Annotated in this window: 51 protein-coding genes, 1 tRNA gene and 2 pseudogenes; 29 read left to right on the top strand and 25 right to left on the bottom strand. The window is 60.7% G+C overall.

All coding sequences use genetic code 11. From position 1 onward, the window contains the following. The 8 genes from M3P21_RS18825 to M3P21_RS18790 all read right to left on the bottom strand — a co-directional run. Positions 1-203: phage tail protein (locus M3P21_RS18825; RefSeq protein WP_249712505.1), on the bottom strand; the 203-nt coding region annotated here is incomplete at its 3' end. Further along, positions 196-1,119 carry a hypothetical protein gene (locus M3P21_RS18820; RefSeq protein ID WP_249712504.1) on the bottom strand — a complete coding sequence of 308 codons (924 nt, stop codon included), beginning with the start codon at positions 1,117-1,119 and terminating at the stop codon, positions 196-198. The genes M3P21_RS18820 and M3P21_RS18825, both read right to left, overlap by 8 nt. A 166-nt stretch (positions 1,120-1,285) precedes the next feature. Next, on the bottom strand, positions 1,286-2,614 hold the full coding sequence (locus M3P21_RS18815) for a transposase domain-containing protein (RefSeq protein WP_249712502.1): 1,329 nt from the start codon (positions 2,612-2,614) through the stop codon (positions 1,286-1,288). 2 nt (positions 2,615-2,616) lie between these two features. Next, on the bottom strand, positions 2,617-2,865 hold the full coding sequence (locus M3P21_RS18810; RefSeq protein WP_249712501.1) for a hypothetical protein: 249 nt from the start codon (positions 2,863-2,865) through the stop codon (positions 2,617-2,619). Further along, positions 2,862-3,131 (bottom strand): hypothetical protein, encoded by a 270-nt coding sequence (locus M3P21_RS18805; RefSeq protein WP_249712500.1) that lies wholly within the window; start codon positions 3,129-3,131, stop codon positions 2,862-2,864. Before M3P21_RS18805 ends, M3P21_RS18810 begins: the two co-directional genes overlap by 4 nt. Further along, positions 3,131-3,340, bottom strand: a complete 210-nt coding sequence (locus M3P21_RS18800) for a TraR/DksA C4-type zinc finger protein (protein WP_249712499.1) — start codon at positions 3,338-3,340, stop codon at positions 3,131-3,133. The genes M3P21_RS18805 and M3P21_RS18800 overlap by 1 nt, the downstream gene beginning before the upstream one ends. Further along, positions 3,340-3,531: a hypothetical protein gene (locus tag M3P21_RS18795; RefSeq protein ID WP_249712497.1), complete on the bottom strand. Its 192-nt coding sequence runs from the start codon at positions 3,529-3,531 to the stop codon at positions 3,340-3,342. The genes M3P21_RS18800 and M3P21_RS18795 overlap by 1 nt, the downstream gene beginning before the upstream one ends. A 76-nt stretch (positions 3,532-3,607) precedes the next feature. Continuing rightward, the gene (locus tag M3P21_RS18790) at positions 3,608-3,913 is read right to left on the bottom strand and encodes a hypothetical protein (RefSeq protein ID WP_249712495.1); all 306 of its coding nucleotides are present in this window, start codon (positions 3,911-3,913) and stop codon (positions 3,608-3,610) included. Between M3P21_RS18790 and M3P21_RS22790 the strand changes: the two are divergent. The 3 genes and pseudogenes from M3P21_RS22790 to M3P21_RS18780 all read left to right on the top strand — a co-directional run. Beyond that, a pseudogene (locus M3P21_RS22790) lies at positions 3,912-4,172 on the top strand (helix-turn-helix domain-containing protein); the annotation flags it as partial. The gene M3P21_RS18790 and the pseudogene M3P21_RS22790 sit on opposite strands and share 2 nt — an antisense overlap. A gap of 51 nt (positions 4,173-4,223) precedes the next feature. Further along, the gene (locus tag M3P21_RS18785) at positions 4,224-4,676 is read left to right on the top strand and encodes a S24 family peptidase (RefSeq protein ID WP_249712493.1); all 453 of its coding nucleotides are present in this window, start codon (positions 4,224-4,226) and stop codon (positions 4,674-4,676) included. Positions 4,677-4,872: 196 nt separating this feature from the next. After that, complete coding sequence (locus tag M3P21_RS18780; protein ID WP_249712492.1) at positions 4,873-6,129, top strand: vWA domain-containing protein; 1,257 nt, start codon at positions 4,873-4,875, stop codon at positions 6,127-6,129. Between the two features lie 33 nt (positions 6,130-6,162). Here M3P21_RS18780 and M3P21_RS18775 read toward each other — a convergent pair whose 3' ends face one another. Continuing rightward, positions 6,163-6,663 (bottom strand): hypothetical protein, encoded by a 501-nt coding sequence (locus tag M3P21_RS18775; protein WP_249712489.1) that lies wholly within the window; start codon positions 6,661-6,663, stop codon positions 6,163-6,165. Between the two features lie 232 nt (positions 6,664-6,895). Here M3P21_RS18775 and M3P21_RS18770 point away from each other — a divergent pair, with 232 nt between their 5' ends. Next, on the top strand, positions 6,896-7,864 hold the full coding sequence (locus M3P21_RS18770) for an XdhC family protein (RefSeq protein ID WP_249712486.1): 969 nt from the start codon (positions 6,896-6,898) through the stop codon (positions 7,862-7,864). Continuing rightward, positions 7,861-8,865 carry a molybdopterin-binding protein gene (locus M3P21_RS18765; protein ID WP_249712485.1) on the top strand — a complete coding sequence of 335 codons (1,005 nt, stop codon included), beginning with the start codon at positions 7,861-7,863 and terminating at the stop codon, positions 8,863-8,865. The genes M3P21_RS18770 and M3P21_RS18765 overlap by 4 nt, the downstream gene beginning before the upstream one ends. Positions 8,866-8,869: 4 nt before the next feature. Here the strand turns inward: M3P21_RS18765 and M3P21_RS18760 are convergent, their stop codons facing one another. The 4 genes from M3P21_RS18760 to infC all read right to left on the bottom strand — a co-directional run bounded on the left by M3P21_RS18760 (position 8,870) and on the right by infC (position 12,040). After that, complete coding sequence (locus tag M3P21_RS18760; RefSeq protein WP_249712484.1) at positions 8,870-9,070, bottom strand: hypothetical protein; 201 nt, start codon at positions 9,068-9,070, stop codon at positions 8,870-8,872. Between the two features lie 76 nt (positions 9,071-9,146). Further along, entirely contained in the window at positions 9,147-9,794 is a 648-nt protein-coding gene (locus M3P21_RS18755) for a hypothetical protein (RefSeq protein WP_249712482.1), read from the bottom strand. A 15-nt stretch (positions 9,795-9,809) separates the two neighbouring features. Then, positions 9,810-11,210, bottom strand: a complete 1,401-nt coding sequence (locus M3P21_RS18750) for a selenium-binding protein SBP56-related protein (protein ID WP_249712480.1) — start codon at positions 11,208-11,210, stop codon at positions 9,810-9,812. 224 nt (positions 11,211-11,434) lie between these two features. Continuing rightward, the gene (gene infC / locus M3P21_RS18745; protein ID WP_249712479.1) at positions 11,435-12,040 is read right to left on the bottom strand and encodes a translation initiation factor IF-3; all 606 of its coding nucleotides are present in this window, start codon (positions 12,038-12,040) and stop codon (positions 11,435-11,437) included. Between the two features lie 197 nt (positions 12,041-12,237). On the opposite strand from infC, the gene M3P21_RS18740 reads away from it, so the two are divergent. Beyond that, positions 12,238-12,876, top strand: coding sequence for a hypothetical protein (locus tag M3P21_RS18740; protein WP_249712478.1), 639 nt, complete (start codon positions 12,238-12,240; stop codon positions 12,874-12,876). A gap of 67 nt (positions 12,877-12,943) precedes the next feature. Here the strand turns inward: M3P21_RS18740 and M3P21_RS18735 are convergent, their stop codons facing one another. From M3P21_RS18735 to cobA, 6 genes and pseudogenes are all read right to left on the bottom strand, one after another. Beyond that, positions 12,944-13,774, bottom strand: coding sequence for a ferredoxin--NADP reductase (locus M3P21_RS18735; protein ID WP_283781053.1), 831 nt, complete (start codon positions 13,772-13,774; stop codon positions 12,944-12,946). A gap of 108 nt (positions 13,775-13,882) precedes the next feature. Further along, positions 13,883-14,290, bottom strand: a complete 408-nt coding sequence (locus M3P21_RS18730) for a DUF934 domain-containing protein (RefSeq protein ID WP_249712476.1) — start codon at positions 14,288-14,290, stop codon at positions 13,883-13,885. Then, positions 14,287-15,060 (bottom strand): phosphoadenylyl-sulfate reductase, encoded by a 774-nt coding sequence (locus tag M3P21_RS18725; RefSeq protein ID WP_249712474.1) that lies wholly within the window; start codon positions 15,058-15,060, stop codon positions 14,287-14,289. Before M3P21_RS18725 ends, M3P21_RS18730 begins: the two co-directional genes overlap by 4 nt. Continuing rightward, positions 15,050-16,714 carry a nitrite/sulfite reductase gene (locus M3P21_RS18720; RefSeq protein WP_249712473.1) on the bottom strand — a complete coding sequence of 555 codons (1,665 nt, stop codon included), beginning with the start codon at positions 16,712-16,714 and terminating at the stop codon, positions 15,050-15,052. The genes M3P21_RS18725 and M3P21_RS18720 overlap by 11 nt, the downstream gene beginning before the upstream one ends. A gap of 83 nt (positions 16,715-16,797) precedes the next feature. Beyond that, positions 16,798-17,112 (bottom strand): DUF2849 domain-containing protein, encoded by a 315-nt coding sequence (locus M3P21_RS18715; protein ID WP_249712471.1) that lies wholly within the window; start codon positions 17,110-17,112, stop codon positions 16,798-16,800. Continuing rightward, positions 17,112-17,858: pseudogene (cobA, locus tag M3P21_RS18710) on the bottom strand (uroporphyrinogen-III C-methyltransferase); the annotation flags it as partial. The gene M3P21_RS18715 and the pseudogene cobA, both read right to left, overlap by 1 nt. Positions 17,859-18,029: 171 nt before the next feature. Between cobA and M3P21_RS18705 the strand changes: the two are divergent. Then, positions 18,030-18,491, top strand: a complete 462-nt coding sequence (locus tag M3P21_RS18705) for an Lrp/AsnC family transcriptional regulator (RefSeq protein ID WP_249712470.1) — start codon at positions 18,030-18,032, stop codon at positions 18,489-18,491. Positions 18,492-18,498: 7 nt separating this feature from the next. Here the strand turns inward: M3P21_RS18705 and M3P21_RS18700 are convergent, their stop codons facing one another. Next, positions 18,499-19,680, bottom strand: coding sequence for a cytochrome P450 (locus M3P21_RS18700; protein WP_249712507.1), 1,182 nt, complete (start codon positions 19,678-19,680; stop codon positions 18,499-18,501). A gap of 49 nt (positions 19,681-19,729) precedes the next feature. On the opposite strand from M3P21_RS18700, the gene M3P21_RS18695 reads away from it, so the two are divergent. The 8 genes from M3P21_RS18695 (at position 19,730) to M3P21_RS18660 (ending at position 28,918) form a co-directional block, all read left to right on the top strand. Continuing rightward, a complete protein-coding gene (locus M3P21_RS18695; protein ID WP_249712469.1) occupies positions 19,730-21,463 on the top strand; it encodes a sensor histidine kinase in 1,734 nt (577 codons plus the stop codon). Next, positions 21,460-22,689: a sigma-54-dependent transcriptional regulator gene (locus tag M3P21_RS18690; RefSeq protein ID WP_249712468.1), complete on the top strand. Its 1,230-nt coding sequence runs from the start codon at positions 21,460-21,462 to the stop codon at positions 22,687-22,689. Before M3P21_RS18695 ends, M3P21_RS18690 begins: the two co-directional genes overlap by 4 nt. 103 nt (positions 22,690-22,792) lie before the next feature. Beyond that, positions 22,793-24,133: a hypothetical protein gene (locus tag M3P21_RS18685; RefSeq protein WP_249712466.1), complete on the top strand. Its 1,341-nt coding sequence runs from the start codon at positions 22,793-22,795 to the stop codon at positions 24,131-24,133. 51 nt (positions 24,134-24,184) lie between these two features. Further along, positions 24,185-24,493, top strand: a complete 309-nt coding sequence (locus tag M3P21_RS18680; RefSeq protein ID WP_249712465.1) for a hypothetical protein — start codon at positions 24,185-24,187, stop codon at positions 24,491-24,493. A gap of 269 nt (positions 24,494-24,762) precedes the next feature. Beyond that, complete coding sequence (locus tag M3P21_RS18675) at positions 24,763-25,758, top strand: DctP family TRAP transporter solute-binding subunit (protein ID WP_249712464.1); 996 nt, start codon at positions 24,763-24,765, stop codon at positions 25,756-25,758. A 111-nt stretch (positions 25,759-25,869) separates the two neighbouring features. After that, on the top strand, positions 25,870-26,547 hold the full coding sequence (locus tag M3P21_RS18670) for a TRAP transporter small permease (RefSeq protein ID WP_249712463.1): 678 nt from the start codon (positions 25,870-25,872) through the stop codon (positions 26,545-26,547). After that, a complete protein-coding gene (locus M3P21_RS18665; RefSeq protein ID WP_249712461.1) occupies positions 26,547-27,923 on the top strand; it encodes a TRAP transporter large permease in 1,377 nt (458 codons plus the stop codon). The genes M3P21_RS18670 and M3P21_RS18665 overlap by 1 nt, the downstream gene beginning before the upstream one ends. 119 nt (positions 27,924-28,042) lie before the next feature. Then, complete coding sequence (locus M3P21_RS18660) at positions 28,043-28,918, top strand: DMT family transporter (RefSeq protein ID WP_249712460.1); 876 nt, start codon at positions 28,043-28,045, stop codon at positions 28,916-28,918. Here M3P21_RS18660 and tpiA read toward each other — a convergent pair. After that, a complete protein-coding gene (tpiA, locus tag M3P21_RS18655) occupies positions 28,915-29,664 on the bottom strand; it encodes a triose-phosphate isomerase (RefSeq protein ID WP_249712459.1) in 750 nt (249 codons plus the stop codon). The two genes, M3P21_RS18660 and tpiA, sit on opposite strands and share 4 nt — an antisense overlap. Before the next feature lie 167 nt (positions 29,665-29,831). Here tpiA and M3P21_RS18650 point away from each other — a divergent pair, with 167 nt between their 5' ends. Continuing rightward, positions 29,832-31,112 carry a tetratricopeptide repeat protein gene (locus M3P21_RS18650; protein ID WP_249712457.1) on the top strand — a complete coding sequence of 427 codons (1,281 nt, stop codon included), beginning with the start codon at positions 29,832-29,834 and terminating at the stop codon, positions 31,110-31,112. A gap of 3 nt (positions 31,113-31,115) precedes the next feature. On the opposite strand, the gene M3P21_RS18645 is transcribed toward M3P21_RS18650, so the two are convergent. Further along, a complete protein-coding gene (locus M3P21_RS18645) occupies positions 31,116-31,481 on the bottom strand; it encodes a HesB/IscA family protein (RefSeq protein WP_249712456.1) in 366 nt (121 codons plus the stop codon). A gap of 156 nt (positions 31,482-31,637) precedes the next feature. Beyond that, on the bottom strand, positions 31,638-32,000 hold the full coding sequence (locus M3P21_RS18640; protein WP_249712454.1) for an SUF system Fe-S cluster assembly protein: 363 nt from the start codon (positions 31,998-32,000) through the stop codon (positions 31,638-31,640). Between the two features lie 182 nt (positions 32,001-32,182). Between M3P21_RS18640 and M3P21_RS18635 the strand changes: the two genes are divergently transcribed. Next, entirely contained in the window at positions 32,183-32,365 is a 183-nt protein-coding gene (locus tag M3P21_RS18635) for a hypothetical protein (protein WP_249712453.1), read from the top strand. Between the two features lie 51 nt (positions 32,366-32,416). Here the strand turns inward: M3P21_RS18635 and M3P21_RS18630 are convergent, their stop codons facing one another. Both M3P21_RS18630 and M3P21_RS18625 read right to left on the bottom strand, forming a co-directional pair. Continuing rightward, on the bottom strand, positions 32,417-32,695 hold the full coding sequence (locus M3P21_RS18630; protein ID WP_249712452.1) for an NfeD family protein: 279 nt from the start codon (positions 32,693-32,695) through the stop codon (positions 32,417-32,419). Further along, positions 32,692-33,585 carry an SPFH domain-containing protein gene (locus tag M3P21_RS18625; protein WP_249712450.1) on the bottom strand — a complete coding sequence of 298 codons (894 nt, stop codon included), beginning with the start codon at positions 33,583-33,585 and terminating at the stop codon, positions 32,692-32,694. Before M3P21_RS18625 ends, M3P21_RS18630 begins: the two co-directional genes overlap by 4 nt. A gap of 206 nt (positions 33,586-33,791) precedes the next feature. Between M3P21_RS18625 and M3P21_RS18620 the strand changes: the two genes are divergently transcribed. From M3P21_RS18620 to M3P21_RS18575, 12 genes are all read left to right on the top strand, one after another. Further along, the gene (locus M3P21_RS18620; protein WP_249712448.1) at positions 33,792-34,703 is read left to right on the top strand and encodes a nucleoside hydrolase; all 912 of its coding nucleotides are present in this window, start codon (positions 33,792-33,794) and stop codon (positions 34,701-34,703) included. A 69-nt stretch (positions 34,704-34,772) separates the two neighbouring features. After that, a complete protein-coding gene (gene tgt / locus M3P21_RS18615; RefSeq protein WP_249712447.1) occupies positions 34,773-35,903 on the top strand; it encodes a tRNA guanosine(34) transglycosylase Tgt in 1,131 nt (376 codons plus the stop codon). Positions 35,904-36,002: 99 nt separating this feature from the next. Then, complete coding sequence (locus tag M3P21_RS18610; protein ID WP_249712445.1) at positions 36,003-36,410, top strand: DUF6636 domain-containing protein; 408 nt, start codon at positions 36,003-36,005, stop codon at positions 36,408-36,410. Between the two features lie 254 nt (positions 36,411-36,664). After that, on the top strand, positions 36,665-39,079 hold the full coding sequence (gene lon / locus M3P21_RS18605) for an endopeptidase La (RefSeq protein ID WP_249712443.1): 2,415 nt from the start codon (positions 36,665-36,667) through the stop codon (positions 39,077-39,079). A 178-nt stretch (positions 39,080-39,257) separates the two neighbouring features. Continuing rightward, entirely contained in the window at positions 39,258-39,650 is a 393-nt protein-coding gene (locus tag M3P21_RS18600; RefSeq protein ID WP_249712441.1) for an HU family DNA-binding protein, read from the top strand. 18 nt (positions 39,651-39,668) lie between these two features. After that, a tRNA-Val gene (locus M3P21_RS18595) sits at positions 39,669-39,743 on the top strand. Positions 39,744-39,864: 121 nt separating this feature from the next. Next, complete coding sequence (locus tag M3P21_RS18590) at positions 39,865-40,875, top strand: tyrosine-type recombinase/integrase (RefSeq protein ID WP_249712440.1); 1,011 nt, start codon at positions 39,865-39,867, stop codon at positions 40,873-40,875. A gap of 172 nt (positions 40,876-41,047) precedes the next feature. Next, positions 41,048-41,281, top strand: coding sequence for a helix-turn-helix transcriptional regulator (locus M3P21_RS22785; protein WP_373320077.1), 234 nt, complete (start codon positions 41,048-41,050; stop codon positions 41,279-41,281). Then, positions 41,274-41,735, top strand: coding sequence for an HNH endonuclease family protein (locus tag M3P21_RS22780; RefSeq protein ID WP_373320076.1), 462 nt, complete (start codon positions 41,274-41,276; stop codon positions 41,733-41,735). Before M3P21_RS22785 ends, M3P21_RS22780 begins: the two co-directional genes overlap by 8 nt. 134 nt (positions 41,736-41,869) lie before the next feature. Next, the gene (locus M3P21_RS18585; protein ID WP_249712438.1) at positions 41,870-42,904 is read left to right on the top strand and encodes a hypothetical protein; all 1,035 of its coding nucleotides are present in this window, start codon (positions 41,870-41,872) and stop codon (positions 42,902-42,904) included. Further along, on the top strand, positions 42,901-43,281 hold the full coding sequence (locus tag M3P21_RS18580) for a hypothetical protein (protein ID WP_249712437.1): 381 nt from the start codon (positions 42,901-42,903) through the stop codon (positions 43,279-43,281). Before M3P21_RS18585 ends, M3P21_RS18580 begins: the two co-directional genes overlap by 4 nt. A gap of 786 nt (positions 43,282-44,067) precedes the next feature. Beyond that, positions 44,068-44,844: a hypothetical protein gene (locus M3P21_RS18575; RefSeq protein ID WP_249712436.1), complete on the top strand. Its 777-nt coding sequence runs from the start codon at positions 44,068-44,070 to the stop codon at positions 44,842-44,844. The last annotated feature ends 401 nt before the right edge of the window (positions 44,845-45,245 follow it).

Here is a 45,245-nt window from a genome sequence, read left to right as displayed (position 1 = left end):
TGAAGGCCGCCCTTCCAGTGGGGCAGGATTTCACCTCGCAGGGTGATCCGATCCGCGCCCGGCCCGACATAGTGCTGCGCCGGTTTGCGCCCGATGCGATCCTGCTGTTTCCAGCGGTAGGAGGAGACCCGGCTAAGCCGCTGATAAGCGGCGGTGTCCAGCATGAAGGGGTAAGCCCCCAGCATCATCATCACGTTACTCATCGTGCAGCAAGCCCCTCGCATCGACCCGTGCGCGTTCTTCCACTTCCGCGATCTCCTGTTGCACCGCCGCGCGCACGGCCTCGGCGTCGGTGGCTTCATTGATGGTGATCGGGATGCTGTAGTTTGGGGCGAAATTCAGCGACGTGCTGCGCGTCTGGACGGCCCCCGCTGCGGCGGCGCTGCTCATATCGGGCACCTCCGGGGCGGCGTCTGTGCCTTCTGACGTGCGGCTGATGACGTGTTCCGGCACACCACGGCTGCGCAGCCATTCGACATGTTTCGCCCGCACCTGGGCTTGCCGGGACGCGCTCATCCCTGCATCGACGACAGCCGCCACCGGGGCCTCGGGCGCATCCGGCATGTGTGCGATATGGCGTGCGGTCTCATCGGTCAGGGGCAATAACGCCACATGGCGGCGCTTCTCGGCGATCTGACGGCGGAAGGCCTTGCCACGGCGGTTGACCTCCTCGGCCCCGCGCGGATCGAGAACGCCATAGGCGCGCTCGGGGAAGGCCTGACAGATCAGCTCATCGCCATCGAAACAGAACACGAATTCCGGGTTGAACGCAGGCACGCGCAAGGTGATGCGCCGATCATAACCCAGCAATTCATCCGCATAGTAATGCAGCGTCTCACCGCGCCGGGGCGTATAGCTGACGCGCCCGCGATCCGGCACCCGCTCGACCTCCTCGGAGAACGCCAGCGCCAGCACCTCGGGGCGCGAAAGCACCGTCTTGCCCCAGCCCTGGTCGATGAACCCGCGCAGGCACTCGTTGGGGCTGGCCCCCATCAGGCGGCCATGCTGGGGGCGCTTGTGATACCATTCCAAGGCCTGCCCGGCAGTATCGAGAAAGGCCGAGGCATCGCCCTGAAACGCCACCGGGTCTTTGCCCTTGGCGTGGGTTTTCTTGTTCATCCGGTCGCCAGCGGTCCAGCCCGGAATTGTCGCAAAGAACACCTGTTCGAGGTTGCCGAACGCGCCCTCGATGCCGGGCTTGCCCTTCGCGTTGTAGGGCCGCGAGCGGGTGATGGCTTCGCGGCCCTGGGCGACCCGCTTGGCGACATCGGGGCTGCCGTCCAGGTCATAGACCCCCCATACCGCCGCCGGTCAGCTTGGATAGCTGGGTGAACCCGCCGATCATCGCATCCCAGGAATACTCGGAACCGTTGTCCAGATAGAGCATCTGGGGCAGGCCCCATTCCTCGACCATGGCCTGAAAGCTCATCGCGACATGCTCGCGGGGGATGCCCTCTTTGGGTTCCAGCAGCACGAACGTCATGTGAATTTCGTTGGTCGCCACATCGACCCAGGCAATCGCCTTGGGATAGACCACAGTGCCATCGGGGCGGCGCATCATGATATCGACGGGGTGAACGTCGCCCACGACGATCTGGCGTGGCATCAGGTCCGAATAATCGCGGCGGATCGAGGGCATGTATTTGTCCTGGAATACCGCGTTATCCTTGTTCTTGACGGCGATGATCCGATATTCGCGCTCGGTCTCGACCTTGCGCCGGTTCACGTGGCAAATGCCGAATTGCGTCAGCGCTTTTGCGGTGTCGCCGCAGCGTCCCAAATCCAGCGCATCAAAGGACACCACGCGCAGATCGCGGGAAAGCTCGATCAGCCGTGTGGTGGAATTCTCCGAGATCGAGCGCCAGCCGCGCTCGCCCGAGGCCCAGAGCGACCGGATGTAACCGGTCAGCTCATCGCTCACCTTGGCCTGCGCGGTTGCGTCGATATGCTCGGCAAAGTACCTGTCCCAAGCGCGTGTGACCTGCTGGCGCTTCACCGCCGTGTCAGCGCGGCGCTTGCGGATCAACTCGTTCAGCCCCTCGGCCTCGAACGCTTTCACCCAGTTATACAAAGTCTGTTTCGTGACGGCCTTGCGAGTGCCGTTCGGGAATAGGCGCGGTGTTGCTGCCAGTTCCCCGATCAGCGCGGCGCGATCTGCCGACAGCTTTTCAAGGGTCAGGACAGGGCGGATTACCTCATGCCGCCACCGTGCCAATTCCAGATCGGTCTCAAACCGCGCATTGTTCTGATAGGTCTGCTCTGGGATCAGAACCGTTTCGCCGGTCGAAAGGTCGGGTTTTTCATGCAGGACGATGCCGCGTTCCAGGTACCACGCCTCACGTAGATCGGCGGGCAGGCTGTCCACATGCACCAGCAGCGATTTGCCGCCCCGCCCGCGCCCGGTGATCTCCTCGCGAACGAGGAGATCACAGCCGCGCCATGCCCGCGCCTCAACGGCCTTGGCTACCGCTCGATAAGATACCCCAGCCAAATTTGCGACCACTTGGACGGCCACCCACTTTTCGGGGTTCATTAGTCGGTTCATTTGAGCCGACCGAGGGGAGGCCAAATGCCCCCCCTCGATCACGTCAAGCTGGCGTACAAGCTGGTTCATGATTAGACGGCTCCCTCAAACATGGTGCGGACGGACTGGCGGCAGCCGTTGCACATCCGATGGTGCGCCCCCTCGCTCATGAAAGGGGTGGCGCAGCGCAGGCAGTTGCGCTCTTTCATGCGCGCCGCGTGTTCCAGCGCATCCCGCTTTTCCCCGGCCCGCCATTTGTTGCTGACTGCCTTGGTGACCGCCTCGCCATCCTTGCAGACCACCCAGCCATAGGCTTCGACTTCAACGGTAAAGCCGCTCATGCCGAACCCTCGCAGGTCGCGACGTGAACTTTGGTGATCATGGAGTCGATGGCATCTGTAGCCACTTGCCCTATCATCCTGATCTGGGCACTGGTCGCGCCTGATGCGATGCACAGGCCCAGAGCCTCGCCATAGGCATGCGCCAGGGCGTGCGCCACTTGACCCGGCGCGGCGCGCTCGATGCCCAACGCGGACGCAATCCGTTCCGCCGCCGACATATGCGCCTCAAAGGCGGCATTCTGGATGTGAACAGGCAGGTCGGCCATTACACGCACCCCCGTTCCGCAAGGCGCTGACAGGGCACACAGCGGCGCGCAAAGGGTGCGGCGGCCCGGCGGGCAGCCTCGATCTCTTCGCCGCAATCGTCACACATGCCGCTGCCATTGGCGGCCAGCGCCGCGCTGACGCGGCTGACGCCGTTGGCCCGTTCGGCATCGACAGCCTTTTCGGCCAATTCCACGAAACGCTCATCCATCAGCCGCACTCCGCTTCAAAAGCGTTGCGCAGCAGTGCGTTGGCATGCTCGCCCGCGCGCCTGGCGGCAAAGCTGAGTGTGCCGCCCGCTTCGGGATTGGCCACGCTCAGCATCAGTTTGAGTGCGAAATGCACCTTGGATTTGTCGGAAATGCCCGAAAGCATCTGCTCGGCGGCGTCTTTTTGCGCCATCTCAATTTGTCGTTGTTGGGGGATCATCCCGGTTCCCCAAGTGGTTCAGAGTGTTATTTTCTTGGTGGTATTGCAGTCAGGCCGCGACAGCCCCCCGCTCAATCGCGGGGGGCGAGAGTTCCAGGCGGCGTGCCTCCGCCAGCATCCGTTGACGGTACGCGGCGGCCACCAGATCACGCCCGGCAGCGTCAATGATCCGTTCACGCAGCTCAGCGCCGCGCTCACCGGACGATTGACCATAAGTGGCGTTTCGGGCGGTGCTGGGGTGGATGTCGTTTTCCCGGCACCAGACTTCGAACGAAGTGCAGGTTGCGCGAAAAAACCCTGCAATTACTTCATGAAGGATCGTTCCGGGCTGGAACGGAATTTTGTTTGGTGCCATGTTCGCCTCGCGATGTGAGTTGCATTGTAGTTCAGCAATGTCAGAAATGCACCCAAACGGGAATATCATTCAAGCACGGAGTGTACAATTGAGTGTATCGAATCGCATAAGAGAAGTGGTTGACGCTAAGGGTTTGACATTAAGGGAATTTACAGACCTGATAGAAATCAAGTACAGAACAATTCAGAACTACTTGTCAGGTGAGCGTAATGTGGGCGCTGAGTTTCTAGAAGCCATAAGTACCCAAATGAACATCTCTGCGAGCTGGCTCCTCACAGGCAAGGAGCCGATGTACCTGCCGGGCACTCACTTGAGCACATTCGCCGACGAAACCGCCGATTTTGTGCCCGTGCCGCGCTACACCGTGTCAGCCTCGGGGGGTGATGGTGACAGCTATTTGGGCGACGCGATGGATGTCACCTTCTATGCGTTCAACCTGCAATGGATCAAACGGCGGAACCTCGACCCTGACAATCTGCACATTGTCGAGGTCAAAGGCGACGGCATGGCCCCGACGCTCAGCGAGGGCGACCTGATCCTTGTGGATCGCGCACAAGCGGAACCGGCAGACGGCAAGGCCTTTGTGATCCGCATCTCTGAGGAACTGGTGGTCAAGAACATCCAGCGCGTCGGTAAGGACACGATCTCGCTGGTGAGCGCCAACATGATCTATCCGCCACGCGAGATTGCGGCGGACGATATGGGGCCACGGGCTGATATCGAGATCGTTGGACGGGTCGTTGCGTCGATGCACGAATGGTAATTGCATCCGCCCTCGGCTGGCGGTGGAAGTCAGCGGAAGCAATCAAATTTAATTTGTGCCACTTTTGGGTTTCGGGCGATTTTGCAGCACATCCTGAAACCCCTTATTTTAAGGGCTGCCCAAATGCCATTCAAATTTATCCCGTGCCCACCGTTCTAATTTATTCCGATCCCCCCCAGCGCCCCCAGGAACGATAATGGCCGAACATCTTCCACTCGACACGCCCGACGACCCGAAACTGGCGCAGAACATCATCCATTTTGCCCGTGCGCTGCGCAAGGCGGGGCTGCCCATCGGGACGGGCCGTGTGATCGACGCGATCCACGCGGTCGAGGCGGCGGGCTTCACCGCGCGGCACGATTTCTACTGGACGCTGCATGCCTGTTTCGTGAACCGCCCCGAACACCGCACCGTCTTTGCGCAGGTCTTTCGCCTCTATTGGCGCGACCCGCGCTATCTGGAACATATGATGGCGATGATGCTGCCCGCGATCCGCGGCGTGCAGGAGGATCGCACAGCACAAGCCGCCGAAAAACGCGCCGCCGAGGCGTTGCTGGACGGCGCAAATCGGGATCTGCCCGAGGTCGAGGATCAGGAAGAGGGCACCGAGATCGAGGTTGACGCCTCGATGACCATGTCGTCCGAGGAACGCCTGCGCAGCCTGGATTTCGAGCAGATGAGCACCGAAGAGGTGGCCCGCGCCAAACGGATGCTGGCACAGCTGGAATTGCCGGTGAAACCGATCCCGTCACGGCGCGGGCAGGCCAGCCATCTGGGCCACCGCCTTGACCGGGCCCGCACCTTGCGGCAGGCGATGCGGCAGGGCGGCGAGTTGCGCGACATTGCCAAGCTGCAGCCGCGCCCGCGCTGGCCCAATCTGGTGGTGCTGTGCGATATCTCGGGCTCGATGAGCCAGTACAGCCGCATCATCCTGCATTTCCTGCATGCGGTTGCCAATGCCAAGGGCGCGGGCTGGGCCAAGGTGCATGCCTTTACCTTTGGCACGAGGCTGACCAACATCACCCGGCACTTGCATCAACGCGACGTGGATGCGGCGCTTGCCGCCGCAGGGGGCGAAGCACAGGATTGGGAAGGCGGCACCCGAATCGGACATTGCCTGCATCAGTTCAACCGCGACTGGTCGCGGCGGGTGATGGGGCAGGGGGCGGTGGTGCTGCTGATCACCGACGGGCTGGACCGCGACGACCCCGACCAATTGGCGCGTGAGATGGAGCGTCTGCAACTGTCGGCCCGCCGCCTGATCTGGCTGAATCCGCTGCTGCGCTGGCAGGGGTTCGCACCCAAGGCGCGCGGCATCGCGGCGATGCTGCCCCATGTGGACAGCTTTCGCGCCGGTCATTCCATCGCCTCGCTCGAGGATCTGGCCAAGGTGATCTCGCGTCCCGACGATGTGGGCGAAAAAGCGCGGTTGCTGGCTGCCGCGCGGGGGTAGAACGGCCCCATCGGGGCCGCTCTGGTCAGCGGGTTACTGGACCAGCTTTTGGTTGCATTCCTGTGCCATCTCCAGCGCTTTGTAAGTGCCTTTCAGATTGACGACAAAGGCGTATTCCTTTTCGGGGAACACGGTCATCGTGTATTGTTTTGCGATGTCTTCAAAGAACTTGGGATCGTCGGACAGGACATAGCCCCCGGAATAGCCCTTGGTAATGTTGCCGCGCATGCCGGTGGCGTCGCCCAGAAAGATGTCATCCCCGATCAGGATCGCCACGGCTTTGGTTTCATCTTTCTTGATGTCGGTTTCGGCCTTGGTGAAGGCGCCGACATAGCCCACACCGCGATCGGTGGTCAGGCCCATTTGCACGACGTTTTCCGCCGCATCCACCGATTCCACGAAACAGGAATTCTTGGTGGTGTCCACATAGACGTTCCAGCCTTCGGTCGTGCCATAGGCCTTGAACTCATCTGCCTGCGCGACGCCTGCCATAAGGGCTAGCGCCCCGGCGAAACCCAGTTTTGCATATGTCATGATCTATCCTTTGTATCTGAGGAATAAGGGGAAATTCTTGAGGCCGCCGGGTGTACCCCGCCGACCTGTCGCGAGTCGGCGTCAGATTAGAGCGGGTTTGCCGGGGCTGCAAGCAAAGGTTGAGTGAATGGCGTGCAGTTTTTACGCACCCTCAAAAAGCCTGTGTGATTGCAGCGAAACACGCAAGACACCGCGCCGGGTCTGGTCCATAATCCCCACTGGGAGGTGCCTCATGCAACGTTTTGATAACGGGCCGGAAACCGCGCTTGACTGGTATCGCAACAGCGGCAGCGCTGCGCTGGCGACGGTGGTCGAAACCTGGGGCAGCGCGCCGCGCCGGGTGGGTGCACAGCTGGTGATCGGCGGCGATGGCCGGATCGAGGGCTCGGTCTCGGGGGGGTGCGTCGAAGGCGCGGTGATCGTCGAGGCGCTGGAGGCCATCGAAGAGGGCACATCGAGACTGCTGGAATATGGCGTCAGCGACGAGGATGCCTTTGCCGTGGGCCTCGCTTGTGGCGGCACCATCCGCATTCTGGTGGAACCGGTCGGGCCTGTCCTGTCCGAGGTAATGCTGGCGGAACTGGTCGCGATGCGGGCCGCCCGCATCCCGATCGCCTATGAGGTCAACCTGAAAAGCGGGCGCCGCGCTCTGCGGCGCACCCGGCACGCGGGGCGGATGCGGCAGGATCGCTCTGGCTTTGAAGAGGACGGCAAAACCTTTGTTGGGGTGCATAATCCGCCGCTGCGGCTAATCGTGGTGGGGGCGGTGCATATCGCGCAGGCGCTGGTGCCGATGGCGCGGATCGCAGGCTATGACCCGATGATCATCGACCCGCGCGAGGCCTTTGCCGCCTCCGAGCGTTTTCCGGGTGAGATGATCCTGACCGACTGGCCCGACGAGGCAGTGGCCGAGATCGGTCTGGACACCCGCACAGCGCTGGTGCTGCTGACCCATGATCCAAAGCTGGATGATCCGGCCCTTGAAGCCGCTCTGCGCGCCGATGTGTTCTATATCGGCGCCTTGGGCTCGACCCGCACCCATGCCAAGCGCGTTGCACGGATGCAGGAGGCCGGGTTCACCGAAGAGCAGATCGCGTGCATTCATGGCCCCGTCGGCCTCGATATCGGGGCCGCTGACCCGTCCGAGATTGCGGTGGCGATCCTGGCGGAAATGACGGCTGTGCTGCGGGGCAAGGCATGAAGTTCGGGCCGGTTCCCGTGGCCGAAGCTGCGGGAGCGATTCTGGCGCATTCGGTCAGCACCGGTATGCGCAAGCTGCGCAAGGGGCTGGTACTGGGCGGTGATGAGCTGTCGGTGCTGGCCGAGAACGGTGTGCAAGAGGTTACCGTGGCCCGGCTGGAACCGGGGGATACCCACGAAGATGCCGCAGCGCAGGCGCTGGCTGATGCGCTGGTCCCGGACCCGGCTGCCGCCAATGTCACGCTGAGCAAGCCCTTTACCGGGCGGGTGAATATTCTGGCCGCGTCACCGGGCATTGTCGGTCTGGACGTGGCGGCGGTCGAGCGCTTCAATCAGGTCCATCCGATGATCACCGTGGCGACGGTGCCACCCTATCAGCAGATGACGCCGCGCGGCATGGTGGCAACGATCAAGGTGATCTCCTACGCCGTGCCCGAGATCGATGTGACCCGCGCGGCAGAGGCGGCGCGCAGCGCGATCCGGCTGATTGCGCCGGTGCATGGCTCGGCTGGGCTGATCGTGAGCGATATTCCCGGCGGGCCGTCCAACGACAAGGGGATCGCGGCCATTCGCGGTCGGGTCGAGGCGCTGGGGATGGATTTGTGCGATATTCGCACCGTGCCGCATCGCGAAGAGGCGATGAGCGCGGCCTTGCAGGATGTGGCGGGGGACATGGTGATGATCCTGACCGGCTCGGCCACCTCGGACCCGCTCGATGTGGCCCCGGCGGCGCTGCGTTATGCGGGCGGCAGGGTAGACCGGTTCGGGATGCCGGTTGATCCCGGCAATCTGCTGTTTCTGGGCCAGCTCGGGTCCCGCCCGGTGATCGGCCTGCCGGGCTGCGCCCGTTCGCCCGCGCTGAACGGGGCGGACTGGGTTCTGTCACGGGTGGCTTGCGGAATCACCACCACCGGCGCGGATATCGCCGCGATGGGGGTTGGTGGCTTGCTCAAGGAAATCCCCACCCGCCCGCAACCACGCGCAGGGAAAAAACGCGGCTGAGACCTCAGGTGGGGGAGCAGTCTCCGTACTGCGCGGTGCAGTCCGAGCTAGGCAGACCAAATCGCACTGGACCCAAGGACGGGTTCAGATCGTTGACCTCGATCCGCTCGGGCGGATCGACCACATAGCGATGGGGATCAGCCTTGTCGGACTTCACGAACGGGTAGGCAACGAGGATGAGAAAGGTGAGGAGAATAGCGCGCATGTCTGTCCCTGAATTCAATGTTTTCGGGGATAGAACGCGACCGGGCGCACTTTCCGTCGCGCCATATGTCGTTTTTTCAGAGCGCGCTGTATAGCCCGAGTCCGCCGACTAGGATCAGGCTCAGCGCCCAGAGGATTTCCAGATCGAACCAGCCCTTCGACAGGAACCGCAACCCCAGCCACCGATAGACCGCGAACGCGATCGTTCCCCCGGCCAGCAGCATCGCGCCCGTGTGCAGCAGGGCCACCGCCAGGGTCAGCCCGGCATTGCGCGCCATCAGTTCCGAGGCGGCCAGATGCCCGGAATCCAGCTCGTCGAGTTTGCACAGCCCCAGATAGATCGGCACCAGCATCAGCGCCGCGCCATGGGCCAGCGCCACCAGAAAGGACCACAGCGCCAGCCGCGACGGCGGTACCCGCGCCAGAAAGCGCGGATGTTTGCGGGTGATCAGAATCCAGCAACCCCAGAGCAGGACAATGCCTCCGGTGGCCAGTCGCAGCTCGCGCTCATAAGCGATCAGTGCGGTCATCGCCGAGAGCGGCAGCAGGATCGCCAGCATGGCCAGAAAATGCCCCAGCGCCAGCGCCCCGAGTGCTGTGAACAGCGCGCCTTGGCGGCGCTCCATCAGGGATGACGACACGGCCAAGGGCCAGCCCATGCCCGGGTTGGCGCCGTGATAGAGGCCGCTCAGAACCACCGCCAGCCAGAGCGCGGCGGTGGTCATGTCAGGACTCAACGATCAGGCCGAGGGATAGCAGAAACTGTCGGTCGAACAGTCGCCGCCCTCCAGCCGGATCTGGTGCGAGCGGTAGCCATCGGGGAAATCGACCCAGAAGTTTTCATCCAGCGTCAGGCCCCCGGTCTCGCCCACATTGGCCATCACCATCGCCGCGCCCTCGTCATCGGGATAGAACTGATCATCCCAGGTGGAATAGAGCGAATTGGTCCAGTAGACGCGCTTGCCGTCGCGGCTGATCTCGACCATCTGCGGACCATAGTTAAAGTCCTTCCCATTGGGATGCTTGGTCTTTTTCACGATACCTCCAATCTCGACCTTGCCGGCCAGAACCGGGTTCATCGGGTCCGAGACGTCATATTGATGCATCTCGCCCTGACCCCAGCAGGCCACATAGAGGAATTTGTCATCAAGGCTGAGGTCGATATCGGTGACCAGCGCCGGAACGGCCGAGAAGCCTTTGAGCAGCTCTGGCAGGTCGTCCGGGTCCGCCGGGACCGGGTCGATGGTGATGGTCTTCTTGGCCCCGAATGTGCCGTCCGCGTTGCGCCACCAGGTAAATATCGCGCCTTGCAGATTGGTGGTATCGACCACCACGCCGCAGAAGCCATATTCCTTCGAGGGATCATGGGCCGGGCGGATTTCCAGCGCCATCTGGTGGTTCGCGCCCAGATCGATCGTCTGAATGTTCTTGCGCGCCCGCAGGTCCCAGAAATGGATCGAATGGCCGTATTTGTTCGACAGCAGGTCTTCGGCCACGATGCCATTCTCGAATTGTGGCGGCAGCCCCCATTCCGAACTGACCATGTAGTCGCGCGGCAGGTTCCACCAGAAATCATAATGCTTGTCCTGCACGCCGCGATCCATCTCGTAGCGGCCCAGAATCTCGAAGCTTTCACAGTCCATGATGAAGATGCCCGGCGGGCCATCGGTGCCATCCGCGCCACCACCACCCAGGGTCGAGACATAGATGCCCTCGGGGCCGCAATGGATCGTGTGCGGGCGGGAATAGCCGGTCTTGGCAAACACCTCCTCGGGTTCGATGATCTTGTGGATCTTGGCCTTGAGCGGCTCTTTCACGTCGATCACGTAAATCCGGGACGAGCGGATGCCCGGAATGATCAGATAGCGGCGTTCCAGAAAGGCATGGCCCGACAGCGGAGACAGCGCCGAAGAACAGGCGTTCCAGCCGAAATGGTGAAATTCATCGCCGGTGTTGGGCATCATCAGCGAATGTACGATCTTGCCGTAAGTTGACGAGGTCGGGTCCACGTCGACCACCGCCAGACCGTCAGGTTGCGACCCGTCGGGGCTGAGCATCAGGGTAAAGGCCAATGTCTCTGCCGGGGCTTCCATCGCGAGACGGGGGGATGGATGAAAGGTGGGATCCGGTCGTAAGTTCATGAATTCTCTCCCTAAGTTTTTGTTCGCATGCTTCGCGCCGAACTGGCCCAGGTGCTGCCTACCCGTCCTCCAACCTGGATATGGTCGGTGCCGGGCTTCCCTCAGGTCAAGGAGAATTTCGTGGGGCGCGACTTTCGTCGGTAGTCCGGGCGCGCGTCCTCACAACAAAAAACGCCCCGCGCGAGAGGCAGGGCGTTTCGAAAAATAACGGTATGACGGGTGGGTTACTTCTGCGGCAGCGGCCCGATCAGCATGATCATCTGACGGCCTTCCATCTTGGGAAAGTTCTCCACCTTGCCGATTTCCTTGGTGTCCTCGGCCACCCGTTCCAGCAGCTCACGACCCAGGTTCTGGTGCGCCATTTCGCGGCCACGGAAGCGCAGGGTGACCTTCACCTTGTCGCCGTTCTCCAGAAACTTGAACACGTTGCGCATCTTGACCTCATAGTCATGCGTGTCGGTGTTGGGGCGGAACTTGACCTCTTTGATCTCGATGATCTTCTGCTTCTTGCGCGCTTCGCTTTCACGCTTCTGCTGCTCATACTTGAACTTGCCGAAATCCATGATTTTGCAGACCGGCGGGTTCGCGTTGGGCGAGATCTCAACCAGATCCAGACCGGCATCAACCGCCATCTCCATGGCACGCGTGGGGGTGACGACACCCACGTTGTCACCGTCTGCGCCGATCAGGCGAATTTCGTTAGAACGGATCTTTTCGTTGACGCGCGGGCCGGTGTCTCGTTGCGGCGGCGCGTTGTGAGGTCTGCGAGCTATGGGTTCAATCCTTTGATGGTTGCAGCAGAAAGTGCCTGAAAAATAACGCTCTGTCATCAGCGATTCAAGCAGTTAGCGCCATATGCCGGTGTGCCGCGTGGTTTTCAAGAGGCGATTATGCGCCGAAACACCCCCACAAGGCGCCGTGGTGCGCGATCCTTCGGTTTTCCCCCTTGTGCCCAAAGGTGAATCCGACCACTTGGTCCCCGGGCGCCCGCGCTAGGGGCGTTGAGGCTAAAACAGGAAAAACTGTAATGAAATCAATTGTTGTCTTGATACTTCTCGCAGGGCTCGCCGCAGGCGGGTACTATTATTTTAATGCGCAGTCCGAGACCGCAGGTGCAGAGGCCACATCGGCAGAGCCCGCAGCGGATGCCGCCGCAGAGCAGGCCGAATCCGCCGCCGACAGTGCGGCAGAAACGGTCGAGCAGGCGACCGACAGCGCAGGCGAGGCGGTCGAAGCGGCTGGGGAAACGGTCAAGGAGGCGGTTGACGAGGCCGTCGACACCGCTACGGATGCTGCAAGCGATGCTGCGGACGCTGCCACTGACGCCGCAAGCGACGCCGTGGATGCAGCAAGTGACGCGGCAGATAGCGCCGTGGACGCAACCACCGATGCTGCCAGCGATGCCGCAGACGCAGCCACAGACGCGGCATCTGATGCAGTGACAACCGGAACCGAGGCCGCATCGGACGTGGCAACGGATGCAACCGAGGCCGCAAGTGATGTAACCGAGGCCGTCTCGGACACAGCGAGCGATGCGGCGGATGCGGCAAGCGAGGCTGCCTCGGATGCGGCGGATGCGGTCAATAACTCAGTATCGGATGCGCTTGGCACCGCCACGGATGCGGCCACCGATGCTGCCGGGGACACCACGACCTCGGGCAACTGATCCTTTGCAATGAAAAAGGGGCCGCGTTCCGGATTGGAACGCGGCCCCTTTCTTTTTGGGTCAGCGATCAGCCTACAAAGGCTTTTTCGATGACAAATTCCTTGGGTTCGGAATTGGCGCCTTCGCGCAGGCCGAACTCTTCGAGGATGTCCTTGATGTCGTGGTTGAAGGCGAGGCTGCCGCAGACCATGGCGCGGTCACTCTCGGGTGCGATGCCGTCGATGCCCAGATCCCTGAACACGGTGCCATCTTTCAGCAGCGTGGTGATGCGGCCCATCTTCGGGCTCTCTTCGCGGGTCGTGGTGGGGTAGTAACGGATCTTCTTGTGGAAATCCGCGCCCATCAGTTCGGCCAGCATCTCGTCCTGCTTGATGTCGTCGATCAGGCGGCGGCCATATTCCAGTTCCGCCACTTCGCGGCAGGTGTGGGTAATGATGACCTCGTCGTAATCCTCATAGGTCTGCGGTTCGCGCAGCAGCGAGGCAAAAGGCGCAAAGCCGGTGCCGGTGGCAAAGAACCACAGCCGCTTGCCGGGCAGCAACGCGTCATGGACCAGCGTGCCCACGGGCTTGGGGCGCAGGATGATCTGGTCGCCGGGCTTGATATGCTGCAGCTTCGAGGTCAGCGGGCCGTCCTGCACCTTGATCGAGTAGAACTCGAGCTCGTCGTCCCAGCTTGGCGAGGCGATGGAATAGGCCCGCAGCAGCGGTTTGCCATTGTCGCCCAGCAGGCCGATCATCACAAACTCGCCCGAGCGGAAGCGCAGCGAGGCGGGGCGCGACACCTTGAACGAAAACAGGCTGTCGGTCCAATGTTTTACATCCAGCACGGTTTGCGCATTTGGCAGGACAGGGGCCTTTACGGCAGAGGCGTCACTCACGGATTTCATCTCGGTCATGGTTTCACTATCCGGTCAGGTAGACCGGCATCTCCGTTTAATCTTTGATCCACGTCAGGAAAAGGGGCATCTTGCCCCGATCCGCTCACACGCTGGCGATTGGCGGGCTCAGCCGCGCAGGCGGGACTGATAATTGTGGTCCTGCCAGTCGGCACGGGCCAGCCATTGGTCCTCGGGCTGGCGCTTGGCCAGGGCATGGTCGATTTCAACCTCGTCAAACCCGCTGCGCCGCGCCATGGCGTATTGGTCGGCCAGCACATGACCCTTGGCGCGCAGACGGCCTGTGTAGCCTTTCAGGCGCAGGGTGCGCGCGATGGTAAAACCGCGCCCATCCGCAAACGAGGGAAAGTCGACACGCACCATTTTTGCGCATCCCAGCCGTTCGGCCAACTCATCGGGGTCGGTATCCGAGGCCACGTCCAGCGCAACAACATCATTGGCCGCATCGTCCAGCGTCACAAAGCCGTCGGTCCAGTCATCGGGGGCGAAGCCCTCATCACTCACGATTACATTCATGTTTTCTCTCCGGTCTTCTCTCCGGCGCGCACCATCTTGCCATCGACAAAATGGATGCCGCATTCTTCCTTGTTCTGATCGCGCCAGCGTCCGGCGCGGGGGTCTTCGCCCTCTTTGACCGGCGAGGTGCAGGGCGCACAGCCGATCGAGGGGTATCCTTTGGCCACCAGCGGATGCCGGGGCAGGCGGTTTTCGTCCATATAGGCGCGCACGTCTTCGGGCGCCCAATGGGCCAGCGGGTTGACCTTGATGCGCCCGGTGCCGTCCTCGACCTCGAAGAAGTCAAGCGCCGCGCGGGTGCCGGCCTGAAACCGTTTGCGCCCGGTGATCCAGCCGTCATAGCCCGACAGCGCGCGCTGCAACGGGATCGTCTTGCGCAGCGTGCAGCAGGCATCCGTGTCGCGCAGGCGCAGCGCGCCATAAGGGTCGTCGCGGGCGACATCCTCATCCGAGGTGCGGATGATGTGCACATTGCGCAGGCCCAGCCGCTCACTGACCTCCTGTTGGTACACCAGCGTCTCGGTGAACAGAAACTGGGTGTCCACGAACAGCACCGGTATGTCCTTGTCGACCACCGCCGCCATGTGCAGCAACACCACCGACTCGGCCCCGAAGCTGGAGACCAGCGCCAGGTGTTCAGCCTCCTGCAGCGCGCCATGCATCACGTCATGGGCGCTGTGGTGGCGGAACCGGGCGTTGAGCGCGCCGACCCGTTCAGTCAGCGCGCAGCGCTCGCGACCCAGCTCGGTCTGGATCTCGTCAAGCGGCATTGGCCTGCGCCTCGGGGTAGAGGGCCGCCTTGAACGGCGCCATGCCCAGACGGCGATAGGTCTGCAGAAAGGTCTCGTCCGCGTGGTCGCGCAGGTCGAGATAGGCGTGCACCAGACGTTCGATGGCAGGCACGATCTCGTCATAGGCAAAGCCCGGCCCGGTGCGATCGCCAATGGCGGCTGTCTCGGTGCCGTCACCGCCCAGAGTGATCTGGTAGTTTTCAACACCCGCACGGTCGAGGCCAAGGATACCGATATGGCCGACATGGTGATGCCCGCAGGCATTGATGCAGCCCGAAATCTTGATCTTCAGCTCGCCAATGTCGTTTTCCAGCTTCAGCTCTTCGAAACGGGTCGCGATCTGCTGCGCCACCGGGATCGAGCGGGCCGTGGCCAGCGCGCAGTAATCCATGCCGGGGCAGGCGATGATGTCGCTGATCAGCCCGATATTGGCCGTGGCCAGAGCGTGCTCTTTCAGACGCGCATGGATCGCGGGCAGGTCCGATTTATGGACATGGGGCAGGATCACGTTCTGCTCATGGCTGATGCGCAGCTCGCCATAGGCGAACTTTTCGGCCAGATCGGCCATCACGCGCATCTGTTCGGCAGTGGCATCACCCGGCGTGTCGCCCTGTTTCTTGAGCGAGATCGTGACGATCGCATGATCATCCTGCTTGTGGGCGGCGATATTGGTGTCGACCCAGGAGCGGAACACCGGATCATGGTGATAGGCGTCCTTGAACACCGCGACCGAGCCTTCGCGGAAGGCAGGCGGCGCAAAATGGCCCTTGATTTCCTCCAGCAGCGCCATGTCGGCGCCTTTGAACTGCGGGCGCACCTGCAGGAACCGCTCGTTCACCTTGGCGCGGATGGCGTCGATGCCATGCTCATGCACGGTAATCTTGATGCGCGCCTTGTATTTGTTGTCGCGGCGGCCGATCTGGTTCCAGACGCTGACGGTCGCTTCCAGATAAGCCAGCAGATCGTCAAAGGCCACAAACGGGCTTAGTTCCTTGCCGATCATCGGGGTGCGGCCCAGACCGCCGCCCACGATGACGCGGGCGCCCAGCACACCGTCACGCTCGACCAGTTGCAGACCGATGTCATGCGCCTTGATCACGGCCCGGTCGTTTTCCGAGCCGGTAATCGCGATCTTGAACTTGCGCGGCATGAACTGGAATTCCGGGTGGTCGGTCGACCACTGGCGCAGCAGTTCGGCATATGGGCGCGGATCGGCGACCTCATCAGCGGCGGCACCGGCGAAATGGTCTGCGGTCACGTTGCGAATCGTATTGCCGCTGGTCTGGATGGCATGCATGCCCACTTCGGCCAGCGCGTCCAGCATATCCGGCACATCGTTCAGCTTGGGCCAGTTATACTGGATGTTCTGACGGGTGGTGAAATGGCCATAGCCCTTGTCCCACTTCTGCGCCAGCAGCGCCAGCTGACGCATCTGGTCGGGGTTCAGCGTGCCGTAGGGGATCGCCACCCGCAGCATATAGGCGTGCAATTGCAGGTAGAGCCCGTTCATCAGGCGCAGGGGTTTGAATTCATCCTCGGTCAGCGAGCCGTCGATGCGGCGCTCGACCTGGGCGCGGAACTGCGCATTGCGTTCGGCGAGGAAGGCGGTGTCAAACTCGGAGTAGCGATACATCGTTTGCTGTCCTTGCGAATTCTTGGGTTATCTGGTGCAGCCCCGGGTCCGGGGCCTTTTGTGGGGAGAGAAGGGGCCTGTCGTCAGGCCCGGGGCTGCGGGGAAGTTTCCTGCTTGCCATGCCGGTAGTTGGAGGGTCCGGTACGGCGGAAATCTTCCCTAAAATGTGTCGGTTCGGGGCCATCATGTCCGGCGATGGCATCAGCGAGATAGGCACCGACGATCTTGCTCGGCTGGCTTTCGGCATCCAGCAGGCGCAGCTGGGCGTGGGCCTCGTCAGTGATCAGCTCGGCCTCGGCCAGATCGCGCGACCAGCGGTCGTCGGCGGTCAGGTAGATCACATCGCCTTCCAGCAGGTCATTGGCGGTGATGACTTTGGGAGTAAAAGCGCGGGCCATCAGGCATGCTCCTTGTTGAATTCTGTCAGGGCCTGCACCGCCGCTCGCGGGGCAAGGCCATAAAGTGTCAGGGCCGGGCCGTTCATCCCGGCCTGCGCCAGATCGGCGGGCAGGTGATCCAGCGTGGTGGCCAGAACGCGCTGATCGGGGCGCGAGGCGTTTTCGACCAAAGTGACCGGCGTGTTGCGCGCCGCGCCATGCATGATCAGACGGCCCTGGATGAAACGGGCGGTTTTTTTGCCCATGTAAATCGCGGCGACCTCACCGGCACGGGCCAGCGCGGTCCAGTCGTGATCGGCAAAGCCCTTCATGTCGAGGCCGGTCAGGAAGCGGATCGACGAATTGCGCCCGCGCCGGGTCAGGCTCTGCCCGATACCGGCCACGGCGGCAGAGGCGGCGGTGATGCCCGGCACGATGCGCCAGTTCAGCCCGGCGGCTTCAACTGCTTCGATTTCCTCGTCCAGACGACCGAACATGGTCGGATCGCCGGATTTCAACCGCACGACATGCCCACCGTTCTGGCCGTGCGCGACCAGCAGGTCGTTGATGTCGCCCTGATCCCAGGACGGGCCGAACCCGGCCTTGCCCACATCGACCAGCCGGGCGCTGCGCCCCGCCAAGGCCAGCACCGCGTCCGAGATCAGCCGGTCATGCAAAACCACATCCGCCGCCTCAAAGGCGCGCAGAGCCGCGACGGTCAGAAGGTCCGGATCACCGGGGCCTGCACCGACAAAGATGATCTGTCCTGTCGTCCTGTTTGCGTGTTGCGTGGTCATGGGTCGATCTGTTCTGTTTGACGTGACCCTCAATATAGGAAATATTCCCACCTGACCGCCATATGGCGCGACAAATAAGAACAGGTGTCTCGGTTGCCTCTGGAAATGGGATGCTGGTTTCGATTGAAGGGAAAAACTGGAATGTCAGTGCGCATAGACGACACGGATCGGAAAATTCTGGCTGAACTGCAGCGCGATGCCAGTCAATCGCTGGATGAAATTGCCAGTCAGGTGGGCAGTTCCAAGACGCCGGTCTGGAATCGCATCCGCAAGCTGCGCGGGGCTGGCGTGATCGGCCAGCAGACAGTTCTGCTCGATGCCGAAGCGCTGGGATACGAGGCGTGTTTCTTTGTGCTGATCCGCACCTCCGAGCATGAGGCCGAATGGCAGAACGCCTTCCTGAAAGCGCTGCAAGACCGCCCCGAAGTGCAGGAGGCGCACCGGCTGGCGGGCGATATCGACTACATCCTGAAAGTGCGCGTGCGGAACGCCCGCGCCTATGACGCGTTCTATCAGGCGCTGATCTCGGAGGTGCGGGTGCACAACGTCACAGCGCTTCTGTCGATGGAAGAGATCAAATCCACAACCATGCTGCCGCTTTGAGCGCGCATCAGCGCTGAACCATCAGACTGGCGAGGCCGTGGAAATGGTAGCTGTCGGAATAGCTGGGCGGCTCGGTCAGCCGCAGGTTCGGGCAACGCGCGAAGAGGATCGGCAGGGCGATGCGCATTTCCAGCCGGGCCAGTGGCGCGCCGACGCAGAAATGCAGCCCGCCGCCAAAGCTCGTATTGGTTCGGATCGGGCGCGTCGGGTCGAAACTTTCCGCGCGCTCCCAGATTGCCGGATCGCGATTGGCCGCGCCAAGCAGCAGAGCAACCTCGTCGCCGCGTTGAAACCTATGATCAAAGACCGTCACCTCTTCATAGGCGTAGCGGGAGAACATGTGCAAAGGCGGGTCATATCGCATGATCTCTTCGACGGTGCGGTCGATGGCGTCGTGCGCCAGTGCCGCCGCGCCGGTCCCGGTTTCCAGCAGGGTTTTCACCCCGTTGGCAATGGCATGCACGGTCGCTTCGTGTCCGGCATTCAGCAACAGGATGCAGGTGCCGATCAACTCGTCGGTTGAAAGTTTGGTGCCTTCTTCTTCGGCGGCGATCAGGCGGGTGATCAGATCGTCGCGCGGGTCGTTGCGGCGCTTGTCGATATAGCTGCGCAGGAAGGTGGTGAATTCACTCGCGGCCCGCGCCGCCGCATCCTCGGTCGTAGGGGTGCGACCCGCCTGGTACATCGCCACCATCGCATGCGACCAGCGCAGCAGGTCAGGCGCCATCGCCTCGGGTACGCCCAGCAACCGGCAGATGGTGATCACTGGTACCTGGGTGCAATAAGCCTCGAGCAGGTTGAAATCGCCCTCTGGAAACGCATCAATCAGATCATCGCACAGCGCCTCGATCCCCGGCGCTAGGTCGTTGATCGCGCGTGAGGTGAAGGCGCGCAGCACCAGCGCGCGCAGCCTTGTGTGGCGCGGCGGTTCGGCATCGAGCAGCGAATGCGCCTCGACCGCCAGCCAGGGGGCAAGATGGTCCGGACCTTCGGTCACCAGTTCCGGCGGTATTTCCCGCCCGAAGCGGCGGTCTTTCAGCAGGGCCTGCACAGTATCGTGACTGAAGGCGGCGACCTTGCCGTATTCCTGCCAATAGGCCAGCGGGCCTGCGGTGCGCATGCGGGCATAGAACGGGTAAGGGTCCTGTACAAAGGCGGGGTCGGTGGGGCTTTGGTGGCATGTCATCATCGCGCGCACCCTTGCCTTGTGCCGTCCGCAATGCAAGACCCTATGGACGATGCGAAGGCTCTGGATCATCGTCGGTTTCCTCGTTCTGGTGGGTTTGCTGGCCACCGGGGTCTGGACCTATGGCTATCGGCAGGCCGTGGGGCAACTGGCCGAACGGGCCGAGGCCGATCTGAAACTGGCCAGCGACCGGCTCAGCGCACAATTGCAGCGTTATCAGGAAACCGCCGTGCTGATGGCCGAACATCCGGCGCTGGAATATCTCGACCTGCCCGGAGGCCGCGACGCCGCGCGCGGCCTGCTGCTGGATGTGGCCGACAAGACCTCGGCACTGGATGTGATGTATGCGGATCGGTCTGGCCGGGTACTGGTGGCGGCGCGCGATCAGAACCCCCGTACACTTAGCGGAGCGCCCTATTTCGAACGGGCGTTGCAAGGCGCATTGGGCAGCGATCACGGGGTGATTGCGCCTTTCGATCAGCGGGCGTTCTATTATGCCGCGCCCGATTTCGGACCCGATGGCAAGGTCCGGGGCGTTCTGGTGGTTGTGGTTGATATCGACAATACCGAGTTCGACTGGCGCGGCAGCTCTCCGGCGGTTCTGTTCGTGGATGAGGCGGGCGAGGTCTTCATGTCCAACCGGCCCGAATTGCTGTTCTGGCGGCGCGACGGGGTGGATGCGGGCTTGCAACCCGCCAAAGGGCCGCCGCGCCCCTTTGAGACCGATCTGTTGGGCCGTTTCGAGATCTGGACGCTGGACTGGGGCCCCTACCTGCCGCGCTATGCGCTGCATCTGGTGCAGGACCTGCCCGTTATCGGGATGAGCGGCGAAGTGGTGGTTGATCTGGCCCCGGCGCGACGTCTGGCGTGGCTGCAGGCCGCAACGGTTGCGGCGATCTGCCTGGCCTTCGGGGCGCTGCTGTTTCTGGCCACCGAACGCCGCCGAACCCTGGCCGAGGCAAATGCGGTGCTCGAAACCCGCGTGGCCGAGCGCACTCAGGCGCTCTCCGAGGCCAACACCCAACTGCGCCGCGAAGTGGTCGAACGGCAAGAGGCCGAGGCCGCGCTGAAACGGGCGCAGGCGGAACTGGTGCAGGCCGGCAAGCTCAGCGCGCTGGGCCAGATGTCGGCCGGAATCAGTCATGAGTTGAACCAGCCGCTGATGGCGATCCAGCAATTCGCCGATAATGGCAGCGCGTTTCTGGATCGGGGCAAAACGGAAAAGGCGGGCGAGAACCTTGGCCGGATCGCGCAGATGGCCAAGCGCATGGCGCGGATCATCAAGAACCTGCGCGCCTTCGCCCGCAACGAAAGCGAGCCGATGGGGCGAGTCGATCTGGTTCAGGTCATAGAAACGGCGGTGGATCTGAGTAGCACGCGGCTGAGCCATGACGGTGTTGCGCTTGACTGGACGCCGCCCTCTGCACCGGTCCCGGCCTGGGGCGGCGACGTGCGGCTGGTGCAGGTTTTTGTGAACCTCATCAACAACGCTGCCGATGCCATGACCGGGCAGGACACCCGCCGCATCAGCATTGATATCGAAGAACACGACAAGCTGACCGTCACCATTCGCGATACCGGGCCGGGGATCGAAGATCCCGAGAAAATCTTTGAACCCTTCTATTCAACTAAGGCGGTCGGATCCTCCGAGGGGATGGGGCTGGGCCTGTCTATTTCCTACGGTCTGGTTCAGAGCTTTGGTGGCAATATCCGGGGCAGCAACACCGACAGCGGCGCGATGTTCACCGTCGAGCTTGACCGGTTCAGAGAGGAAGAGGCCGCATGATCCGCACCGTTCTGCTGGTCGATGACGACGCCGCCGTGCGCGAGGCGCTGGGCCAGACGCTGGAACTCAGCGAGTTTCAGGCGATCACGGCGGGGTCTTTCGTGGCGGCCAAGGATCACATCACGCCCGGATTTCAGGGCGTCATCGTCTCGGATATCCGCATGCCGGGCCGCGACGGATTTCACCTGCTATCTTATGCGCGCGAGATCGACGCGGAATTGCCGGTGATCCTGTTGACCGGTGAAGGTGACATTCCGACGGCTGTCAGCGCCATGGGGCAGGGCGCGTTCGATTTTCTGGAAAAACCCTGCGCCCCCGCTGATCTGGTGGCGGTGCTGGAGCGCGCCCTGAAAACCCGTGCGCTGGTCTTGGAGAACCGGGCTTTGAAACGGCAGCTGGAGACCGGCGACCCGGCGGCGCGGATGCTCTTTGGCTCTTCTCAACAGGCCGAGGCGCTGCGCGCCCGGGTGCGCGGTGTGGCGGCCACCGGGGCCGAGGTTCTGGTGACCGGTCCGCCGGGCAGCGGCGTGTCCAAGGTGGCCGAGGTCGTGCATTTGATGTCTGCCACTGCGCAGGGTCCCTTCATGAAGCGCTCTGCTGCTGATCTGAGCCCCACTGATCTTGGCGCCGCAATTGGCGATGCGGCAGGCGGATCGCTGTTTCTGGACGAGGTTTCCGCCCTGCCGGGACCGACGCAGTATGCAGCCCTTGAGATGTTCGAGCAGGGCATGGGTGCGCGGCTGATTGCGGGCACCACCGCCGATCTGGCCGCCCAGGCCGAGGCAGGACGTTTCAACCCTGAGCTTTTCTACCGCCTCGACGGCATGCGCGTCCGCATTCCTGCGCTGTCGGAACGGCCCGACGATATTCCGGTGATCTTCCGCCATTACGTGGCGCAAGCCGCCGAGCAGGCCGGGATCGCGCCGCCGGAGGTCACGCCGGACCATCTGGCCGCGCTGATGGCGCAGGACTGGCCCGGCAACGCCCGGTCGCTGATGTCGGCGGCGATGCGCTTTGTGCTGGGCATGCCCGAGGACGTGGCGCAGGCGGCTGAGCTGGGGCTGGCCGAACAGATGGCGCGGGTGGAACGGTCTTTGCTGGTCGCGGCCCTTGGGCGGCACAATGGCAAGGCCGCGCAGGCGGCGCAGGCGCTGAAACTGCCGCGCAAGACCTTCTATGACAAGCTGGCCAAATACGCGATCCGGCCCGAGACCTTCCGGCGCTGAGCGCCCTGATGTGCGGGGTGGTTTTGGTCGCGGTTTTGGGTATTCTGGACCGGCAAGGCGCGTGTGAGGTCGCCTTGGACCCGGTTATCTCAGAGAGGTTGGCGTGGCGAAGAAATCCAAATCCGAACTGGCAGCCGAGGCAAAAGAGGCCGCGACCATCATCGCCGCCGCGCGCAAGATCCGGCACAATTTCGCGCTGTTTCACGGCAAGGACGACCTGATCTTCAAGGCCCACAAGTCCAAGAATAAATCCGCCTGCCGGAAGATGGCCAAGGATGACGGGGCCGGGGCCAAGGGCGCGGTGGGTGCGCTGGAGGTGGATGGCAAGATTGCCAACCTCATCGTCGAAGACCCGGATTCGACGCCCGCCAATTTCGCCAAGACCTTCCGCAAATATCTGTCTGCGCGCGGGTTGAAGATGCAGGTACGGCTATTGTCCGAAGAGGGCGACGTGATCGACGACGGCGAGGAGGAGGCCGAAGAGGCCGCCTCGGACGCGCCGCCCGAACTGGGCGACGACATCGAGCAGGTTCTGGAAAAGATCGCGGCCCGGTTCGACGCCATGAAGACGCCGCTGGTGCGCAGCCTGAACTCGGCCCCGACCGAGTATCGCGACAAGATCGTCAAGGCGGTCGAGCTATACAAGAAGGCGATGAAGGCCAAAAGCCCCGACACCGCGCTCAAGGCGCTGGCGGCGGTGAACAAATTGGTGATGGCGACGCCCTCGCCGGTGCGGATCACTGACCGCCTGAGCCGTGCTGGTGACGACCCCGAGGCGCTGGGTAAGCTGGACAGCATGGTCAAAACCTGCGCCGCTCAGGTGACCAGCGACCCCGCATTCATGGACCGCGCCTTTCCCGAAATGCGCGACATGCGCAAGGCGCTGAAAACCGCGATGAACAAGAAACCGCCCCCCTCCAACCTCGCCGAGCTCAAGGCGATGAAAGAGGCGCTGGACACGATGTTCTTCGATCATGTCGACAAACCGCCGCGCGCGCATGGACCTGAGTGCCACGGTCCGGGACTGACCATTCCACAGCAGGAAGACCGGATTCTGAAAAAGAAGAACCCGCGCACGGGCCAGAAATTCAAGGGAAAGCCGGTGCACAAGGCGTCGAATTTCCTCGACAAAGCGGCTTTTGTGGAAAGTCAGATGGCCCTGCGGACCCAGGCGCTGGACCATATCGACGACAATGGCATCAAGCCGCCGCCAAAGGGCGCAAAACCCGTCAGGCTGCCTCCGATGCAGGCCAAGCTGGTCGATGTGCTGGGCGCAAACTGGAAGACGTCCGTGCAGGGCGTGAAACGGAAAAAGAAAAAGGGTCAGAAAGACACCTGCGTTGACGCGACCTGGGGTCCCAACAGCAACTGCAAGGCAATCTATGATCTGCTTGACGATGGCACCCTGCGTCTGGTGACACTTTACCCCAACCCGATCGCATGACCGGCCGGTCCAGAAGACCCGCCGCAAAACCAAGAGATGGAGACCTCCGACATGGCTGACCGCACACCCCAGCAGGTCCTGAGCGACATGGCCAGCGGCTATCTCAACCCGCAGGCCTATGATGTCGATGAGTTGAAAGGCTTTCTGGAAGAGGCGCATAACGCTGGTGCGCGCACGGCGTTCCAATCGGCCCTGTCCGAGACCTTGGGTGGCAACGGCATCGGGCGCGGCCAATGGGAAGAGCTGACCGATGATGAGTTCGAGGATGACGAGGAATGGCGGGGCTACCTGACCGCGCTTCAGACCTATCTGTTCGAAGATGGTCCTTATCCCATCGCGGATGACGAAGACGAAGACTGAACCCGTCATTCGGGATTCGAATCACGACTGGAACACTTGTGCGGAAATCCGCACAAGCTGGGTTCGGCCTGTGCGAAATTCCGCACATGCTGTAAATGCCCGTTTCAAAGGCACCTTCAATTATCGTTGTAACTGACTGATAAATAACGTGAAAACTCTATATCGCGCCCCCGGATATGGCAGGGTTGAGTGGTCGCCGGTGATTGGCTTCACTCGGAGTCGATCAGGGTTGACCCCTTGACCCAATGAAAGCTTCGGGAGGAGATCAAATGAAATTCCTGGCAACCGCCGCCACCGCGCTGGCACTCACCGCCACTGCCGCTTTTGCGGCCTGCGACGATGGCGAGATCGTGGTGAAATTCGCCCACGTGACCAATACTGACAAACACCCCAAGGGCATCGCCGCCTCGCTGCTTGAGCAACGCGTCAATGACGAGATGAACGGCACCATGTGCATGGAGGTCTACCCGAACTCCACGCTTTATAACGACAACAAGGTGCTTGAGGCGATGTTGCAGGGCGACGTGCAGCTTGCCGCGCCGTCTCTGTCCAAGTTCGAGAAATTCACCAAGCAATTCCGCCTGTTCGACCTGCCGTTCATGTTCGTGAACATCGACGCCGTGGACGCATTCCAGGCCTCTGATGATGGTCAGGCGATGCTGGACAGCATGCAGCGCCGGGGCCTGCAGGGGCTGGCCTTCTGGCACAATGGCATGAAGCAGATGTCGGCCAACACGCCGCTGGAAAACCCCTCCGATGCGGATGGTTTGAAATTCCGCGTGCAAAGCTCGGACGTGCTGGTCGCCCAGATGGAAGCGATCGGCGGCAGCCCACAGAAAATGGCCTTTTCCGAGGTCTATGGAGCGCTGCAGCAGGGTGTTGTGGACGGGCAGGAGAACACCTGGTCCAACATCTACGGTAAAAAGTTCTTTGAAGTGCAGGACGGCATCACTGAAACCAACCACGGCATCATCGACTATCTGGTCGTGACCTCGGTGGATTGGCTCGACAGCCTGGACCCGGAAGTGCGCGAACAGTTCCTGACCATTCTGTCGGAAGTGTCCGAGCAGCGGAACAAGGAGGCCTTTGCGGTGAACGAAGCGGCCAAAGCCTCGATCACCGACGCGGGGGGCATCATTCGCCAGCTCAACCCTGAACAGCGTCAGGCCTGGGTCGATGCAATGAAGCCTGTCTGGGACAAGTTCTCGGATGACGTCGGTCAGGACAAGATCGACGCCGCACAGGCCATCAACGCCGGGTTCTGATCCGGCAAAAGGGGCCGCACCGCAACTGGGGAGTGACCGGTGCGGCACCCGGCGGGCCTGATCCAGGGCCCGCCGCTCATTCCCAACTTGCAGATAATCGGGGACAGAAAGATGTCTGGTTCGACTGCCGGTCCGTCCGGCTTCATCGACCAGATCGAGGAGACCGTTATCGCGGTGCTTCTGGGTCTGATGACGGCGGTGACCTTCGCCAATGTGATCGCGCGCTTTGTTTTCAATTCCAATATCCTCTGGGCGCTGGAACTGACCGTGTTCATGTTCGCCTGGTTGGTGCTGCTGGGCGCGTCCTACGCGGTGAAGAAACACGCGCATCTGGGAGTGGACGCGATCCTGAACATGCTCAGCCCCGCGCCGCGTCGGGTGCTGGCGCTGATCTCGGTCGGGTGCTGCCTGCTGTTCTCGCTGCTGATGCTCAAAGGGGCCTATGATTACTGGGCGGTCTTCGCCGATCTGCCCCCTACTTCGGGCCGCTGGTTCCCCACCGGGTTTGACCTGAAGGCGCGCTCGCAAAGCTTCTATGAGGTGCAGGATGTGCCCATGGTCGACATGCTGCGCTGGCTGGAAGGGGCGATCAACTATGACGAGGCTTATGAGAAGCTGCCCAAGGTCGTTCCCTATATCGTGTTGCCGATCTCCATGCTGCTTCTGGTGATCCGTTTCGTGCAGGCCGCCCTCGCGATCTGGCGCGGCGAGACCGACCGGATTGTCGCCAGCCACGAAGTCGAGGACGAGCTTGAGGAAGTGCGCCAGCAGCAGGGAGGGCAGGGCTGATGGAAGTTGTCATTCTCTTCGGCATGGTCATCGGCCTGCTGTTGATCGGCGTGCCCATCGCGATCTCGCTGGGCCTGAGTTCCACGATTTTCCTGCTGATCTATTCCGACAGTTCGCTGGCCTCGGTCGCCGGAACATTGTTCGAAGCCTTCGAGGGGCATTTTACCCTGCTGGCGATTCCATTCTTCATTCTGGCCTCATCCTTCATGACCACGGGCGGCGTAGCGCGGCGGATCATCCGCTTCTCCATCGCCTGTGTCGGGCATTTACCGGGGGGGCTGGCGATTGCGGGCGTCTTTGCCTGTATGCTGTTTGCCGCGCTGTCGGGGTCATCTCCGGCAACGGTTGTCGCCATCGGCTCCATTGTGATCGCAGGCATGAGGCAGGTGGGCTATTCGAAGGAATTTGCCGCCGGCGTGATCTGTAATGCGGGCACCTTGGGCATCCTTATTCCGCCCTCCATCGTCATGGTGGTCTATGCGGCCGCCGTCGAAGTGTCGGTGGGCCGGATGTTTCTCGCCGGTGTCATTCCCGGCCTGATGGCGGGGCTGATGCTGATGGTGACCATCTATGTGATGGCCAAGGTCAAGAACCTGCCCAAGGGCGACTGGAAGGGCTGGGGCGAGATCTTTGCCTCGGCGCGCGAGGCGGGTTGGGGCCTGTTCCTGATCGTGATCATTCTGGGCGGCATCTATGGCGGCATCTTCACCCCGACCGAGGCCGCTGCGGTGGCCGCTGTATACGCGTTTTTCATCGCGAGTTTCGTCTATAAGGACATGGGGCCGCTCAGCACCGAAGGTGAGGCGCAGAACCTGTCGCTGATGCGCAAACCGATCGCGCTGGTGACGGCCCTGTTCCATCCCGACACCAAGCACACGCTGTTTGAGGCAGGCAAGCTGACGGTCACGCTGCTGTTTGTGATTGCCAACGCCCTGATCCTGAAACATGTGCTGACCGATGAACAGGTTCCCCAGCAGATCGCGTCAGCGATGCTCTCGGCGGGCTTTGGCCCGGTCATGTTTCTGGTGGTGGTCAACGTGATCCTGCTGATCGGTGGCCAGTTCATGGAGCCTTCGGGCCTGCTGGTCATCGTCGCGCCGCTGGTCTTTCCCATCGCGATCGAGCTGGGCATCGACCCGATCCATCTGGGCATCATCATGGTGGTCAACATGGAGATCGGGATGATCACCCCGCCCGTCGGTCTGAACCTCTTTGTCACCTCGGGCGTGGCGGGGATGCCGATGATGGCTGTGGTGCGGGCGGCCTTACCGTTCCTTGCGGTCCTCTTCGTTTTCCTGATTATGGTGACCTATATTCCCTGGATCTCGACCGTCCTGCCCAATACCTTCATGGGGCCGGAGATCGTGACGCAATAGCCTCGCTTGCTGCACAAAAGGCCGGAGCGCAGGTGCGGTCCGGCCTTTTTTAGTTGCTGCAGGGCCGGATGCCGGGATGTGATGAGGGCATCAACCAGCGGTCACGAAAGGTCTGTGTGATGCAGAATGTGGCAACAAGCCGGGGTCTGCTCTTTGGGCTGCTGGCGGCGTTTTTCTGGGGCATGCACAGCGTCATTGTGCGCTATCTGACCAGCGACATGGGTGGGCTGCAGATCGCGGCGATGCGCCTCTTCATCGCTGCCGCAGCGATCTATGTGATCCTGCGGGTGCTGGGGGCGGTCGTGTCGATCAATCTGCGCGACTGGAATTTCCGGCTGGCGGTACTTTCGACGGTCGTGAACTACATCTTCTTTCATATCGGGTTGGAGCGCACTGGTGCTGCCAATGCGATGGTGCTGGAAAACACCGCACCGGTCTTTGTGCTGATCTTTCTCTATTTCTTCGCCAAGGCCCCGGTGGGCTGGCGCGATCTGCTGGCCACCGCCATCGCCGTCACTGGCGTGGCGCTGACCGTTCTGCCGGATTTCCAGACCGGAGGCGCGCGGTTCGCTGGTGATCTGCTGGAAATCGCTGCCGGACTCAGCTGGGCGGTGTTCCTGATTTCCAGCAGCCGGGCGATGCAGGGGACGAGTTCCACACCCGAGCGGTTGAACTTCCTCTTCGGTATCTTCCTCTGTGCGGGCATTCTGATGGCCCCGCTTGGGTTGATTGACCCCGTGATGCCAAACGTCCGGGATGGCCTGTTCCTGACCCTGTTGGGCGTGCTGCCCACCGCGCTGGCCTATTACCTGTGGTACGAGGCTGCCGCCCGCGTCTCGACCCTGTCGGCCACTTTGATGTTCGCGCTGTCGGTGGTTTTTACCTTCGTGAATGCCGGGTTGTTTCTGGGGGCCGAGATCACCGGCGCAGGCCTGATCGGGGCGGCGATGATCGTGTTTGCGGTGATCCTGACAAGCCGTGAAAAGACCGATTAGGCTTCTTCAAGCGCGGCGATGATCGGAGCGAAATCGCTGGCTTTCAGGCTGGCGCCGCCAACCAGCGCGCCATCCACATTGCTGACGGAGAATATTTCACCTGCGTTGCCCGGTTTGACCGATCCGCCATAGAGCAGACGGATGCCGGATGCCGTGGCCTCTCCGAACCGCTGGGTCAGTCGCGTGCGCATGAAATCATGCACCTCACCGATCTGTTCCAGCGTCGGCACCTTGCCGGTGCCGATGGCCCAGATCGGTTCATAGGCGATCACCAGCGTGTCCGCCGTCATCCCATCCGGCACCGAGCCGTCCATCTGCGCGCCGATCACATCCAGCGTCTGCCCGGCCTCGCGTTGGTCCAGGCTCTCTCCGACGCAGACGATGGCGATCAGACCGGCAGCAGTTGCCGCCTCGGTCTTGGCCCGCACGTCACCATCCGTTTCACCGTGGTCCTGGCGGCGCTCGGAATGACCAAGGATCACCGAACCGGCCCCCGCATCCAGCAGCATCGCCGCGCTGATATCTCCGGTATGCGCCCCCGAGGGCGCGGCATGGCAATCCTGACCACCAACGGCAACGGCACTGCCCGAGGCCACCTCTGCCGCGCGTGACAGCAGGGGGGCGGGCGGGCAGATCAGGATGTCCACGGAGGCAGAGCGGTGGCCTTCGGCAAGTGCCGAAAGCTCGCTCAGGCTGTCGCCTGTGCCGTTCATTTTCCAGTTTCCCGCCGCCAGTTTCCGCTGCATGCCTGTCCCCGATGCCCAATTGATCTTTGTCCTTTCTCCGATAGCACTCCCGGCACGGCGAAACAATTGACTGATCCCGAATGCCCGCACCCGCGCCGGAGGAGTGTGCAAAGCGTGTCGCAGCGCCTAGTGTAGAAGTTGGGGAACATTGGAGAGGGGTGCAATCCATGGGTATGACAGACCGCTACGGAAACGATCTTTCGACCGGATCTTCAGTGGCGCGTGATCACTATGACCGGGGTGTTGCGCTGTTTCTGGCGGCTGAATTCGGAGCCTCCGAGGCGTTTGGAGACGCGATCGCGGCGGACCCCGAGTTTGCCCTTGGCCATGCAGCGCTGGCCCGCGCGCTGATGATGGAAGCCAGAATGGGGGATGCCAAAGCCGCGCTGGCACGAGCGACAGAGCTCGCCGGGCGCGGCAGCGACCGGGAACGCCAGCATGTTGCAGCGCTTGGCTTGCTTCTGGCGGGCAAACCCGCTGAGGCCCGCGCCGCCGTGCTGTCACATGTGCGGACCCATCCGCGGGATGCGTTGGTTGCGCAGCTTTGCACCAATGTCTTTGGCCTGATCGGGTTCTCCGGTGAGGTCGGGCGCGAGGCTGAACTGCTCGCCTATACCTCGGCGCTGCTGCCGCATTATGGCGAGGATTGGTGGATGATGTCGGTCCATGCCATTTCCCTGTGTGAAACCGGGCAGATCGAGGCGTCGATGCAGTTGATGGAACAGGCGCTGGCGTTGAATCCAAGGAACGCGAACGGGTCGCACTTCAAGGCCCACGCGCAGTATGAGGCAGGCGAAACGCAGGCCGGGCGCGTCTATCTGGGAGATTGGCTGGAGCGTTATGACGAGCGCGCCGTGCTGCATGGTCATCTCAGCTGGCATTGCGCGCTCTGGGCGCTGCATGCGGGCGATTCGGAGGCGATGTGGCAAGCCGTCGATAGCGGTGTCGCGCCCGGTGCCGCCAAGGGGCTGCCCATCAACGTGCTGACCGATACGGCGGCGATCCTCTACCGCGCGCAGATTGCGGGACTGGCCGTTGACCCGGACCGCTGGGCGCGGCTCAGCGACTATGCTGCAAGGTGCTTTCCGGAAACCGGCCAGAGCTTTGCCGATATGCACGCGGCATTGGCGCATGCGATGGCGGGCGAGGGTGCGCGTCTGGCGAAAATTGTCGAAACCGCCAAGGGCTTTGCGGGTGATCTGGTGCGCCCTGTCGCCCGGGCCTGGGGCGCGATTGCGCGTGAGGATTGGGCCGGAGCGCTAACCGACCTGTCGCAGGCGATGGCGCGCACCGAACGGTTGGGCGGCAGCCGGGCGCAGCGGGACCTGTTGGAGCTGACCTATGTGAATGTGTTGCTGAAGCTTGGCCGGACCGACGAGGCCCGGCGCAGCCTGTTGACACGCCGCCCGGTTCTGGCCGACGCGCCACCGGTTGCCGCGTTTCAATAAGCGTTACTTGGTCGCGGGCAGGCTTTCGTCGAACTTGATCGACTCGCCGCAGCCGCAGGCATCGACCACGTTGGGGTTCTTGAATTTGAACCCCGATTCCAGCAGTGAGACCTCATAGTCGATCTCGGTGCCGAATAGGAACATCTGCGCCATCGGCGCGATCAACACGCGCGCGCCGTCTTGCTCCACCACCTCGTCATGGGATTCAGAGGCGTCGACGTAATCCATGGTATATTCCATGCCCGCGCAGCCGCCTTTCTTGACGCCGATGCGCAGGCCCGAATGCCCGCCCTTGGCCATCAGCTTGGCGATCTGCGCTGCGGCGCGCGGTGTCATCGTCACCGCCTGTTTGCCGGGAATGCCGAACATGAAAGTCTCCGTCTACGCGTCACACTGAATCTAGGCTGTCTGCGGCCCTGTCTCAAGGGGGGCTTGCCAGATCAGGGATACTGCGAGTATTGGGTTCAATTTACGCATCCAGATCAAAAGGTTACGCATACAGATCAAAAGGTTGCGCGTGGTTCTTTACATGAAGCCAAGTTCCAGCCGGGCTTCATCCGACATCATCTCCATGCCCCAGGGCGGCTCCCAGGTCAGTTCCACCTCGACCTGCTTGACGCCAGCCAGCGGTTCGATCGCCTCGGCCACCCAGCCCGGCATCTCACCGGCCACCGGACAGCCTGGTGCGGTCAGGCTCATGATCACCCTGACCTCGTTCTGGTCGCTGATGTCGATCGTGTAGATCAGCCCCAGCTCATAGATATTGACCGGAATTTCAGGGTCATAGACGGAACGGCAGGCCTCGACCACCGGCTCGTATAGCGGGTGGCCAACGGAAGAGGGCGCAATCAGCGGCACACCTTCCATATGTTCATTGGTGTTGGTCATTCGGGCCTCGGTTTCTAACTTGAGTGATTATATAGGGAAAGCGAGGCGGGGCGTCCAGAGGAGCCAGGCCGCCTTGTATCCGGTTTTCCCCGTATGCAAGTCGCGCGGATTTCGTGCTATGGTGGTTCTTGCGCGAGGGATCACACATGTAGCGCAGAACCAAAGCGGGAGGACGAACTGCGATGGATATGGTCAAGACAACGGAATATGCACGCGCGCTTTATACCGCGCAGGGGCCCAAGGCCGAGGCCGAGATTGCCCGGAAAATACAGGATTGCAAGGATAAGGGGCAGGATGCCGAGGCCCAGGACTGGCAGGCGGTGCGCCGTGCAATCATCAGCATGCGCGGGCCTCATCAGGGTTGATCCGCGCACCACTCATGATTGAAACCCGCGACCTGAAAAGTCGCGGGTTTTTCAGTCGTTGATGTCGCGATCGAATTTTTTCACCTGCCCGGCGGGCAGGGCGAAGAAATGCCGCAGGCCAAGCCAGGCCAGCAGCGACAGTCCGGCAAAAATCAGCAGCAGAACCGCAGCCCCCATGGTGAAGAGCGAGAACAGAACCAGCAGCCCGGTGATTGCCGCCCCGATGGCGAAGCCGAGGAAGATGAAGCCGGGAATGGCGACCTCCAGGATCACCAGCACCAGCGCAAACGCCATCCAGACCCACCAGAGCAGGACCAGATCAAGGATCATGCGCGGCCTCCTTTCAGCATCTTGAAGGCATCGCCAAAGGCCTCTATCGCGTTGGCGGGCAGCACGATTGTCTGTTTGCCCTCACCACCCCCAAGCGCGTTCAGCGCCTCGACCTGTTTCAGCGCGACCTGATATTGCGCCGCCTCGATGCCGTTATCCTTTATGGCGCGGGCGACCACTTCGGTGGCGTAAGCCTCGGCGTCGGCCTGCACCCGGCGTGCCTTGGCGCTTTGTTCTGCAGCATAAAGCTCGGCATCAGCCTGCAATTCGACCGAGCGTTTCATGCCCTCGGCCTCGGTCACCTGCGCGCGGCGGGCGCGTTCGGCGTTGAGCTGCTGCAGCATCGCGTCGCGGGTGGCCTGATCCAGATTGACGTCGAGAATTTCCGCGCGCGTCACCTCGATCCCCCAGTCATCGACGGCGGTTTCGACGCTTTCCTGAATGCGGGTGATCAGTTGCGAGCGGTTTGACTGCACCTCGTCCAGATCCATCTTGCCGATCTCGGCCCGCACGATCCCGGCCACTGTGGTGGCAATCGCACCATCCACCTCGCGGATGCGGTAGACGGTCTTTTCCGGCTCGAGAATGCGGTAGAAGACCGAGGTATCGATCTGCACCAGCACATTGTCCTTGGTGATCGCATCCTGCGTCGCGTTGGGCAGTTGGCGTTCCAGGATGGATATCTTGTGCCGCGCAACATCCAGAAACGGGACGATAAAGTTGATCCCCGGCCCAAGCACGGAATGCAGTCGGCCAAAGCGTTCGATCACGTATTTCTCGGATTGCGGCACGATCTTGATGCCCTTGAAGATTACCAGGACGATCAGGATCGCAGCCAGCAGGTAAAGGATATTGGACGAAACCAGTTCGAGGATCGCGTCTTCTGACATTGAGGCTCCTATTTTTTGTGTACTATAGTATACATTTGGGGGTTGAGTCGTCCGATTTCAAGACAGGTATGGCGGGTTTCGCGGTTGCTTCAAGTCCTAACCGTGTTTCGCCAAAGATCCGCGCCAAGTCTACATATAGCGGTTTTTTGCGCCAAGTGCGCAAAATCAGGGTTTGAGAATGGCATATCCTGTCGTAGGTTTGCGGAATGAAGGTCATTCTCGATACCGATCCCGGCATTGATGATGCGCTTGCCATCGCCTATGCCGCCGCCGCGCCCGAAATCGATCTGGTCGGATTGACCACGATCTACGGCAATGCCGATATCTCTCGGGCCAGCCGCAACGCGCGCTATCTGGCTGATCTGCTCAAGCTCGACATTCCGGTGGCGCGCGGGGCAGAGGCACCGCTGGGGGCAACGCATTTTCAGCCCAGCGGCCATCTGCATGGCAGCCAGGGGTTCGGCGATGTGACCGAAATTCCCGATCTGGGCGTCGAGCACGCCGAACCCGCCGCCGAGTTTCTGCTGCGCATGGCGCGCGAACATGGCGAGGACCTGACCATCATTGCGTTGGGGCCGCTGACCAACATCGCCGAGGCGCTGGCACTGGACCCCGAATTCTCCCGGATGCCGGGCCGGGTGATCGTGCTTGGTGGCGCGGTTGCAGGACCCGGCAATGCCACCGACGCCGCCGAGGCCAACATGCTGAGCGATCCGCTTGCCGCGGACGCGGTGTTCGCCTCGGGTCTGCCGATTACGCTTGTTGGGCTGGATGTGACGCTCAAGCCGCTCTATGGCATCGCGGATTTCGCGGTTTTGTCGGCGGCGTCGCCGATGGTGGGCGGGTTTCTGAACCGGGCGGTGCAATCTCATCTGAACTTCTTTTGCGTCACCCTGGGAATTGATGGCTGCGGGTTGCAGGACCCGACAGCCGTGGTGGCCTGCACACATCCGGACCTCTTCGAGATGGTTGAGAGTGGTATCCGCGTGCCCTCGGACGGGGATCGCGCAGGTGCGACCGAGCCTGCCGAGGATCGCCCTCGGGTCTCGGTCTGCCGGGACATGGATACGCAAGCGGTCATGCACTTGCTGACCAGCAGGATCGCATCGCTGCACTGAAGCGGTGCCCTTGCATTGGCGAGGCTGATCGGGCACATCCCGCCCGGTTGAGCGATCCGGAGCGCAGATATGACCAACAGAATTTCGTTTCAGTTGAATGCCAGTGACGGCAAGGCGCGTACCGGCGTAATCGCGACACCGCGCGGCGAGATACGCACACCGGCCTTCATGCCGGTGGGCACGGCGGCGACGGTCAAGGCGATGATGCCGGAAAGCGTGCGCGCCACCGGCGCGGACATCCTGCTGGGCAACACCTATCACCTGATGCTGCGCCCCACCGCCGAGCGCATCGACCGGCTGGGGGGCTTGCACAGGTTCATGAACTGGGACCGGCCGATCCTGACCGACTCGGGCGGGTTTCAGGTTATGTCGCTGGCCGGGTTGCGCAAGCTGACCGAGAAGGGCGTGACCTTCAAATCCCATATCGACGGATCAAAGCACGAATTGACGCCGGAACGCTCAATGGAGATCCAGCGGCTGCTGGGCTCTGATATCGTGATGTGTTTCGATGAATGCCCGGCATTGCCTGCCGACCGCGACCGGATCGCGGAAAGCATGCGGCTGTCGATGCGGTGGGCGCAGCGCTCGCGTGAGGCCTTTGGTGATCGGCCTGGCCATGCCTTGTTCGGTATCCAGCAGGGCGGGCTGGAACAGGATCTCCGCCAGGAAAGCGCTGAGGCACTGCGCGAGATCGGCTTTGACGGCTACGCGGTGGGCGGTCTGGCCGTGGGTGAGGGGCAGGAGGCCATGTTCTCTTGTCTTGAATATGCGCCCGATATGCTGCCCGCAGACAAGCCACGCTATCTGATGGGCGTGGGCAAGCCCGACGATATCGTGGGCGCGGTGGCGCGTGGCATCGACATGATGGATTGCGTGCTGCCGTCGCGTTCGGGGCGCACCGGGCAGGTGTTCACGCGGTTTGGCGTGGTCAACATCAAGAACGCCCGCCATGCCGACGACCCGCGCCCGCTGGACGAGGCCTGCACCTGCCCGGCATGTTCGCAGTATTCGCGCGCTTACCTGCACCATGTGTTCCGCGCCAACGAGATGATCTCGGGCATGCTGCTGACCTGGCACAACCTGCATTATTTTCAGGAAATCATGGCGGACATGCGCAACGCGATTGCTGCGGGCAGCTTTGAGGCGTGGCAGGCGGGTTTTCACGATCAGCGTGTGCAGGGCGATATCGACCCGCTGTGAGAGCACGGCACCCAAAGTGACAAATGTGTGATCCCAGGTTAGACTGGCGGTGAATTTCAGCCGGTGTTTTCCGAGTGCCTTTTGTATTGGAGGGGTCACATGTTTCGCATTTTTTCCTTTTGTTTTCTGGTCTTTTCTGCGCCGGTCCTGGCGGATGTCTGGACTTTTGAGACCCCGTCGGAGAACATTCAATGCGTGGTGGGGCAGGGGGCTGGCTCGTCGGATCTGGAATGCACCATCATTGAGCGATATGGACCCCCCGCATTGCCACGCCCGGCAAGCTGCGCCTCGGATTGGGGGCACAGTTTTTTGATGTATGATACCGGCCCGGTGCAGATGCTTTGCGCGCCGCTCAACCACAGCCGGGGTGGCTATGATCGGGCTGAGTATGGCATTACCGGGCGGTTTGGCGGGTTTACCTGCCATTCCTCGCGCAAGGGGCTCGATTGCCGCAATCTGGATGGTCACGGGTTTTTTCTTTCGCGCGCGGTGCAATCGGTTTTTTGATTTTTGGGACTGCGAAACGGCGCTCCCGCGCGGTGCGCGGATCGCCCCGCCCGCCGTCCCGTATCGCGTGGTTTTGCCCGAATGTGACACGTTATCGCCTTGCGGCTCTTCGGGCTTCGCGCCATTGTGGGTCGCGTACAGGTAAGGTTGAAATGTGAGCGCTCGCGCCCCATTTCACCCCTCTTAGACCGGAGATGGCCAGAGGTTGCCTGCATCAGGGACCCGCGCCGTCTTGCCAATGATAAGGAAAGAGCATGCAAGAGCCTCTCAACTCGTCCTACCCCGTCCTGCCTTTGCGCGACATCGTGGTGTTTCCGCACATGATCGTACCGCTTTTCGTGGGCCGCGAGAAATCGGTCCGCGCGCTGGAAGAGGTGATGCAGGACGACAAGCAGATCCTGTTGTCCAGCCAGATCGACCCGGCGGTCGACGACCCCGAAGCTGATGGCATCTTTACGGTGGGTGTTCTGGCGAACGTGCTGCAATTGCTGAAACTGCCCGATGGTACCGTTAAGGTGTTGGTTGAAGGGCAGGCGCGGGTGCAGATCACCGAGTTTCTGGAGAACGAGGATTTCTTTGAGGCGCGCGCCGAATATCTGATCGAAATTCCTGGCGACGTGACCACCACCGAGGCGCTGCTGCGTTCGGTCGGCGACGAGTTCGAACGCTATGCCAAGGTGCGCAAGAACATCCCCGAAGAGGCGCTGGCCGCTGTCGGCGAATCCTCGGAACCGGCGAAGCTGGCCGATCTTGTCGCGGGCCATCTGGGCATTGAGGTGGATCAGAAACAGGACCTTCTGGAAACGCTGAGCGTCAGCGAGCGGCTGGAGAAGGTCTATGGGCTGATGCAGGGCGAAATGTCTGTTCTGCAGGTCGAGAAGAAGATCAAGACGCGGGTCAAATCCCAGATGGAGAAGACCCAGCGCGAATATTATCTGAATGAGCAGATGAAGGCCATTCAGAAGGAGTTGGGCGACAGCGAGGATGGCGGCAATGAAGTTGCCGAGCTGGAAGCCAAGATTGCCGAGACCAAACTGTCGAAAGAGGCCCGCGAGAAAGCCGAGGGCGAGCTGAAGAAGCTCAAGAACATGAGCCCGATGTCGGCTGAAGCCACGGTGGTGCGCAACTATCTCGACTGGATTCTGTCGATTCCCTGGGGCACCAAGTCGCGCGTAAAAAAAGACCTCGGCAAGGCGCAGCAGATCCTTGATGACGATCATTACGGGCTTGAGAAGGTCAAGGAGCGGATCGTCGAATATCTGGCGGTGCAGCAACGTTCGAAAAAGCTGAAAGGCCCGATCCTGTGCCTTGTAGGCCCTCCGGGTGTGGGCAAGACCTCGCTTGGCAAGTCCGTTGCCAGGGCGACGGGGCGCGAGTTCATTCGCATCTCTCTGGGCGGCGTTCGGGACGAATCCGAAATTCGCGGCCATCGCCGGACCTATATCGGTTCCATGCCGGGCAAGATCGTTCAGGCGCTGAAAAAGGCCAAGACAACCAACCCGCTGATCTTGCTGGATGAGATCGACAAGATGGGGCAGGATTTCCGCGGTGACCCGGCCTCGGCCATGCTCGAGGTGCTGGACCCGGAACAGAACAACACTTTCATGGATCACTATCTGGAGGTCGAATATGACCTCAGCAACGTGATGTTCCTGACCACCTCGAACAGTTACAACATGCCCGGGCCGCTGCTCGACCGGATGGAGATCATTCCGCTGGCCGGCTACACCGAGGATGAAAAGCGTGAGATCGCCAAGCAGCATCTGATCAGCAAGCAGGTCAAGAACCACGGGCTGAAGAACAAGGAATTCGCCCTGACCGACGAGGCGCTGACCGAGATGATCCGCACCTATACCCGCGAGGCGGGGGTGCGGAATCTGGAACGTGAGATCGCCAAGGTGGCCCGGAAATCGCTGACCAGGATCATCAAGAAAGAGGCCGAGTCAATCGAGGTGACGCCAGACAATCTGGATGACTTCCTGGGCGTGCCGAAATTCCGCTATGGTCTCGCCGAAGTCGAGGATCAGGTCGGTGTTGTCACCGGGTTGGCCTATACATCGGTGGGGGGCGAGTTGCTGTCGATCGAAGCGCTGCGCCTGCCGGGCAAGGGCCGGATGAAGACCACCGGCAAGCTGGGCGACGTGATGAAGGAATCCATCGAGGCGGCCTCGAGCTATGTGCGCTCGATCAGCCCGCAGATTGGCATCAAACCGACGCGCTTTGACAATTGGGATATCCATGTGCACGTGCCCGAGGGGGCCACGCCCAAGGACGGCCCCAGCGCCGGTCTGGCCATGGTGACCTCGATCGTGTCGGTGCTGACCGGAATCCCGGTGCGCAAGGATATCGCCATGACCGGCGAGGTCACTCTGCGCGGCAATGCGCTGGCCATCGGCGGGCTCAAGGAGAAACTGCTTGCGGCTCTGCGTGGTGGAATCAAGACAGTGCTGATCCCGCAGGAAAACGAAAAGGACCTGCCCGAGATTCCCGACAATGTGAAGGAAGGACTCGATATCATCCCGGTGGCCCATGTGTCCGAGGTGCTGAAACATGCGCTGATCTCAACGCCCGAACCCATCGAATGGGATGAGGCAGCCGAGGAAGAGGCCGCTGCAGCCCGCGCCACAACGGCTGCGTCCGGGCAGGGGCCTGTTGCGACCGCGCACTGACGCGACACCTGTTTGACATCAACGGGGCGGGCCGATTGGTCCGCCCTGCATCGTTTCTGGGGCTCATGTTGCACTTGGGGACCAGAGACCGACAAAGATGGCTCAATCACTAGCGGTTGTGGCAATTACGGGTGTGGCCCGCTAAACTTGCCTCAAAAGTCACTCAGTGAGGCAGGCAATGGCACGGAAATCCACCAAAACGTCCAGCGACGCGCGCAAGACATCCGCAGCACCCAAACCGGCTGACACCGCAGCACCGGAACCGAAAGTGGTCACCGTATCCTCACCGGTCGTGAGCGCGCCAGAGCTGCGCAAGAAAGAGCTGATCGAGCAGGTGGTTGCCCGTTCAGGTGTCAAGAAAAAGGACGCCAAACCGGCGGTCGAGGCGCTGCTGGAGATCCTCGGCGAAACGGTTGCGCAAGGGCGGGAACTGAACCTGCAGCCATTCGGAAAACTCAAGATCAATCGCAGCGAAGAAAAGGCAAATGGCCGGGTCGTGATCTGCCGGCTGCGGCAATCGGCAGCGGGGGTGGGGCAGGAAAAAGAACCTCTTGCGCAGCCTGTCGACTAGCGCTAATACCGCGCGCACGGGTGATTAGCTCAGTGGTAGAGCGCTTCGTTCACATCGAAGATGTCAGGAGTTCAAATCTCTTATCACCCACCATTGTTTCTTGTTTTAAATCAGCAGCTTGAATGCTGATCGTCCGGCCAAAGTAGTCACTAATGATCGGTACTGCTGCAACTGCGCTGCAACGAGTACCCGCTAACCAGCGGAGAAGGCAGCAATGGCCAGCATCTCGAAGCGCCCGAGCGGAAATTGGCAGGCGCAAGTTCGCCTCAATGGCACAAGCATTTCGAAGACATTCACAACCAAGAAAGATGCGTCGACATGGGCGCGCGAAGTAGAAACAAGTGCGGAACGTGGTCATTTGTCTGTCGATCTGTCACGATTGAAGTTAGCTACGCTTGGCGACATGCTTGAGCGCTATATGCGCGAAGTAATTTCTCGTAAACAAGCAGGCCGGAACGAAGCATGCATGATCGAAAGCATCTTGAGGGATGATGTCAAACTATGCGGCACGCGTTTGGACAGATTGCGGGCAGAACAGTTTTCGGAGTGGCGAGACAATCGGCTCAAGAGAATGAAACCTGCAAGCGTTTGTCGATACTTAGGGGTTGTTCAGCATGCGCTTGATATTGCGAAACGGGATTGGGGCATGCCCCTCCCAGTAAACCCTGTGCGGGAGGTTCGTAGGCCGGTTGTGCGCAATCGACGTGAACGTAGGATCACGACGGAGGAACGCGTTGCTCTTCTAGACTGTGCAGGTAGATATCAAAACCCGTTGTTGCAGCCGCTGATCACGCTAGCTCTTGAAACCGCCATGCGACGTGGTGAGTTGTTAGCGATCCGTTGGTGCGATGTCGACACGCGTTTGTCGGTAGTTCGGTTACGAACATCCAAGAACGGTCATGCCCGAACGGTTCCTCTTTCAAGCGAAGCGTTGCGAATGTTCGATCGGCTACGCGAGGACGAAAGGAACTCTAATCCTGACGCACATGTGTTTCCGATGAAGGGTAACGCCGTGCAACTCGCATGGGGCAGGATCGTGCGCAGAGCAGGGATAAGAGATTTACGTTTTCATGACTGTCGACACGAGGCGATCAGCAACTTCTTCGAGCGTGGCTTTTCGCTGCCCGAAGTAGCATTGATAAGCGGGCATCGCGACACGCGCATGTTGCTCAGATACACGCACCTCAATGCAGTGAGTATTGCGGCGAAGTTGGCCGCCGAATAACGAACATGGAATTGTTGTGCATTGTCCCACAAAGCTATGATAATTATGCATTAATTATTCTGGAAGATTTGACTTTGTCGGTCCGATTAGTTACGATCTGGCCATAAGTCGTACGAAGATGACACGCTAAGGTTGATGTCACGGCGCACCCATCAAATCATAGGAGAGTGCCGTGGCAGACGTATCATCTGCATCCAGTCCATCCGGCTTGTTGACCCCGGATCAGGTCGCCCATCGCCTCGGGATTAGCCCAAGTACGCTTAAGCGGATGCGATTGCGCGGCGAAGGCCCAAATGCTGTCAAGATCACAAGGCGAACCATTCGATACCAAGCTGCCGAACTCGACGCTTGGTTGAACGGTAAGGTCGCTTCAATCGAAAATGGAAGGAGGGTAGGACATGGCTGATAGCACTTGGGAGACTTCGGCTCGGATACGAGCATTTAAGATCGTCGAGACTGAGTGTGTGCACGTTGACGAGTTTGGATGTATGTTCGTTGATCGATCCCATACTGGGGGCCGTCCAACATTCAAGCACCAAGGTCGTAAGTCGACGATCGCACAAGCAATCGCAGCGCCTATCAAGGGACAGCATACGCGTCACATTTGTGGCAACGAGGCGTGCGTTAATCCCGACCATCTGATGGTTGGGTCGCCTAGTGAGAACACGCATGATGCTTATGATCACGGTGTATTAGAGCGCGGGGAGCGGCATCCAAGGGCAGTCGATCTAACGCCGCAAGCGGTGGCGGCCATTCGAGTGGATAAACGGTCACAGCGGATCATTGCCCACGACCATGGCATCGCACAATCCACTGTTGGCCAGATCAGAAATAGGCAAGGCAGATGGGCGGACGAATGAAGCGGCTACCTCTTTCAGACAGGGTGGCGATTTCCCCCCAACTATACCCGTGGTTGGAGGGAAATCGCCACCCGACCTCCGAACAGCCAGATTTCGCACAGATCAAGCGTCGGTGGGGTGCGAGAGGTGCGCGATTGCCTATCGAATTGCAACCGCCGAGTGCTTTCAAAAAGTGGTCAAAAGGTGCCAACCGGTTTGTGGCGGCACTGCGTACTCAACACGGTGCGCCGGGCCAGAAGCGCATCACACAGAACGAAACCTCGATACGTTTGCGCATCGCTAGGTCTGTCGCCTGCGGCAACTTCACCGACGCCGTCTTGGATGCGCTTAGATTGCGGCTTGAACATGTGGCGGATGACGACATCAGATGGCATGGGAGCCAAGCCGATTTAGACGAAAATGGCGACGCCTTTGTACGGGTCACCAACGACGCTGCGTTCTTGACGCATGAGGCGGGCAATGGAGGCGAGTTCGTGCTGGAAATGGCTGACCTTCCAGCGCGGTCGTTTTGCATTATTGATGCATCACCAGAACGAGTGTTGAACAGCATCATTGGCGCATTGAAGCAAGCCGAGTTGATAGCGAGTGCCGAACGAGAGGCGTGGACTGGCGGCACCGATGGCAGCGAAGTGGAAAGCTGGCTTGCGGAAACGTTCAAGGTCATCAGAAGAAATCCTCCGACACTAGGCGATGTTATCAACGGTTTGGTTGAGGCCCAGCGATCGGGTGAGTTGGAGGTGATTGGTGCCGATGGCGCATTGCTGAACGTCTGGCAATCAATGCAAGGGCCGGGCGGAATGGTGAGATCGGCGACGCAGTCGGTTACTAGTCTGCGTTTCGGTGATGATGACCTGTCTGTGCGCGCTGAATTGCCTGAGCACCCAGCAGACGACATCACGAAACGCGCACGCGAGTTGTCGAGTGCTCAACGAACTGAGCGGCAGATGACGCGCTTGTTGAACCAGCACAACGAGGATCAAACTAAGGTTCATAAGTTGTTGGGTTTGCTGGACGAACATGCAAGGCGAACAAATGAATTGGTTCGGCGGGCACATGAGATAGCGAGCCGAGATGATCTTTCTGGCGATGAGAAATTCGATGAGTTGTTGGCAGTCTTCGAGGGAGATGAAACTGACAAGTCACAAGTAAGTAGGGAGGCGTACGGATGATCGCGACTGAGACCAAGGCACTGAATATGGGGCCATCGCAGCCGATCAATCTGTCCGATGTAGGAGCATGCCGCGCGTTTGATTTGCTGGGTCCAGATGCGGCGACCTTGCTAATGGGTATGATCCGGGTCACGAGCCGCGCCAGTAGTGGCGAGGCTGTAATTGCACAAGCCGCGGCGTCGATGAAGATGTCACGCAAGGCCGCGCTGCGAGGGTTTCGAGACTTGCGTCAATCTGGGTTATTGAGGCAGCGCGATGATGGCGTCTTAGTCCTGCACCGGTTGTTCAGTAGCTACGGGCATGAACTTGCACGGCGAAAGCAAGCTGGTGTTGGTGCAGTAGGCCAAGTGGTTCTGCTCAATCGGGAGTTGGCGTGATGGCAAGAAATCGCGTTTTAAGGCAGCGACCGCTCAGGGTGCAGCCATCACCTACCCAAAGGTTGCAAAGCATGCTGGCAGAATTGCATCGCAAGAAGATGATGAAACAAATGGTAATCGAAGCAGCGCTTAGGCATGGGCTCAAGGTAAGCGAAGATGAGAATACCGATGACAACGAATGAACAACGACCTGACGCGGCGCAGCCGCTTCAGGAAACGCCGATAGGTCTAACTCAATCTTCTGTCGACTATGCTACTAGCGCACCTGATCTGGTACGAATGATACGTCGCGACGGTACAATCTATGCGCACGAATTCTGTCGGGTCTGCGGGATCAAGCCCAATACGTTGCGGATGTCACGGCTGCGGGGAAAAGGTCCGCCCGCGCGACGAGTTTCAAGCAATCGTGTCGTGATTTCGCTTCGCGATGCGGCGACTTGGTTGCAAGCGACGGGCAGATACAATGCAGCGCTCAGATTGGCAGAATGGCTGGATCAAAGGTGGCGTGAAGCAGAACAAGAACATAGGCGTGTCGATTTGCCTATGGTTCGCATCATGATCTGATGAACACTATTGTATGAAGCAGCTTGGTTGAGGTCGTTCGGGTATTACTTCGTAGCGAATTTTTCGGGCTTGGTGACTGTTGGTGACGGCCAGTCCGCAAAACGCGGGTCAGTGTTTTGCATTAACCACAGCGTAGTGCAAAGTAACTGGGCCTGATATTTACGCATAGAGTGCCCGGGGGTATTGCTAGTTGGGCATGGTTCCATATTAACGGAGGCTAAATTGGAAAGTACGATTGCGCAAATTTTAGTCCTTGTGGTTCCGTTTGTATTCGTTGGTTTCTTGCTCCCCAAGCTAAACGCGAACTGGATCGCAATCCCGATTGCTTTAGCTGCTGTATTATTTGTTTCCAATGGTTTGTCAGATGCTTTTGATCCAAATTCTCCCATCGCAAGTGCCTTAGATCAAGGCGCTGCTCGCCCATTAGGCATGGCGGTGCCGTTGCTCGGCGTAGTATGTTATATCGCGGGCTTGTTGTTGGTGGGGCTGGGTGCGTGGCTCAGGCGAACTTTTTTTGATAGTAAAGGGATTTACACACCACCGCCGCCGCCGCCGCAAAGAAAGCTTCGCCATCCGATTACAACAGAGCACTGTGCGTCTATCGCTGAAACGAACTGGCAAGAGCTGGATGCAAACGAGCGCGCGCTCCTCATCGCTTATTGGCGTTCGGCGATTGCATCTCTGCATCACTACTATGAAGTAAGTGAAGGTGATGCTGCGCTGGTAATGACGTTAGCTTCGATCCTGAGCGACAATGAGACCGAAGAGAAGCTTGGCAAAGAAACAGAAGCGCTTCAGCTTGAGATCGCGCAACTGGACGATACAAAACGAGCGCTCCGATTGGCGCTGATGGTCAGAATGTGCGAACCAATGCTTCGGGAACATCCTGAGCTTATCGAACCGACCGCCATGCTTACTGGCTACCAGTGGTTGAAAGATAGCAAATGGGAACGAAAGTTGTTCCCGAACTTTAGACCTATGCGCGTAGCTAGCGTTTGATACTTAACAGAGACGATCCGTCGTGCGGTTAGCCTTTTTTGATCAGAGCGCTTCGCAGAAACGCATCTTTCGAATGTGATGCGCCAAATCAAAGTCTAAACTGAACCTGTGGATCAACTATAGTGGGAAAAAGTGCGCACGGAGATGGTCGAAGCAGTGCTTGCGTCCTACTTGTCCGAGAAAAGCGCCATTTAACCGGTGCTAGAGGGGGCAGGACGATCTGAAAATGATTGGTCTTACAATAAGCCAGCCATAGGGGTGCATGCCTGACATCGCACCTACCAGCGATCGCATCACATGCCCACGCATTGGTTTTGGGCGGGGGGAGTGCAAGATTGTGTTGCCATTGTTGTCTTCAGGGTTTTCATATGCAGCTTAGTTGCTTGGTAGCACCTCGCCTA

The sequence above is a fragment of the Ruegeria spongiae genome, from assembly GCF_023502395.1.
GTDB lineage: Bacteria > Pseudomonadota > Alphaproteobacteria > Rhodobacterales > Rhodobacteraceae > Ruegeria_C > Ruegeria_C spongiae.
This window is presented reverse-complemented; position numbering and strand designations above follow the sequence as displayed.

Bases quoted from the DNA above. Each gene is read 5' to 3' on its own strand.
- M3P21_RS18625 (WP_249712450.1), bottom strand. From the start codon at position 33,585: ATGTCAGAAGACGCGATCCTCGAACTGGTTTCGTCCAATATCCTTTAC.
- M3P21_RS18790 (WP_249712495.1), bottom strand. From the start codon at position 3,913: ATGGCACCAAACAAAATTCCGTTCCAGCCCGGAACGATCCTTCATGAA.
- M3P21_RS18700 (WP_249712507.1), bottom strand. From the start codon at position 19,680: ATGATGACATGCCACCAAAGCCCCACCGACCCCGCCTTTGTACAGGAC.
- M3P21_RS18780 (WP_249712492.1), top strand. From the start codon at position 4,873: ATGGCCGAACATCTTCCACTCGACACGCCCGACGACCCGAAACTGGCG.
- M3P21_RS18820 (WP_249712504.1), bottom strand. From the start codon at position 1,119: ATGAACAAGAAAACCCACGCCAAGGGCAAAGACCCGGTGGCGTTTCAG.
- M3P21_RS18665 (WP_249712461.1), top strand. From the start codon at position 26,547: ATGGAAGTTGTCATTCTCTTCGGCATGGTCATCGGCCTGCTGTTGATC.
- M3P21_RS18720 (WP_249712473.1), bottom strand. From the start codon at position 16,714: ATGTATCGCTACTCCGAGTTTGACACCGCCTTCCTCGCCGAACGCAAT.
- M3P21_RS18670 (WP_249712463.1), top strand. From the start codon at position 25,870: ATGTCTGGTTCGACTGCCGGTCCGTCCGGCTTCATCGACCAGATCGAG.
- M3P21_RS18815 (WP_249712502.1), bottom strand. From the start codon at position 2,614: ATGAACCAGCTTGTACGCCAGCTTGACGTGATCGAGGGGGGGCATTTG.
- M3P21_RS18755 (WP_249712482.1), bottom strand. From the start codon at position 9,794: ATGACCACCGCCGCGCTCTGGCTGGCGGTGGTTCTGAGCGGCCTCTAT.
- M3P21_RS18690 (WP_249712468.1), top strand. From the start codon at position 21,460: ATGATCCGCACCGTTCTGCTGGTCGATGACGACGCCGCCGTGCGCGAG.
- M3P21_RS18775 (WP_249712489.1), bottom strand. From the start codon at position 6,663: ATGACATATGCAAAACTGGGTTTCGCCGGGGCGCTAGCCCTTATGGCA.
- M3P21_RS18695 (WP_249712469.1), top strand. From the start codon at position 19,730: ATGCGAAGGCTCTGGATCATCGTCGGTTTCCTCGTTCTGGTGGGTTTG.
- M3P21_RS18590 (WP_249712440.1), top strand. From the start codon at position 39,865: ATGGCCAGCATCTCGAAGCGCCCGAGCGGAAATTGGCAGGCGCAAGTT.
- M3P21_RS18735 (WP_283781053.1), bottom strand. From the start codon at position 13,774: ATGACCGAGATGAAATCCGTGAGTGACGCCTCTGCCGTAAAGGCCCCT.
- M3P21_RS18630 (WP_249712452.1), bottom strand. From the start codon at position 32,695: ATGATCCTTGATCTGGTCCTGCTCTGGTGGGTCTGGATGGCGTTTGCG.
- M3P21_RS18750 (WP_249712480.1), bottom strand. From the start codon at position 11,210: ATGAACTTACGACCGGATCCCACCTTTCATCCATCCCCCCGTCTCGCG.
- lon (WP_249712443.1), top strand. From the start codon at position 36,665: ATGCAAGAGCCTCTCAACTCGTCCTACCCCGTCCTGCCTTTGCGCGAC.
- M3P21_RS18730 (WP_249712476.1), bottom strand. From the start codon at position 14,290: ATGAATGTAATCGTGAGTGATGAGGGCTTCGCCCCCGATGACTGGACC.
- M3P21_RS18810 (WP_249712501.1), bottom strand. From the start codon at position 2,865: ATGAGCGGCTTTACCGTTGAAGTCGAAGCCTATGGCTGGGTGGTCTGC.
- M3P21_RS18675 (WP_249712464.1), top strand. From the start codon at position 24,763: ATGAAATTCCTGGCAACCGCCGCCACCGCGCTGGCACTCACCGCCACT.
- M3P21_RS18635 (WP_249712453.1), top strand. From the start codon at position 32,183: ATGGATATGGTCAAGACAACGGAATATGCACGCGCGCTTTATACCGCG.
- M3P21_RS18795 (WP_249712497.1), bottom strand. From the start codon at position 3,531: ATGGCGCAAAAAGACGCCGCCGAGCAGATGCTTTCGGGCATTTCCGAC.
- tpiA (WP_249712459.1), bottom strand. From the start codon at position 29,664: ATGCAGCGGAAACTGGCGGCGGGAAACTGGAAAATGAACGGCACAGGC.
- tgt (WP_249712447.1), top strand. From the start codon at position 34,773: ATGACCAACAGAATTTCGTTTCAGTTGAATGCCAGTGACGGCAAGGCG.
- M3P21_RS18650 (WP_249712457.1), top strand. From the start codon at position 29,832: ATGGGTATGACAGACCGCTACGGAAACGATCTTTCGACCGGATCTTCA.
- M3P21_RS18705 (WP_249712470.1), top strand. From the start codon at position 18,030: ATGTCAGTGCGCATAGACGACACGGATCGGAAAATTCTGGCTGAACTG.
- infC (WP_249712479.1), bottom strand. From the start codon at position 12,040: ATGACAGAGCGTTATTTTTCAGGCACTTTCTGCTGCAACCATCAAAGG.
- M3P21_RS18680 (WP_249712465.1), top strand. From the start codon at position 24,185: ATGGCTGACCGCACACCCCAGCAGGTCCTGAGCGACATGGCCAGCGGC.
- M3P21_RS18640 (WP_249712454.1), bottom strand. From the start codon at position 32,000: ATGACCAACACCAATGAACATATGGAAGGTGTGCCGCTGATTGCGCCC.
- M3P21_RS18610 (WP_249712445.1), top strand. From the start codon at position 36,003: ATGTTTCGCATTTTTTCCTTTTGTTTTCTGGTCTTTTCTGCGCCGGTC.
- M3P21_RS18600 (WP_249712441.1), top strand. From the start codon at position 39,258: ATGGCACGGAAATCCACCAAAACGTCCAGCGACGCGCGCAAGACATCC.
- M3P21_RS18660 (WP_249712460.1), top strand. From the start codon at position 28,043: ATGCAGAATGTGGCAACAAGCCGGGGTCTGCTCTTTGGGCTGCTGGCG.
- M3P21_RS22780 (WP_373320076.1), top strand. From the start codon at position 41,274: ATGGCTGATAGCACTTGGGAGACTTCGGCTCGGATACGAGCATTTAAG.
- M3P21_RS18740 (WP_249712478.1), top strand. From the start codon at position 12,238: ATGAAATCAATTGTTGTCTTGATACTTCTCGCAGGGCTCGCCGCAGGC.
- M3P21_RS18760 (WP_249712484.1), bottom strand. From the start codon at position 9,070: ATGCGCGCTATTCTCCTCACCTTTCTCATCCTCGTTGCCTACCCGTTC.
- M3P21_RS18765 (WP_249712485.1), top strand. From the start codon at position 7,861: ATGAAGTTCGGGCCGGTTCCCGTGGCCGAAGCTGCGGGAGCGATTCTG.
- M3P21_RS18620 (WP_249712448.1), top strand. From the start codon at position 33,792: ATGAAGGTCATTCTCGATACCGATCCCGGCATTGATGATGCGCTTGCC.
- M3P21_RS18770 (WP_249712486.1), top strand. From the start codon at position 6,896: ATGCAACGTTTTGATAACGGGCCGGAAACCGCGCTTGACTGGTATCGC.
- M3P21_RS18580 (WP_249712437.1), top strand. From the start codon at position 42,901: ATGATCGCGACTGAGACCAAGGCACTGAATATGGGGCCATCGCAGCCG.
- M3P21_RS18800 (WP_249712499.1), bottom strand. From the start codon at position 3,340: ATGGATGAGCGTTTCGTGGAATTGGCCGAAAAGGCTGTCGATGCCGAA.
- M3P21_RS18805 (WP_249712500.1), bottom strand. From the start codon at position 3,131: ATGGCCGACCTGCCTGTTCACATCCAGAATGCCGCCTTTGAGGCGCAT.
- M3P21_RS18725 (WP_249712474.1), bottom strand. From the start codon at position 15,060: ATGCCGCTTGACGAGATCCAGACCGAGCTGGGTCGCGAGCGCTGCGCG.
- M3P21_RS18715 (WP_249712471.1), bottom strand. From the start codon at position 17,112: ATGGCCCGCGCTTTTACTCCCAAAGTCATCACCGCCAATGACCTGCTG.
- M3P21_RS18645 (WP_249712456.1), bottom strand. From the start codon at position 31,481: ATGTTCGGCATTCCCGGCAAACAGGCGGTGACGATGACACCGCGCGCC.